Annotated in this window: 43 protein-coding genes, 3 pseudogenes and 1 CRISPR repeat array (1 of these 47 running past the window's edge); of the genes and pseudogenes, 26 read left to right on the forward strand and 20 right to left on the reverse strand. The window is 48.1% G+C overall.

The window, feature by feature from the left end; genetic code table 11:
- Positions 1-277 precede the first annotated feature (277 nt).
- The 3 genes from AC5JR3_RS10565 to AC5JR3_RS10575 all read left to right on the forward strand — a co-directional run bounded on the left by AC5JR3_RS10565 (position 278) and on the right by AC5JR3_RS10575 (position 3,969).
- Complete coding sequence (locus AC5JR3_RS10565) at positions 278-1,723, forward strand: efflux RND transporter periplasmic adaptor subunit (RefSeq protein WP_495845675.1); 1,446 nt, start codon at positions 278-280, stop codon at positions 1,721-1,723.
- Between the two features lie 71 nt (positions 1,724-1,794).
- On the forward strand, positions 1,795-3,012 hold the full coding sequence (locus AC5JR3_RS10570) for an ABC transporter permease (protein WP_495845755.1): 1,218 nt from the start codon (positions 1,795-1,797) through the stop codon (positions 3,010-3,012).
- A gap of 198 nt (positions 3,013-3,210) precedes the next feature.
- Positions 3,211-3,969 carry an ABC transporter ATP-binding protein gene (locus AC5JR3_RS10575; RefSeq protein WP_495845677.1) on the forward strand — a complete coding sequence of 253 codons (759 nt, stop codon included), beginning with the start codon at positions 3,211-3,213 and terminating at the stop codon, positions 3,967-3,969.
- A gap of 251 nt (positions 3,970-4,220) precedes the next feature.
- On the opposite strand, the gene AC5JR3_RS10580 is transcribed toward AC5JR3_RS10575, so the two are convergent.
- Positions 4,221-4,691 (reverse strand): hydrocarbon-binding protein, encoded by a 471-nt coding sequence (locus AC5JR3_RS10580; protein WP_495845679.1) that lies wholly within the window; start codon positions 4,689-4,691, stop codon positions 4,221-4,223.
- A gap of 268 nt (positions 4,692-4,959) precedes the next feature.
- Positions 4,960-5,493 carry an orange carotenoid protein N-terminal domain-containing protein gene (locus AC5JR3_RS10585; protein ID WP_495845681.1) on the reverse strand — a complete coding sequence of 178 codons (534 nt, stop codon included), beginning with the start codon at positions 5,491-5,493 and terminating at the stop codon, positions 4,960-4,962.
- A 220-nt stretch (positions 5,494-5,713) separates the two neighbouring features.
- On the opposite strand from AC5JR3_RS10585, the gene AC5JR3_RS10590 reads away from it, so the two are divergent.
- Together AC5JR3_RS10590 and aspS are read left to right on the forward strand one after the other, a co-directional pair.
- Positions 5,714-6,037 carry a hypothetical protein gene (locus AC5JR3_RS10590; RefSeq protein ID WP_495845683.1) on the forward strand — a complete coding sequence of 108 codons (324 nt, stop codon included), beginning with the start codon at positions 5,714-5,716 and terminating at the stop codon, positions 6,035-6,037.
- A 159-nt stretch (positions 6,038-6,196) separates the two neighbouring features.
- On the forward strand, positions 6,197-7,984 hold the full coding sequence (aspS, locus tag AC5JR3_RS10595) for an aspartate--tRNA ligase (protein WP_495845685.1): 1,788 nt from the start codon (positions 6,197-6,199) through the stop codon (positions 7,982-7,984).
- 165 nt (positions 7,985-8,149) lie between these two features.
- On the opposite strand, the gene AC5JR3_RS10600 is transcribed toward aspS, so the two are convergent.
- Positions 8,150-9,046, reverse strand: coding sequence for a phosphodiester glycosidase family protein (locus AC5JR3_RS10600; protein WP_495845687.1), 897 nt, complete (start codon positions 9,044-9,046; stop codon positions 8,150-8,152).
- Between the two features lie 2 nt (positions 9,047-9,048).
- A complete protein-coding gene (locus tag AC5JR3_RS10605; RefSeq protein ID WP_495845689.1) occupies positions 9,049-9,792 on the reverse strand; it encodes a 4'-phosphopantetheinyl transferase family protein in 744 nt (247 codons plus the stop codon).
- 188 nt (positions 9,793-9,980) lie between these two features.
- Here AC5JR3_RS10605 and AC5JR3_RS10610 point away from each other — a divergent pair, with 188 nt between their 5' ends.
- From AC5JR3_RS10610 to AC5JR3_RS10620, 3 genes are all read left to right on the forward strand, one after another.
- Complete coding sequence (locus AC5JR3_RS10610) at positions 9,981-10,670, forward strand: tetratricopeptide repeat protein (protein WP_495845691.1); 690 nt, start codon at positions 9,981-9,983, stop codon at positions 10,668-10,670.
- A gap of 154 nt (positions 10,671-10,824) precedes the next feature.
- Positions 10,825-11,670 (forward strand): caspase family protein, encoded by an 846-nt coding sequence (locus AC5JR3_RS10615; protein ID WP_495845693.1) that lies wholly within the window; start codon positions 10,825-10,827, stop codon positions 11,668-11,670.
- Positions 11,555-13,006 (forward strand): DUF4384 domain-containing protein, encoded by a 1,452-nt coding sequence (locus AC5JR3_RS10620; protein WP_495845695.1) that lies wholly within the window; start codon positions 11,555-11,557, stop codon positions 13,004-13,006. Before AC5JR3_RS10615 ends, AC5JR3_RS10620 begins: the two co-directional genes overlap by 116 nt.
- A 105-nt stretch (positions 13,007-13,111) precedes the next feature.
- Here the strand turns inward: AC5JR3_RS10620 and AC5JR3_RS10625 are convergent, their stop codons facing one another.
- Positions 13,112-16,009 carry a CHAT domain-containing protein gene (locus AC5JR3_RS10625; RefSeq protein ID WP_495845697.1) on the reverse strand — a complete coding sequence of 966 codons (2,898 nt, stop codon included), beginning with the start codon at positions 16,007-16,009 and terminating at the stop codon, positions 13,112-13,114.
- Positions 16,010-16,238: 229 nt separating this feature from the next.
- A complete protein-coding gene (locus AC5JR3_RS10630) occupies positions 16,239-18,401 on the reverse strand; it encodes a S8 family peptidase (protein WP_495845699.1) in 2,163 nt (720 codons plus the stop codon).
- 309 nt (positions 18,402-18,710) lie between these two features.
- On the opposite strand from AC5JR3_RS10630, the gene AC5JR3_RS10635 reads away from it, so the two are divergent.
- The gene (locus AC5JR3_RS10635; protein ID WP_495845701.1) at positions 18,711-20,030 is read left to right on the forward strand and encodes a hypothetical protein; all 1,320 of its coding nucleotides are present in this window, start codon (positions 18,711-18,713) and stop codon (positions 20,028-20,030) included.
- Between the two features lie 185 nt (positions 20,031-20,215).
- Here AC5JR3_RS10635 and AC5JR3_RS10640 read toward each other — a convergent pair whose 3' ends face one another.
- The 4 genes from AC5JR3_RS10640 to AC5JR3_RS10655 form a co-directional block, all read right to left on the reverse strand.
- Positions 20,216-20,752 carry a DUF2062 domain-containing protein gene (locus AC5JR3_RS10640; RefSeq protein WP_495845703.1) on the reverse strand — a complete coding sequence of 179 codons (537 nt, stop codon included), beginning with the start codon at positions 20,750-20,752 and terminating at the stop codon, positions 20,216-20,218.
- Between the two features lie 262 nt (positions 20,753-21,014).
- Complete coding sequence (locus AC5JR3_RS10645) at positions 21,015-22,154, reverse strand: mechanosensitive ion channel family protein (protein WP_495845705.1); 1,140 nt, start codon at positions 22,152-22,154, stop codon at positions 21,015-21,017.
- Between the two features lie 10 nt (positions 22,155-22,164).
- Positions 22,165-23,262 carry a mechanosensitive ion channel family protein gene (locus tag AC5JR3_RS10650; RefSeq protein ID WP_495845707.1) on the reverse strand — a complete coding sequence of 366 codons (1,098 nt, stop codon included), beginning with the start codon at positions 23,260-23,262 and terminating at the stop codon, positions 22,165-22,167.
- A gap of 240 nt (positions 23,263-23,502) precedes the next feature.
- Positions 23,503-24,339, reverse strand: a complete 837-nt coding sequence (locus AC5JR3_RS10655) for a tetratricopeptide repeat protein (protein WP_495845757.1) — start codon at positions 24,337-24,339, stop codon at positions 23,503-23,505.
- 606 nt (positions 24,340-24,945) lie between these two features.
- On the opposite strand from AC5JR3_RS10655, the pseudogene AC5JR3_RS10660 reads away from it, so the two are divergent.
- Positions 24,946-25,623 (forward strand): annotated as a pseudogene (locus AC5JR3_RS10660) (GTP-binding protein); the annotation flags it as partial.
- 75 nt (positions 25,624-25,698) lie between these two features.
- Here AC5JR3_RS10660 and AC5JR3_RS10665 read toward each other — a convergent pair.
- The gene (locus AC5JR3_RS10665; protein ID WP_495845709.1) at positions 25,699-25,845 is read right to left on the reverse strand and encodes a plasmid mobilization protein; all 147 of its coding nucleotides are present in this window, start codon (positions 25,843-25,845) and stop codon (positions 25,699-25,701) included.
- 58 nt (positions 25,846-25,903) lie between these two features.
- On the opposite strand from AC5JR3_RS10665, the gene AC5JR3_RS10670 reads away from it, so the two are divergent.
- The 3 genes and pseudogenes from AC5JR3_RS10670 (at position 25,904) to AC5JR3_RS10680 (ending at position 27,769) form a co-directional block, all read left to right on the forward strand.
- Positions 25,904-27,088, forward strand: coding sequence for an RNA-guided endonuclease InsQ/TnpB family protein (locus AC5JR3_RS10670; protein ID WP_495845711.1), 1,185 nt, complete (start codon positions 25,904-25,906; stop codon positions 27,086-27,088).
- 34 nt (positions 27,089-27,122) lie between these two features.
- A pseudogene (locus tag AC5JR3_RS10675) lies at positions 27,123-27,524 on the forward strand (elongation factor G); the annotation flags it as partial.
- A gap of 56 nt (positions 27,525-27,580) precedes the next feature.
- Positions 27,581-27,769: a DDE transposase family protein gene (locus AC5JR3_RS10680; protein ID WP_495845713.1), complete on the forward strand. Its 189-nt coding sequence runs from the start codon at positions 27,581-27,583 to the stop codon at positions 27,767-27,769.
- A gap of 41 nt (positions 27,770-27,810) precedes the next feature.
- On the opposite strand, the gene ctpC is transcribed toward AC5JR3_RS10680, so the two are convergent.
- The 3 genes from ctpC to AC5JR3_RS10695 all read right to left on the reverse strand — a co-directional run bounded on the left by ctpC (position 27,811) and on the right by AC5JR3_RS10695 (position 36,239).
- Entirely contained in the window at positions 27,811-29,124 is a 1,314-nt protein-coding gene (gene ctpC / locus AC5JR3_RS10685) for a carboxyl-terminal processing protease CtpC (protein ID WP_495845715.1), read from the reverse strand.
- Positions 29,125-29,299: 175 nt separating this feature from the next.
- Positions 29,300-34,219, reverse strand: a complete 4,920-nt coding sequence (locus tag AC5JR3_RS10690) for a WD40 domain-containing protein (RefSeq protein ID WP_495845717.1) — start codon at positions 34,217-34,219, stop codon at positions 29,300-29,302.
- Between the two features lie 685 nt (positions 34,220-34,904).
- Positions 34,905-36,239, reverse strand: coding sequence for a P-loop NTPase fold protein (locus AC5JR3_RS10695; protein WP_495845719.1), 1,335 nt, complete (start codon positions 36,237-36,239; stop codon positions 34,905-34,907).
- A gap of 385 nt (positions 36,240-36,624) precedes the next feature.
- On the opposite strand from AC5JR3_RS10695, the gene AC5JR3_RS10700 reads away from it, so the two are divergent.
- From AC5JR3_RS10700 to AC5JR3_RS10715, 4 genes are all read left to right on the forward strand, one after another.
- The gene (locus AC5JR3_RS10700; protein WP_495845721.1) at positions 36,625-37,452 is read left to right on the forward strand and encodes a cell division protein FtsQ/DivIB; all 828 of its coding nucleotides are present in this window, start codon (positions 36,625-36,627) and stop codon (positions 37,450-37,452) included.
- Between the two features lie 196 nt (positions 37,453-37,648).
- Positions 37,649-38,899: a cell division protein FtsZ gene (ftsZ, locus tag AC5JR3_RS10705; protein ID WP_495845723.1), complete on the forward strand. Its 1,251-nt coding sequence runs from the start codon at positions 37,649-37,651 to the stop codon at positions 38,897-38,899.
- A 74-nt stretch (positions 38,900-38,973) separates the two neighbouring features.
- The gene (gene thiD, locus AC5JR3_RS10710) at positions 38,974-39,855 is read left to right on the forward strand and encodes a bifunctional hydroxymethylpyrimidine kinase/phosphomethylpyrimidine kinase (RefSeq protein WP_495845725.1); all 882 of its coding nucleotides are present in this window, start codon (positions 38,974-38,976) and stop codon (positions 39,853-39,855) included.
- Between the two features lie 180 nt (positions 39,856-40,035).
- The gene (locus tag AC5JR3_RS10715; RefSeq protein ID WP_495845727.1) at positions 40,036-40,656 is read left to right on the forward strand and encodes a hypothetical protein; all 621 of its coding nucleotides are present in this window, start codon (positions 40,036-40,038) and stop codon (positions 40,654-40,656) included.
- Positions 40,657-40,691: 35 nt separating this feature from the next.
- Here the strand turns inward: AC5JR3_RS10715 and AC5JR3_RS10720 are convergent, their stop codons facing one another.
- Positions 40,692-41,096, reverse strand: coding sequence for an NIL domain-containing protein (locus AC5JR3_RS10720; RefSeq protein WP_495845729.1), 405 nt, complete (start codon positions 41,094-41,096; stop codon positions 40,692-40,694).
- 53 nt (positions 41,097-41,149) lie between these two features.
- Here AC5JR3_RS10720 and AC5JR3_RS10725 point away from each other — a divergent pair, with 53 nt between their 5' ends.
- Positions 41,150-41,752, forward strand: a complete 603-nt coding sequence (locus tag AC5JR3_RS10725) for a thioredoxin family protein (protein WP_495845731.1) — start codon at positions 41,150-41,152, stop codon at positions 41,750-41,752.
- 277 nt (positions 41,753-42,029) lie between these two features.
- On the forward strand, positions 42,030-42,182 hold the full coding sequence (locus AC5JR3_RS10730) for a hypothetical protein (protein WP_495845733.1): 153 nt from the start codon (positions 42,030-42,032) through the stop codon (positions 42,180-42,182).
- 698 nt (positions 42,183-42,880) lie between these two features.
- Here the strand turns inward: AC5JR3_RS10730 and AC5JR3_RS10735 are convergent.
- Positions 42,881-43,588, reverse strand: coding sequence for a diacylglycerol/polyprenol kinase family protein (locus AC5JR3_RS10735; protein WP_495845735.1), 708 nt, complete (start codon positions 43,586-43,588; stop codon positions 42,881-42,883).
- A 69-nt stretch (positions 43,589-43,657) separates the two neighbouring features.
- Between AC5JR3_RS10735 and yidD the strand changes: the two are divergent.
- The 5 genes and pseudogenes from yidD to AC5JR3_RS10760 all read left to right on the forward strand — a co-directional run.
- Positions 43,658-43,867: pseudogene (yidD, locus tag AC5JR3_RS10740) on the forward strand (membrane protein insertion efficiency factor YidD); the annotation flags it as partial.
- A gap of 9 nt (positions 43,868-43,876) precedes the next feature.
- A CRISPR array of direct repeats spans positions 43,877-48,130; the repeat unit is 37 nt; unit sequence GTTTCAATCCCTGATAGGGATTAGTGGTTTTTGAAAC.
- Between the two features lie 265 nt (positions 48,131-48,395).
- Positions 48,396-49,091, forward strand: coding sequence for a M15 family metallopeptidase (locus AC5JR3_RS10745; protein WP_495845737.1), 696 nt, complete (start codon positions 48,396-48,398; stop codon positions 49,089-49,091).
- Between the two features lie 322 nt (positions 49,092-49,413).
- A complete protein-coding gene (locus tag AC5JR3_RS10750; protein ID WP_495845739.1) occupies positions 49,414-49,806 on the forward strand; it encodes a DUF3110 domain-containing protein in 393 nt (130 codons plus the stop codon).
- The gene (murQ, locus tag AC5JR3_RS10755) at positions 49,803-50,726 is read left to right on the forward strand and encodes an N-acetylmuramic acid 6-phosphate etherase (RefSeq protein WP_495845741.1); all 924 of its coding nucleotides are present in this window, start codon (positions 49,803-49,805) and stop codon (positions 50,724-50,726) included. The genes AC5JR3_RS10750 and murQ overlap by 4 nt, the downstream gene beginning before the upstream one ends.
- Before the next feature lie 188 nt (positions 50,727-50,914).
- Positions 50,915-52,441: a site-2 protease family protein gene (locus AC5JR3_RS10760; RefSeq protein WP_495845743.1), complete on the forward strand. Its 1,527-nt coding sequence runs from the start codon at positions 50,915-50,917 to the stop codon at positions 52,439-52,441.
- Positions 52,442-52,586: 145 nt separating this feature from the next.
- Here AC5JR3_RS10760 and AC5JR3_RS10765 read toward each other — a convergent pair whose 3' ends face one another.
- From AC5JR3_RS10765 to AC5JR3_RS10780, 4 genes are all read right to left on the reverse strand, one after another.
- The gene (locus tag AC5JR3_RS10765; RefSeq protein WP_495845759.1) at positions 52,587-53,366 is read right to left on the reverse strand and encodes an ABC transporter permease; all 780 of its coding nucleotides are present in this window, start codon (positions 53,364-53,366) and stop codon (positions 52,587-52,589) included.
- 22 nt (positions 53,367-53,388) lie between these two features.
- On the reverse strand, positions 53,389-54,333 hold the full coding sequence (locus tag AC5JR3_RS10770; RefSeq protein ID WP_495845745.1) for an ABC transporter ATP-binding protein: 945 nt from the start codon (positions 54,331-54,333) through the stop codon (positions 53,389-53,391).
- Between the two features lie 383 nt (positions 54,334-54,716).
- A complete protein-coding gene (locus tag AC5JR3_RS10775; protein WP_495845747.1) occupies positions 54,717-55,094 on the reverse strand; it encodes a hypothetical protein in 378 nt (125 codons plus the stop codon).
- A 453-nt stretch (positions 55,095-55,547) separates the two neighbouring features.
- On the reverse strand, positions 55,548-55,970 hold the full coding sequence (locus AC5JR3_RS10780) for an acyl-CoA thioesterase (RefSeq protein ID WP_495845749.1): 423 nt from the start codon (positions 55,968-55,970) through the stop codon (positions 55,548-55,550).
- Between the two features lie 297 nt (positions 55,971-56,267).
- Here AC5JR3_RS10780 and AC5JR3_RS10785 point away from each other — a divergent pair, with 297 nt between their 5' ends.
- A complete protein-coding gene (locus tag AC5JR3_RS10785; RefSeq protein ID WP_495845751.1) occupies positions 56,268-57,263 on the forward strand; it encodes an ABC transporter ATP-binding protein in 996 nt (331 codons plus the stop codon).
- Positions 57,247-57,671, forward strand: the 5' portion of a protein-coding gene (locus AC5JR3_RS10790; protein WP_495845753.1) for an ABC transporter permease. Its footprint extends 364 nt past the window's final position; 425 of the gene's 789 nt are visible here — the first part of the coding sequence; it begins with the start codon at positions 57,247-57,249; its stop codon lies off the right edge, out of view. Before AC5JR3_RS10785 ends, AC5JR3_RS10790 begins: the two co-directional genes overlap by 17 nt.

Below are 57,671 nucleotides of genomic sequence, written 5' to 3' on the forward strand. Positions count from 1 at the left end.
AGAAATAACCCCAGTAAGTTGGCACTAGACCTCTTGCAAAAATGTACCAGACCCCTCCCCAACCCTCCCCTTAGTAAGGGGAGGGGGCAAGATTTCAAGTCTCCCCCCTTACTAAGGGGGGATTAAGGGGGGTCTACTCACGGAATCTGAGCGTTTCACCTATGCGGGTGATGCCTATTAAGGGGCTGAGTGACTTTACTAGAAGATAGACGAGACAGATTCAGTGAGTGCATCTGACTTACGGCTTTTCTTAATTATTGCTTAACTGCCTAACTCGATGACCTTAGATATGGAAGTTCCCCTAATTGGTAAAATCAAGCGACCTCTCCCTTGGTTAGTCGGACTAATGGCAGCAGGCATTTTAGCGGTAGGGGGAACCACTTACTATCTTATTGGGGCAAGAACGCCCAGCACTAAATTAGATGAACTGACGGTGCCTGTGCAAGCCCAAAACCTCACCGTCCGCATTTCCGCAAGCGGCACGGTGGTTCCTGTGCAAAGCGTCAACCTGAGTCCAAAAACCTCTGGACGTTTGGCAAAGCTAATGGTTGAACAAGGCGATCGCGTTCAAGAAGGGCAACCATTGGCACAGATGGAAAATGCCGACCTTCAGGCACAGTTTTATAAAGCCAGGGCAGACTTAAATCAAGCTCAAGCGCGTCTGGCTGAGGCACAAGCTGGCAGTCGTCCGGAAGAAATTGCCCAAGCCAGGGCAAGACTTGCCCAAGCCCAAGCCCGCTTAAATGATACCCTCGCCAGAACGCCGACCGAAGTTAACCAGGCACTGGCGCAAGTGGAAACAGCGCGTTCTCGGTTAACGCTAGCTCGTTCGCGGGGAGCACGCTATGAATTTCTGACACAGCAGGGAGCGATCGCCCAAGACCAGCTTGAAGAAGTTTTGACGGAAGCCCGCAATGCGAATGCTGCCTTAATTGAAGCCGAGCAGGGCCTAAATCAGGTACGCAACCTCGTCAATCCGGAAGTGAATCAACTGCAAGCGGCGGTAGAAGAAGCAAGAATTGCCGTGCAGCAGCTAGAAAATGGTCGACGTCCTGAGGAAATTGCTCAACTGCAAGCCGCCGTTGACGCGGCAAAAGCGCAGTTATTGGGGGCGCAAGTGCAGCTCCAAGACTCGATTATTCGCGCCCCATTTTCGGGAATTGTGACGCAAAAGTATGCAACGGAGGGAGCCTTTGTAACGCCCACCACGTCTGCATCAAGTACAGCCTCAGCCACTTCGACCTCCGTTGTAGCGATCGCCAGAGGCTTAGAAGTCCTCGCCAATGTTCCAGAAGTGGATGTGGGAGAACTCCAAGTGGGTCAACCTGTAGAAGTTGTGGCAGATGCTCTACCGGATAAAGTCTTTAAAGGTCGGGTGAAATTGATCGCACCGGAAGCGGTAGTGGAGCAAAATGTCACCTCTTTTCAGGTACGAGTCGAACTGTTGACAGGTCAAGAGGAACTACGTTCTGGGATGAACGTAGATTTGACCTTTATCGGTGACCAAGTCAGCAATGCATTAGTTGTCCCCACCGTGGCGATCGTCACTGAAGATGGGGAAACCGGGGTGCTGGTACCCGATGAAAACAACAAACCAGAGTTCCGACCGGTGACGATTGGTCCAGAGTTCCGACCTCAAACTCAGATTCTTGAAGGATTAACCCAGGGCGAGAGGGTATTTATTGAGCCACCCAAAGACTTCAATCGAGAGGAAAGAGAGTGAAACGGGAAGAGTCAAAAGGCGTAGAGACGCACCTGGAAAAGTCTCGAAAATCTTCGAGAGGTGCCCAAAAAATTGACCTCCTCGACAGCATCAAAATGTCAGGTAGGACGCTGGTTGCCAATAAACTACGGAGTAGTTTGACGATGCTGGGAATCATCATCGGCAATGCTTCCGTGATTGCCATGGTGGGGATTGGACAAGGTGCCCAACGTTTAGCATCAGAGCAGTTTGAGTCCCTTGGCCCTAACGTGCTATTTATCGTTCCTGGCTCCCAGGAAACGCGGAATACAACCTCTGCTGTACCAAGAAACTTGGTGCTGGAAGATGCCAATGCGATCGCCGAGCAAGTCCCTTCTGTAAAGGGAGTTTCGCCGCAAATCAACTCGCGGCAGCTTGTTACCTATCGCAACAAAAGTACCACCACCGCAATTACCGGAGTCACACCAGAATTTTTGACCGTCAGAAGCTTTAATGTTGCCGAAGGGCTGTTTATTACCAACCAAGACTTACGGCGCAATACCCAGGTCGTTGCTCTCGGTTCAGAGCTAGCAGAGCGGCTTTTTGGCGACGCTAACCCCATCGGTCAGCAGATCCGGATTAGAAGTACCTCCTTTCAGGTTATTGGTGTGATGAAGTCAAAAGGTGCCGCACTGGGAGATAATCCAGACGAGTCGGCGTATGTGCCCCTTACCACCCTAGCTAATCGCCTAGTCGGAAATACTTCTCCCTACGGACTAGAGCTGACTTACATTACCGTCTCTGCCAAAGATCCAGATAGTACCGGAGCCGCCAAGTTTCAGATTGAGAATTTGCTGCGACTGCGGCACAAAATTAACGGGGAAGATGACTTTACCGTCAGAGCGCAGCAAGAACTGCTGCAAATTGTCGGTACGGTTACAGGTGGACTGACGATACTTTTAGCCGCGATCGCTGCAATTTCGTTGCTCGTTGGTGGCATCGGTGTGATGAATATCATGTTGGTTTCAGTAACCGAGCGCACTCAGGAAATCGGATTGCGAAAAGCGATCGGGGCAAGAGAGCAAGATATTCTAATTCAGTTTTTGATTGAAGCCGTGATTCTCTCTGCGGCGGGAGGCATTATCGGCACAGCATTAGGAATTGGCGTCGTGCAGGTGGTAGCCCTTTTGAGTCCATTAAAAGCCGGAATTTCACCCGTAGCGATTATCATGGCGGTCAGTGTCTCCGGTGGAATTGGCTTGTTCTTTGGCGTCGTTCCCGCCCGACGCGCAGCAAAACTCGACCCGATCGTCGCGTTACGGAGTGCTTAAAGTGAAGTATGAAGGATGAAGGGTGAAGTATGAAGTATGAAGGGCGAGAGGTTAGGGGTTATCGCTTCTCCTCATCTCTTTATCTCCTCATCACCCTCTCTTTTTTCTAACCTCTGCGTCCTCTGTGCCTCTGTGGTTTATTAAAACTCTTATCACCCCATCACTCCTACTCAGCACTCAGTAATAAATAACAGAGATATGCAAGATCGACTTAATCCTCAATCCCACCTCCAGCGCGATCGCAAGCCTGCCATTATCCAGATGGAGAATATTTTCAAAATCTACGGCACAGAGAATACTGAAGTCCGGGCACTAAACGGAATTAACCTAGTTGTTGAAGAAGGCGAGTATTGCTCGATTATGGGAGCATCGGGTTCCGGTAAGTCTACCGCCATGAATATCATTGGCTGTCTGGATCGACCGACATCAGGACACTACTACTTAGATGGAGTGGATGTCTCTCAACTGGCAGATGCGGATTTAGCCGGAATTCGCAATCTCAAAATTGGCTTTGTCTTCCAGCAATTCCACTTGTTGCAACAGCTCACGGCGCTGGAAAATGTGATGTTACCGATGGTGTATGCGGGGGTGCCTCAGAGCGATCGCCACGATCGCGCTACAGTTGCCCTACAACGGGTAGGACTGGGAAACCGCCTCAAAAACAAGCCCAATCAGCTTTCGGGAGGACAACAACAACGGGTAGCGATCGCCCGCGCCATTGTCAACAGACCCGTTTTATTGCTAGCGGATGAACCCACAGGCGCACTAGATTCGCGTACTACCCAGGAAGTGTTGGAGATCTTCACTGAGTTAAATGACAGTGGTATCACCGTCGTTATGGTGACGCACGAGCCAGAAGTCGCCCGTCTCACCAAACGCATCGTCTGGTTCCGCGATGGTGAAGTGCTGCACTCTCATCTCAACCCAGAGGAAATGATGCAAGTCGTTTTAGCATAAGATGTCTATCCTGCCCTAGGAGTATATGTTTGTACCCTCCTAAATCGCTCCAGACAATCTCCAAGAAACAGGTAAACAAGGCAGCAGAATTAGACCTTATTTCGCAGAAAACCCACCAAGTTCTGGAGAAACGATTGACTGACAGAATTTTTGCTAGAGTTCTCGGCTTTAGCATCTAATAGGTAATAGAGGTAGTGAAATTCTGGTCGTGTATCAACACAAGTACTGATCACCTCTGAAGCTAGTTAGGCTCAGGTCAATGGCGTAAACTCGAAGACATCATGAGTGCCGCCCCGGAGTACAGATTCAGTCTGTTTGCCTTGCAAGCGGTAATTGAGAAGTTGTTCTAACACACCCCAAATGGCACCCAGGGTGAAGGTGGAATTACGAGAAGAGCCTTGCGGTTCCCCAGCAGAACATACGGTTTCTGCGGTGTAAACCTTGGTAACATCCCCATCTTGAACAACTTTTTCAATTATGCAAAGGCGAGTTCCCTGTTTACCCAGAACCTGATTCAGCCTAGCTGTCACCTCATCCAAAGGGACTGATGAATTTACCAGTTCCAACTCCTCTGCAAGTTTTTTCCCCCTAGCCCGACCAGCAGCAAGTAGAGAGATCGCCGTCGCTCTTTCGCCCAGAGCGTTTTCTATCCCCACGATCACTGCTTTGAAGCAAGCAATACTAATAAAATCACCGAGTTCTTGTCGTAATAGTGCTGTCATCCCTGTTAATCCTTTCTCTATAAGAAGTCGATGTCTTGATTATGTGGCGACAATTTTCGATCTCAAATAGGGCTAACACGTAGATTCCAGTAGCGATTTCTACTTAAAACGAACTCATTTTGAGTTCGTTTTGCAATAAATAGCTCTGAATATGAATTCAACCCTTGGTACAAGTCAACCACTGTTCACCCGTACCAAGGGTTGTTCTGTACGTAAGTAAAAGCCACAGTATTCCACAGTTCCAGGGATTAACCGGACGGGATAAAACTTACAAACTCGATGTTTTGCCTGTTTCTTCCTGGGTAGGTATGCGCTGCACATCGCTGTAGCCCATCTCTCCAACGACGGCACGCATCATTGAGATTTGCGCTTCAAAGTCGAGCTTCTCAATTTGACTGAGAGCATCTTTAACGGGTTGCGAAGCTTGATAGTCTGAGGGCATGTCTACAACGTTCTCGCCCATTTCTTGCGCCCAGGCGTACCAGACAACAAGCTGGTTATTCTCCGTCAGTCCCCCATAGGCACGAGACATTTCTGTATCTTCTCTATTAACAATCTGACGCATGATGGCTAGTTGTTCGTCGTCAGACATATCTAGGTAGTCTCCTAGCAGACTAGGAGCGATTTCAGGATTAGCTGCGCCTGGTGCAGCCGGGGTAATCGAGTCGCCCATCTTTTCATAGACGTAGTAAAAAAGTGCTAGTTGTTCGTCAGTGCCCAACCCTTGAAATGCTTCAACAACTTTTTGGGTTTCGACCGAGAGAACGGAGGCGGATTGGGGACGATTTTCTTGTGCTGCCATATTTTTTTTCCTAAGCAAGTGAATTAATGTACAGCCTAGGCGTATCAGATTTTACGAAACCAAGTCGCCCTCCGATAGAGAGAGTTTGATTTAAAAAAAATGACTAAATTGCTCTTTGTTGTTAGTGAGCTTAAAAATATGCCTTAAGAGGCTAAAGCCTTAGGGATCGATGTTGATAAAATGAGCGGCACGATAAGAAAAGTTAAATAAGGAGCCGATTATGGCAGAAAGTATAAAACCCGATCCCAAAGAAGCCGCTGACATCCAAGAAGCCCAACTGGCGGCGGAAGGGATGGCAAAAGGTGAGGAAGCCAGGCAAAAAGTTGATGTAGAAGCTGATTACGAAGCCTCAAAAAAGTTCGACGTTAGTGATGCAGATAAATCGGGAGCTGGAGCGGCAGCAGCGGAAGCAGCAACAGCACCTCAGCAGAAGACCTTTCCCTCTAACGAAGATATGAGCAGCACAACGCAGTCAACAGGTAACCCTGAGGATTACCGGAAGATGGCGCAGGACGTTAATCCTCAAGCCGAGAACCAAGGTTAAACTCACTTTCAACAATTGCAGCAATCCTACCTTCTACCTCCTTCCCGTCCATGGGAAGGGGGTTTGTGCAATCGGTACTACAGAGTAAGGCAAATGGCGCTTATTATAGACTTCTAGCCTTTTTGACTTCTTAGAGCCGAAGTGACAACTTAAGCAACTATGCGTACTTATTATTGTGGTGAGCTGCGACCAGAACATATTGGAGAAACGGTTACCCTGTGCGGTTGGGTAGACCGTTACCGCGATCACGGTGGAGTAACTTTTTTAGATTTACGCGATCGCACCGGGATTGTCCAGATTGTTAGCGATCCCCAGCGCACCCCAGATTCTTACGAGCGGGCAAATGATCTGCGGAATGAATATGTGGTGCGGGTGACAGGGAGAGTGACGCAACGTCCCGAAGAGTCGCTCAACCCCAAAGTGCCAACGGGGGACGTGGAAATTTATGCCGACGCCATTGAGTTGCTGAATGCCGTGCATAAGCCGTTACCGTTTCAGGTGGCGACGGCGAATAGCGAATCGGTGCGAGAAGACTTGCGGCTCAAGTATCGCTATTTAGATTTGCGGCGGGAACGGATGCGCCACAACCTGAAACTGCGTGCAGAAGTAATCAAAACTCTCCGCCGCTATTTGGAAGACCAGAAAGGTTTCCTAGAAGTCGAAACTCCAATTCTGACCAGATCGACTCCCGAAGGAGCCAGAGACTATCTTGTCCCTTCCCGCGTCAATCCCAATGAATGGTTTGCCTTACCCCAGTCACCGCAGCTCTTCAAGCAAATTTTGATGGTGTCCGGCTTTGACCGCTACTACCAGATTGCGCGGTGCTTCCGGGATGAAGACCTTCGTGCTGACAGACAGCCAGAATTTACTCAGCTAGACATGGAGATGAGCTTCTTGTCTGAAGAAGAAATTCTCCAGCTCAATGAAGATTTAATCTGTCACCTCTTCAAAACTGTTAAAGGTATCGATCTCCCCCGTCCGTTCCCGCGCCTTACCTATGCCGAGGCAATGGGACGCTATGGTACGGATAAACCAGATACGCGTTTTGGCTTAGAGCTAGTCGATGTTTCTGACATCATGAAAGACTCTGGCTTCAAGGTTTTTTCCGGAGCGATCGCTAATGGTGGGATAGTGAAAGTTCTACCCATTCCCGGCGGCAATGAAGCGATTTCTAACGTGCGAATTAAGCCCGGTGGCGATTTATTCAAAGAAGCCAGCGAAGCAGGTGCAAAAGGCATCGCCTACATCCGCGTGCGGGAAAATGGCGAAATCGACACCATCGGCGCGATTAAAGACAACCTGACAGAAGAACAAAAACAGGAACTCCTGAGCCGCACCGGAGCAGAAGCCGGACACCTCCTCCTCTTTGGCGCTGGCGCTGCTGATGTTGTCAACAAAACTCTGGATCGACTACGGCAAGTTATTGGTCGGGAATTAGGGTTAATTGACTCCAACAAAATCAACTTACTGTGGGTAACCGACTTCCCGATGTTCGAGTGGAATGCAGACGAGAAGCGTTTAGAGCCGCTGCATCACCCCTTCACTGCTCCTAATCCTGAGGACTTAGACGACCTCAAAACCGCCAGAGCGCAAGCCTATGACTTGACCTACAACGGCTTAGAAATTGGCGGCGGTAGTCTGCGGATTTATCAGCGGGATGTTCAACAGCAGGTGTTTGAAACCATTGGTTTATCGCCAGAGGAAGCGTATAACAAATTCGGCTTTCTCCTCGAAGCCTTTGAATACGGCACCCCACCCCACGGTGGTATCGCCTACGGTTTAGACCGCTTGGTGATGCTCCTCGCGGGTGAAGAGTCGATCCGGGACGTAATTGCGTTTCCGAAGACGCAGCAGGCGCGATGCTTGCTTACTGATGCGCCTTCTGATGTTGATGCCAAGCAGTTGAAGGAGTTGCATGTCGCTTCGACTTATAAGCCGAAGTCGTAGTGATTCTCAGGACGAATAGCACTGGCATTGCTGATCTAGATCCCCGACTTCTTCAAGAAGTCAGGGATCTCAGGAGCAAGTTTGGCTTAAGTCAGTGCCATTCGACTTAAAGATAGATGCGATCGCAGATTGTCAATGATGCTACCGCCATCTCTCTGACTTCAGTCAGTTTTCTTCAACCAGTAGAACAGAAAAAACCGATCGCTGGATTGGATCTCCCTGTTCGTCTACTTTTCCAGAAAAGGTTTTGCCCTGGTAATAAAGAGAACTGGAACTTCCCCCATCCAAATTCATGGCTTTCTCAACACCTTGGGTTTTCATGAAGTCGGCTAGGGCTTTGAGGCTCATCCCGGAAGTGCTGGGCGTTTCTGGCTTTTGTGCCACCATCACTAGAAGCAGGCTACCATCCGCAGTTATCCCCACGGCGCTGCGAGCATTAGGGCGATCGCTGTCTAGGGAGTCTCGAATCACTTTCCCGTCAGCAAAATCTTGAAAACCCTCTTCAACTAAGCTTAGTTCCGGTAATAAACTAGGGCCACCTCCCAACGCATCCACTAACTGACAACCCATAGGAGTGGGTTCGCTGTGGAGGGCGATGTCGTAATCGAATGTTGCGCCACAACGGTAACGTCGAAATTCGCTGCGGTTGAGAATTTTGTTTAAGTAAGGGACAAGCTGGGAATTGTTGATCAGCCGTTCGTTGAGGCGAGGGTCGGCGACTAGGCTTCCTTGCTGGAGAATGTAGGAAGTCGTTTTTCGGTTTTGCGGATCAAAAAAGCCCCCATTCAAAACCGCGATCGCATTGTGTTTCTGGGCAAAGTTCTCAACGGTGCTTAACTGTGGGGATAAAACGGGAATCACTGAAAAGCGACTTCCAGAAGGAATCAGTAGGGTATGAACCACGCTTGAGGCTAGAGTATAGGAATCGTATCGGATTTCTTTCTTTGGCGGCAGTTGCACGACGGAAGAAGGTACGGAAGGCGGTTGATTACGGGGAAGAGAGATCAGCAGCGCCATCCCGAACGCGATCGCTACCCAGCTCCACCAAAAGATTTTTCTCATAATTAAAGAAACTGCCAGCGAGAAAGCTGCCAGCCTTTCCCTACAACAGCAACAGCAGCTACATAGTTGGAGGCAGGGGTTAATTCTAGAAGCACCCAGTCTTGATCGTTCTGTAAGGGGCTGGGACTGTTCAGCAGATTAGCGGGTGCTTCTGGAGTCAGGGAAATCTCAACTTTATCTAGCTGCGCCAGTCCCTCTCCAGTGGCTTTAATGCAAGCTTCCTTACAAGTCCAATAGCGAAAAAATGCTTCTTGCTTCTGGCTAGGAGACAGCGCCCGAATCGCCTCGTATTCTCCAGCAGAGAAAAAGCGCTTGGCAAGCTGCTCGGCATCAGAAATTGGGCGGAGATATTCTAAATCAATCCCAACCTGGCGCTCAAGCGTCACAGCATACAAAGCAAGATCATTTGAGTGAGACAAGTTAAAAAAGAGCTGTTTCCCGCCACAGCTTTCTACCAAAACGGGTTTACCGCGAGGTTGATAACGAAACTGTAGCTGATGCGGCTCTATAGCTAAGTAGCGACCTAGGAGGGTGCGGAGGATACCGCGAGCGGCAATAAAACGCTGCCGATGCTGCTCAAAATAAAACCGTTCAGCCCTTTGTTGCTCGTCTGGAGAAAGTAATTGTGCCAGATGTTGCAGCCGCCATTCAGGGAGGTTAAGTTCAGCTCGCCAGATATGAACTTCATCCTTTAATAAGCTCAAGTCGGCTGTGGGAGACAGCCAGGTGTCATTAGAAGCAGTCATTGATGAGTAGAGACTTTTATTAGCCTTGAATCCACAGTTTGCAGTCATCAGTTAAACGGCTTCTGAAGAGCTTAGTGCATAACTGGGAACTGCACCAGAGCTATGGGTTAGTTAACAAGACTCCAAACGGATTGCATTGGCGATCGCCAAAAAGTTCTCATACCAGAAATTAATAGATTTTAGGCATTATGGGATATCCACAAAAAAGTGCGGCACTGCAATGGCTGGGACGGGTTCACTTAGGTTTAGGTGACTATGCGAGTGCGGCTGATTACTTGCAACAGAGTTTAGCGATTTTACAGGAAGCTCAAGACCGAGAGGGAGAGCTAGGGATTTTGAGTGAGTTGGGGCGGGCTTACCAACATTTGGGTGACTTTGCTGGGGCGATCGCACTTTATCAGCAAAGTTTGGCGATCGCTCAATTTCTCAATGCTCCAGTCCGAGAAGCGGAAGCTCTGCTCAACTTAGGAAAAGCTTATCTTTCCCAAAACCAGTTAACGGATGCCATTGAATTTTATCAGCAGAGTTTAGCGACAGGAAAACTCAACCGCGAGGCGGAAAGTCAGGCACTCCTAGGCTTGGGCAGTGCTAATCAGTGTTTAAATAATTACACTCAAGCCATTAAGTATTACCAGCAGAGTCTAGCCACGGGAGCACTAGGACTCAAAGGGGAAGGCATGGCTCTATTTGCTTTAGGCAGCGCCTATTATTTCTTAGGGGATTATTTCTCCGCCATTGAATCTTTAGATCAAAGTTGGTTAATCGAAGAATCAATGGGCGATGTAGCAGCTGCAAGAAGCGTGAAAGAAATGATGAAAGCGGCTTTCAAAGCTTTAAGTCACTCAAATTCAGTATTAATACTAAAATCGGTTGACTAGGGATTAATGGTTTTAGGAAATCTCCTAGTCCGGGGTCAGTGAAAATATGCATAACCCCTAGTAACGCCAGAGATAACTAGATGTGGAACACTCCACCAGCTACTTATCAAAAACAACTTAACTAAATTCTGTCCCCAAGCTTGAGAGGTAGGTTATGCCCAGAATTAAGCGCCGTCAGTTCTTGCAGTTCGCTGGTTCCGCTTTGGCAACAATTGGATTGAGTCAGCTAGACCTACAACAACAAGGTCTTCGCTATGGCAAAGCACTAGCTCAAAGCACGCCGCGTAAACTCGCGCTTTTGGTGGGAATCAACGATTATCCCAACAGTCAGCGTTTTAGAAAGCTAAACGGATGCGTCAACGATGTCGAGTTGCAACGCCAACTGCTAATGCACCGCTTTGGCTTCAACAACAAGGACATCCTCACCTTGACGGATGGCGCAGCCACTCGAAACGGTATACTCACCACCTTTGAAGAACATTTAATCAAACAAGCCAAACCGGGAGATGTAGTGGTTTTCCACTTCTCCGGACACGGTTCTTACGTCAGCGATCGCGATCCCATCGATCCTTCCGGTAAAAACAGTACTTTTGTTCCCGCCGACGACAGCCCCCTGGCGCAAGAAGGCGTTGTCAACGACATTATGGGACAAACGCTATTTCTGTTGATGTCTGAGCTGAAACAAAAGACCGAGAACGTTACCGTGGTTCTAGATAGCTGTCATTCTGGGGGCGGTACTAGGGGAAATATTATCGTGCGATCGCTTGAGGGCGGAGGAAAAGCTAGCCAAGAAGAATTCCAGTATCAAGATCAGTTGATGTCTCGGTTAAATCTTACTCCTGCAAAACTGCTAGAGGAGCGCCGAAAAGGAGTAGCCACAGGGGTTGTCATTGCTTCGGCGCAACGGGACGAATACGCCGCTGATTACAAATATTCCCGGCTTTCATGCGGGAGCCTTTACCTACTTACTGACGCAGTATCTTTGGCAGAGAACCGCTGACGTTCAAAGCCTAGTCCAACGCGTGAATCGCGATTTAGAATATCTAAAGCTTCACAACCAAAATCCCTTAGTTGAAGCTTTTGGTGGAAAGACCAACCAGTTAGTTTATTTCACAGAACCACAAACGCCACCAGCCGAAGCCGTAATTCTTGAGGTCAAAAATGACCAAGCTACAGTCTGGCTAGGTGGAATCCAACCCGATAGCCAAGAAGCGTTTGGGAAGGAATCGATTTTCACCACAGTTGCTAGTAGCGATCGCGGCGAGACGCGGCTTGAAATGCTATCTCGCGACGGCTTGACTGGCACCGCTAAAATTCAGGGAACAGTGCAACCAGGGCAACTCCTGCAAGAGTATGCTCGCGTCATTCCGGCTGATTTGCGCCTGCACATCGGTCTCGATCCTTCTTTAGGTAACGAGGCGACAGCAGCCAAGTCAGCCCTAGAAAAGTTGAACCGAATGGAAGCGGTGCCTTCAAAAGCAGGCAATGAGCCATATCCCAAAGAGGTGCATTTCATTCTCAGCCGGACGCCAGCAGGCAGTATTGGTCTATTTTCCCCAGCCCTTGAACTGATTCCCGATTCTGCTGGTAGTGCTGGGGAGACAGTGACAGATGCAATTTCTCGCTTGCAAAGCAAACTCATTTCCCTACTCGCTGCACGGCTGATAACTAAAACACTAAATACCCAATCTACCCGCTTGAACTTGTCAGCAACTATGGCACTGGAAGAGCAGTCAAATATGGTAGTTGCCCAAGTAATTCCGCCGCGTGGTAGTTGCCGCAAACGAGATGATTATTGTCAGCCCTTTGTCTCTCGCGGAGAACCAGAAACATCTTTAAGAAAGCTGAAGGTGGGAGAGGCATTTCAGTTTCGCGTGAAAAACCAAGAGACGCGCCCTCTTTACCTAGGCATTTTGTTAATCGATCCAACTGAAGGTATTACCGTCTTCTTTCCCAATGAGTTCCAGGAAGGAGCGACAGCAGAATTAGAAGCAGCCTCTCAGATTCAGCCTGATCAAGAACTCCTAATTCCCGATCCAGCAAGAGATCCGTTTGTGCTGCGAACGAAAAAACCTGGGTTGGGAGAGGTGTTAATTGTTGCTAGCCACAAGCCGCTTACTGCTGCGTTACTGCGCTTGCAACAGTTAGCAACAGAGCAACTAGCAGCAACCAAAGGACGCGGTACAGTAACAAGCAGAGGAAGCGAAGCTTTGGATATAGTGGGCAATATGTTGGGTGATTTATCGTCGCGGGGGTCAGTTGCAGGTGTGGAAGCAAGGGCAGAGATGAATACTACACAAATGGGAGCGCTGTCGATTACCTTTGAGGTGGTTTAGAAGGCTTGAAAAAACCCTGGCGAGTGTGTAGAGACGTAACATGCTACGTCTCTATTTTGTGTAATTGCGTAGCTTTGTTGGCAAAACTCCAGAGAGTCTATGGGCTTACTGCAACTCCATCGCCCCCCAGTCACCGGAAGGAATGAACGCCCCCCAGAAGAAAGGATGCTGATACTGCGGGTTAGCCAGCATCTCCAACTGCACCTGACGCAACGCCTCGCTCCTGCCCTCGTTATTCATCAATCGCTGGTAATACTTCACCATCAAATCCTTTGTGCCGTAATCATCCACTTTCCACAAACTCAGAAGCTGACTTTCTGCCCCAGCCGTGGCAAAGGCGCGACGTAAACCATCAACGCCTTCGCCATTGATGACATCTCCCAGCCCGGTTTCGCAGGCAGACAGAACCACTAGCTTAGTACCGCGTAATTTCAGTCCAGCGGCTTCTAGGGCTGTCAGTACGCCATCTTCCGTACCACTTTGGCGGGGGTTGAAGCCTGCTAGGGCAATGCCACTGCGTAATAGGGGGTTTTCGTAGTTGCGGGGAGTGGCAGTTGTACCGGGACGGCGTTCTACTGTGGCAAGCGATCGCCCTAGGGAAAAAATGTTACTCTCGCCATAAGCCGGAGGTGCCACTAGTTCTACCTTGTCCAGGAAAAATCCATGGGTGGCGATATGCAGGATGCTGGGGGCATTAACTTGCTTGATGACATTTTCTGTCGCGTCGGATTTAGTCAGGAGCGTGACTCCTGGGAGTAACGGGGCAATGACTTGGGCTTCTTGAGCCGTACCGGGTAAAGGATCGAACCGCATTCTGGCAATGTCGCCGGAGCGTTGGTTATTTGTACCGCGACTGAGGGCGGTTTGACCTAACCCCCCTTGCAGGGGAGAGGTTTTATTACTGGCTATTTGTACAGCAGGATTGCCGGGGTTATCGAAGTCAGGATTAGCTACCAGTACTGGGGCGGAACGACTAGGGGAGGAATTTTCCAGGCGCAAGATGTCGCGTCCAGAACCGAGGTAGGTGATGGAGTAGTTTTCGATGAGGTATTGATTGTTTTCGTCAACTAGGGCGGCGAAGGGAATCAGGTTCAGTTGGCTGTCGGGAGAAAGTAGCACTTGGCGAGTATTTCCCAGGAATTGACGCACAGGCTGCATCAGGAGTTCATCGAGGGTGCGGGCGGTTTGCTTGACGTTTGGGTGACGGTTGCGGAGGGAGTGGCGGAAGTCTTCAACGGCTTGGTTGATGGGGGCGGCTTCGCCTAAATCTACCCATTTGGGAGCGCCTTGATCAGGTAAAACATAAGCGGCGTAGCGAGGAACACCGACCCTTTCATCGCGTTTTGTGGCTTTGGCGTTGTAGGGTTCGTACAATACCAGTTCTACCAAGGCAGCATCGGCAGGAATTAACGACTGCACGGCCTCAAGGGTTACAGGTTGAGACTCGGTGCGGAACTCAGCACTGCGACGAGCGAGGCGGTTTTCTTGTTCTTCAGTTTTGGCTTTCAACTGGGCAACTTGCTTTTGGTACTCTTGGGGTGGAGTATCCCCAACTCCGCTGAATAGTAGTGCTGCCAGTTGCGAGCGGGTAGCCGCTAATTCATCAAGGAGAACTTGGTCTTCGGGTTTGAGGTTTTGGCGTAAGGTTTGCAGGCTATCGGTGAGGGCATCGAGAACGCGACCTTTGCGTTGCAAAACGGTAGTGAGGGCGAGACGAACGGCTTCGGGATTGTTAGGTGCATCCTGGAGGTGTAAGGAGGCTGTCAAGTTTGTTGTACCAGAGATAGTAGCCATGTAGTCGCGTTTTTGTCTTTCCGAGCCAGTGGTGAGGATGAGGGCGAGGTTTTTTTCTTCAATGCTGGTACCACGAGTCAGAAATTCCATTGCCTCGTCAACGTTTCCCTGTGCCCAGTACAGCTCTGCCAGATTGTTGAGGCTGGTGGCAATATCGGGATGCTCTTGTCCCAGCACTTCCTCCATGATGGCAAGGGCGCGTTGGTACAAGGGTTCGGCAGTGCTGTAGTTCCCCATATCCCGGTACAGCGTTGCCAGATTGTTGAGCGTCGTGGCGACAGAGGAATGCTCTTGTCCCAGCACTTTCTCCCGGATTGCCAAAGAGCGTTGGTACAAGGGTTCGGCAGTGCTGTAGTTCCCCATATCCTGGTACAGCCCTGCCAAACTATTGAGGCTGGTGGCGACATAGGGATGCTCTTGTCCCAACACTTTCTCATAGATTGCCAAGGAGCGTTGGTACAAGGGTTCGGCAGTGCTGTAGTTCCCCATATCCCGGTACAGCGTTGCCAGATTGTTGAGCGTCGTGGCGACAGAGGGATGCTCTTGTCCCAGCACTTTCTCATAGATTGCCAAGGAGCGTTGCAACAAGGATTCAGCAGTGCTGTAGTTCCCCTGTAACTGGTACAGCAATGCCAGATTGTTGAGCGTCGTGGCGACAGAGGGATGCTCTTGTCCTAGCACTTTCTCTAAGATTGCCAAAGAGCGTTGGTACAAGGGTTCGGCAGTGCTGTAGTTCCCCTGTAACTGGTACAGCAATGCCAGATTGTTGAGCGTCAGGGCGACATCGGGATGCGCTTGTCCCAGTACTTTCTCTAAGATTGCCAAAGCGCGTTGGTATAAGGGTTCGGCAGTGCTGTAGTTCCCCATTTCCTTGTACAGATTTGCCAGATTGTTGAGGCTGGTGGCAACATCGGGATGCTCTTGTCCCAGCACCTTCTCCATGATGGCGAGGGCGCGTTCTGCTAGGGGGATGGCAGCAGCGTACTGCCCCTGGTTGTAGAGCTGGAATACCTGCTGATTCAGCCGCTGGGCTTCCTCTAGTTCTGCTAACTGTTGTGCTGATTGGGGAGGTAGGGGTTGTGCTGGAACTGGCTCTGGCACTCCTGTTAGTAATACCATCATCGCCACTAGGGTAGCTGCCCAAGGGAGCCATCCTTTTACTAACGCTTTTGCCAACATTGCTTTTACCCTCGGTTTGTTGTTCTTCATTGTTCTATCTCTGGGGCAAATTTGGTTATACGAATTACCGATGAAGAGGCGATGTCGGAACCCTACACCCCTTAGGGCTTGTTTTCAAACTATTTGCGATCGCACTCACTCTTGAGGACTCTTCAAATCCCCGACTTCTTGAAGAAGTCCGGGATCTAGCTCTAGCTCTAAGATTTCTGCTCCCCCCTTTTTAAGGGGGGCTGGGGGGGATCTCTGCTGGGGCAGGTTTTCACCGCTTCGCCGCTTCAACTGCGGCTTGAGCATTCACTAAGCCACTACCAAAGAAATACTGCTGTGCCGAAACGGGCTGATTGGGTTGGAAAATCCCGGAAGGACGCAGGAAGGAAAAATCTTCCGCCGTGCCAAAGCCGATCGCTGCTTGCAATCGATAATGATTCTCATCTGCTTTTGTGAGTGTTAAGCCTTCGTAGTTGGAGGTTTCTTGGAGGATAGTGGAGACGCGATCGCGACTTAACCCTCCGTTTTCCCCTTTCATCAACGCCACCACCCCGGATACCGTTGGCGCAGAAAAGGAAGTCCCTTGCACCTGCACGTAATTCCCCAGCGGATCGAGGGCGACTCCCCAGGAGTAATCGGGCAGCGATATCCCCTCCCAGAAGCCCTCAACCCCCGTCCCGCCAGTGGTGAGAATACCCCCCCCGGCGCTGGTTGAAATATCCCCACCGGGAGCCACCACATCCAATCTGCCGCCATAACTGCTGTAAAAGCTGCGATTACCTGTCAGGTTCGTCGCCCCTACAGAAATCACCCCCGGAATTGCCGCCGGGAAACCAACGCCATCTAAGCTTTCATTACCCGCCGACGCAACGATCGCTAACTGGGGATTGGCCTCCAGTACCTCAAATATTTGCTGCGTCAAATCCTCTACCGGAAGCAAGCCACCCAAGCTCATATTAATCACATCAACATCCCGCGCTGCTGAGTAACCAACTGCCTCAATCAGGGCATCCGGCGTAATCTGACCCCCCAACCCAAACACCCGCACGGGCAAAAACTTCGCATGGGGAGCGACACCTACCACACCCGTATTATCTTGAGGATTGGCAGCAATTACCCCAGCACTCCAAGTCCCATGAAACTCAGAGGCAACTCTACTCCGCAGATAATTCCGCAGCATACTAGCAAGCTGACCCCTGGATGCATCGGGATAGTAAGACTTTAAGGCACGCGCCAGCCGTGGGTATTCCTTCAGTAACTCATCGCTAGATAGAGCAAAGGATTTCTGAAAATCCGGTCGCATCACATCCAATTCTTCTTCGCTCAAGCGCGTATCCGGATCGCCCCCACCACCACTAGAGAAATCCCAGCCATGAACTTCACCCGGTAAAGGCTCCTCAACCTTCGCCGATTCGTAGACATTCTTGGCTAAATCGGGATGATCCCACTGAATCAAGGAATCAATCACCGCAACAACAACGCCCTCACCCTGATTGCTGTTTTTCCAGGATTCGGTAGCGCGAACATCGGTACGGGGCAATAACTGACCGCGCCGGGGAGTGCTGTTCAGGTGCCATTGCAGCGGTAACATTGCTGTAGAAAAGGGCGTATTTTTAGGTTGGGGCAAACGCGCTAAAAGCCTTTGCAGTCCCTCAACGGCGTTGGGAATCTCTGACAGCGAGGAGGCATTTGCCACTAGCGACTGCACTTGATAAGGAACAGACTGGACAAAATTGGGAGTTGCCGACTGCACTCCTCCTAAGCTACTCAGCCGATTCGCCACATCCAAAACTGCCGTACCCGATGTAGAGGTAGAGCGCACCAGATAGCGATTGTTGGTAAAGCGCAGCGGGCGAATCACTTCCAGCTTATTCTGCATCAACATTAGCTGCTTGCGACCCTCAGAAATTCCTGGCTCAAAGGAAACAACAATTTCATTCGGTAAAACGATCGCTTCCTCACTTTGATCCGATGAGGCTTCTGAGGAACTGCTGCGACTCAATACGGGCAGCGTTTCTTGCACATAAGCAGCCGCGCGAACCTGCTGAGTTACCGCTGCAATGGAACTCCGGCTGCCGCTGGGGAGTGTAACTAAGGCAAAGCGATCGCCTAGCGGCTTCACATCCACCGCTAACCCAGTAGCGCGACTCTCACCGCGAGTCGCGCTACTCCCGCCTTGTTGCAAGTCTTCCTGCAATTGCAGATAAAGCGGCTTTACCTCACCCCGCGTCCCTCCCCTAACTGATTTAAAAGCCACCGCAACAACATCCGATCGCAAACTCAGGGGAATCTGTTGACCATAGAAGGTGTAGAACAACTGCTCGTTAGATGTTTGTGCTTGAGCTAATCCTTGATGATGCTGAGGGATAACCGATAGATTTACACTTCCCCACAAACAGCTAGTTAATAGAACGCTAGAGACAAGACGCTTCACGATTTTTCTTCCTTATGAGTGGTGTCGCTAGCTATATATCTCTGAGGATTTTGGCAGATATGCAGGGATTGGCGTTCCTAATCGCCAACACCTTAAAAGTTTACTGAGTATCGCCCTAGATCCCCGACTTCTTAGAGAAGTCGGGGATTTCGCCTCCACGAAATTACTAACGATGAAAACTGCATAAGTTCACCAAGTTTAGAGATAAGTCGCGGCGTACCGAACGTTGCTACCCAAACCCCAGGAGATGAGAACATGGACAGTTATTAAAAAGGACTCATGGCTAACAATCAATAACTGATGACTAATATGAGTGCTGCATCTAAATATTGGACATTGGTGAGAATCGATGCTACAGGTGGGCGAAAGCTACAGGTAATTGCCTCAGCAAAAGCATTTTTCGCCTCAGCATTTCCCGATGCAGAGAGATTCGAGGTGCCGGATAAGCTGATTCAGCGCCAGTTACTGCACTGGATGCACGAAGAAAACCCAACTCAAGAGCCAGAGCGATCGCTATTAGCAGAACGCTGTTTGCTGTGCTTTATTTCTTGGCATATTGAGCGAGTGTGTCTGCAACTAGAAGCTCAGTTTGGTGTTGGACATGGTTTCACCTGTCGCGATTTATTGCCAATTGTCCTCGGTGATGATGGTAGAGGGTACCAACCCACCTCGCCGCCATTTCTTGCTAGAGAAATTTTGCAAAGCTTTGAGCTAACGCAAAGTGGTTTAGCGACTTGGACAACTCGACGCACAAAACACGACAAAGAACTGAATGCGTTTTTACTAGAACGGGGAGTTTACCTAGTTAGTGATTGGGCAATTCTCAATGACACTCGCCCTAGCCAGTTAGAGCGAATCCTCAAAGAGTTTCACCATCTGACGGCGATTGAAATCAGCCAAGCCAGGCGGCTTTTGGAGTCTTACCATGGGGTTTATCGCGTGGCTCGTCTCCAACAACGCCAAGGGGGAAGTGGGGGACGATGTGCTACACCGACAACCGAACAGCTACAACAAATCGCCTACCACCTGATACCTGGGGATGGGGAACAAAAAGACGTAATTTCTACCAAAAGTGGCTCTTCTCAATCTCCAAAACCTGAAACAGTAATGGCACAACTTCAACAGTTGGCTTCTCGACTGCGCCAGTACCAAATTCATGTCAGGGGAGGTTCTCAAGCGATTAAGCCACAGGGCGCTCTAGATAAGTATGACCGTATCCTTGAGCGGGTTCCATCGCCTCACTCTCAAAATATTCTTGCTCCTGAAGACGACCAAACTGAGTTTTTGCAGTCTTATCGTCAGCAGTTTCGAGTTTGTTTAGATGCAGCAGTTGCCCAGGTGACGGATGCACGAGCCAGGAAATTACGGCGTCAGTCTCCCCAAAAAGCAGAACAATTTTTGACAGCACTGCAACTATTTCATTGTCAGGGAACGCCGATGGGAGACATTGCCAAACAGGTAGGATTGCAGGCTCAGTATCAAGTTAGCCGCTTGCTCCAGCTCAAACCCTTGCGTGCGGATATTCGACAGCAGCTATTGGTGATGTTACGCGATCGCGTCCTCGCACAAGCCCAAGCCTACACCACGCCAGAACGCCTCCCCTGGAAAGCGAGATTGAAACTGCACTAGACAAACAAATTACTAAGATGCTCAACGAGGCAGAATCTGCCAGCCATCTGTTGCCAATGCGATCGCTTTAGAGCGCAACCTTTAACTATATGAGGGGGCTTGGGGGAGCTATAAGTCCCACACCATAATCTACCTGATTAGGAAGCCAACGCTGCAATATGAATGATTCAGCGTGGGTAGTTCACCTAGCGCTCAGAATAATGCTTACGCATTAATCTCCGTCGTTGACGCAATTTATAGGAATTTCGCAGGTGATCAATCAGTCTTAGCCCCATAAAATAGCTGAAAATGGAGACAACTGACGCAACAGCAAAGCAACCGACAAATAAAGGAAAGAGAATTTCTGTACCTAGCTCTTTGACTTCTTCCCAGGATTGCAAGCTGACGTTCGTTAACTCATGCTGGTTGAGCAGCATCTGACCGACATGAAAATTGAAGGCGTAGATGGGGATATAAGTGAAGGGATTGCTCACCCATGTTGCTGCGGCGGCGACAATCTTATTACCCCGAAAGACAACCGCCAGTAAAACGCCAAGGAGGGTTTGCAATCCAAAGAAAGGAAACAATCCTGCAAATATGCCACAGGCTAAACCCCGCGCGATCGGTTCTGGACGACCTTGCAGACGCACTGTGCGCCAATACAAATAGTTTAAGCCCCGCCTAATACTCTGTCTGGGGGCTTTGATTTTATTAGGATTGCGAAGTGGTGTTTTTTTTGCCACTGCAGGTAAATAGGGCGGACAACTTTGCAGAGATCTTCTAAACATAATGGCAAAAATATCAGCAACCCTCCACCGTCATGCAGCAGTTATTCCCCTTCGACATTTGGGGAAACTAAACTATCGACTGGGAGTTCTCCCTACAAAATACATCAAGACGTAAGCTGATAACTCTTGCCGACGGAGGATGATAGTAGGGACACTGTGATGAATTAGGCTCAACACAGTCTTAAACGGTTGCGGCTGCGATGGGATAGAGGCTATCCTAAATCGTCACGGGTGACTCAACGTAAATAGTTGGCTCATGCATTTTAAAATCTATGCCATAGGCGATCAACTTCTTAGAAATTTTTTCATTGGCTAATTCCAGGAGACGTTTGCGAAGTTGAATCGAATTGTCACTGGAACCGAGAATAAAGAACGAGACTCTAGCACGGGTCGATTTCTGGTCATCCGGATGAAGCAACGTAATATTGGTACTACCCGGATCGATGCCAAATAAAGAATTTGTGCTTTCTGTAATGACTTGCTGAACTAACGCTTGTTCCCGTTCTTCCAAAGTATGTGAAAAATCTAAATAAAGCAAAACCATCACCTTCTTCCCTCTAGTGATGTTTTCAATTTCTAAATTGGCAAAAATCGAATTTGGCACAATAAACAGCGTGCTTTTTGCCGAAGTGCGAATTTTAGTAGAGCGTAAACCGATTGACTCGACTCGACCAAACAAGCCTTCTGGAATTTGTTGCGATCGCTGTAAGCGAATGTATTCACCAGGGACAAAAGGACGGTCTAAGTATAAAACAATCGTTCCTAATAGTTGTTCCAAAGTTTTTTGGGCAGCAAAGGCAAGTGCTAATCCTCCAATCCCCAATCCCGCTAACAAACCCACCAAGTCAAAACGATTTTGAGCAAAGGCGAGAACGGCAATAAATCCAATAATTACATTGGCTAAGGTTTCAAATACTAGAAGCAATTCATCAACTTCTCGCCCGAACTTGCGGACGATTTCGATGCCATACACGCGGACAAACTGTCGAAACAAGCGTGATGCTAACCAAGCAAGGCTGACAATAACAGCTAAATCTACGAAAAAACTAAAAAAGTTATAAAAGACTGGGTATACTCTAATCCAAACCAGCGACAGAGAAATAAGAATTAACGTTCCCGCAATTTTAAATAATTGACTGATTGGATCGATTAAATTTTGATAAAAACTCGTCACCTGATGCGGTAAAAACCGTTGAATGATCAGCCTGATCGCTGATGGGGTATATCGCCCGATCAGCAAAGAAAGGAGAATAAATATAAATAAGCCTCCTAACCTAATTCCTAACTCAACTAAAAATCTCCGGGCAACAACGGTATCAATTTGAAAAAAATCTAAAAAATCAGCAGGAATAACCATTAAAAAAGTTCTAAATTGTAATGGGGGAATCGACGTAAATTGTTGGTTCTTCTATATCAAAAGCAATGCCATATTCTTTAAGCTGTTTGGTAATAGTTTGATTGGCAATATCCAGGAGTTGGCGACGCAGATCCATCGATACTTCTCCAGAGCCAAGAATGAAAAAGGTTATTTGAGACTGGGTTATTTTTTGTCCGTCTCCCCTGATAACATCTTTGAAGGTGACATTGGTACTACGAGCATCTATCCCAAAAATACCACCTGTGCTTTCTAAGATGACTTGCCGAATTAATGCCCGCTCTTCATTGGGAATAGTACGATAAAACGTCAGGTAAATCAGCGACATCACCTTCTTAGCACCTGTGAAATTCTCAATATTGACTTGGGTAAGTACGCTATTGGGAACTACCATTAATGTTCCTTTGCCAGAGGTGCTAATTTTAGTAGAACGTAACCCAATCGACTCTACTCTGCCAAATGTGCCATCCGGTAAACCAATGTAGTCGTCAATAACAAAGGGACGATCGAGGTAAATAACAATTCCCCCTAAAAACTGTTCTAAAGTTTTTTGAGCGGCAAAGGCGACGGCTAGTCCTCCTACCCCTAAACTGGCAACTAAACCCAAAATATTGATTTGATGCGTTTGGGCAAAAATAATAACTGCCAGGACAACAATTATAAAATTAGCTAATAGTTTGGCAAGAATTAAGAGTTCGCTATTAACCTTACGTCCGCTTTTGATCGCGGCGTCGAGGAGATAAAAATCGAAAAAACGCTTGAACAGCCGAGAACCAAGCCAACTACCTGCGATCGCTAAGGCTAAACTGATTGGCAGTTCGATCAAGCTAACGAACTTTGTTTTGGGAATTAGAAATAAGATGAAATCCGTTCCTAGTAAAGTTAGGACTAGCCCCAAAAAGCCTTTGTAGGGTTCAATGATTGTTTGATAGGCTTCCTTGATTTGGAAAGATAGGAAACGGTCTAGTAAAGAAGTAATCAACCGGGGGAGAGTCCAACTACCAACGAGTACTAATGCCCCACCTAGTCCTACCAGAGCCAGGGGTAACTCTGTATCGACACTAATGGTGTCGGGTAAAGCTTCAAGCATCGGGAAACTCCAATTTTAAGCGCTGCATGTCGATAGAACCATTAGCCGTTATGCTTTCTGGTTTGCTAGGATGCGCTTCCAGTGTATTACAGGTTTTTCACTTCCATTGTGCTGTTGTACTTTCCACTTACAGCAATTTTCACAGATTTTCCTGCTCTCGATGGCGGGAGAAGGGGTTAGGAGATGGGGGCGTTCTCTGTAAGCCTTTGTATAGGGAGAGGGTTGGAGAGCGCGATCGCCTTAGCGCACTTGTTCAAGCAGTTGTTCTGCCTTTATTGCCCACTGGGTATTACCTTGAGAGGTATAGAGGTTTTTGGCATATTGCAATACTTGTTGAGCATCGCTGTAGCGGTTCTGTTTGATAAAGGTTAAAGCTGCACCATAGTAAGCATTGGCGTAGTTGGGATTGGCGGCGGCTGATTGACGGAAGGCTTCTAGGGCAGCGTTTAAGTCTCCCTGGTTAAATAGAATGGTGCCTAAGTTGTAGTGAGCTTCGGGGTATTTAGGGCTGATTTTCACCGCTCGTTGAAATGCCTTTTTCGCCTCTTCAATTTTGCCCTGTTGCAGATAGGCTAACCCTAAGTGGTAGGACGGTTCAGGAGCATTGCTACTCAACGGGATGGCACGCCCAAAGGCAGCGATCGCGTTGTCCACTTCTCCTTGTTGAGCCAGTACTAAACCCAGGTTGTAGTGAGCAATGCCAGAGGTAGAGTCGAGTTCGAGTGCCCGTTCTAGGTAATCTTTTGCCTGGGGTAAGTTATTTCCTTCGAGTAAGGCAGCCCCTAAATTAGCATAGGCAATGGCAAAATCTGGATCAGCTTGGATTGCCTGGTAAAACGCATCAGCCGCAGGTTGCAACTGTCCAATTTGCCGCAAGGCTAATCCTAAGTTGTAGTGGGCGGGAGCGAGTTTGGGGTTGAGTCGGGAGGCTTGTTGAAAGGCGGCGATCGCTTCGGGGATTTTGCCTTGCTGCACAAGCTGAATTCCCTGATTGAGCTGATCGGCGGCGGCTGGAGTAGTTGGTGTCAGTCTCGGCAAAGATTGGGCGATTTGAAGCGTGCTGGGGGTTTGAGCCATGATTGGCGTTCCCACTCCCCACAGCCCCAATACACTCAAGCTAATTGTTAGCCACAACGCTCTGAGTAGGGGTGCAGGAGAGGAAGGATTAAGAATGAAATAGATTATCCCCATCTCCTCATCTCCCCACTTTCCACTTTGCCAATCGCCAGAAGTTTTGAAACAAATTCGTTTGCAACTGTTGCTTAGATTCATAAAAGTTAGAAATCATTTATAGAAAGTAGTGTTACTTAACTTTTATAGGACTTTCCCTTACAAGACATTGCAAGTATTGTTTCATCCCCTCAGAACGCGCTACTCTCAAAAGTTAAGACGATTAAGTTCGTTTCTAGTTTCGCAACTCAACTGAATTGGCACAGTTAGGACTTACGTAGTTAAGTAATACGAATCAGGGGTGGAGGCAAGATAGTAGCAAAACCCCAGAAGGGATCGCCACAAAACCCATTCAAAACCAAACAGGCATCCTTTCCCAATTTTCTCGCCGCCACTAAAGAACAATCAGAGTTTTCTGCGTAAGCCCACAGGGTAACGGAGGGGAAAGTAAATCTCTTGATTTACCCAAATTGTCAATTTCCTTGAACTCCTTATCAATTTTGGGGGTGAATTATGAATGAAAAAGTTCTATCCGGCATCCGGAATGTCGCAATTGTTGGGCCTTATGGCAGTGGTAAAACCACATTGCTCGAAAGCTTATTGTCTGTGACTGGGGCAGTTTCTCGTAAAGGTAGCATCAAGGAGGGTAATACGGTAGGTGATAGTGCCACCGAAGCCCGCGATCGCTCCATGAGTGTAGAAGTCACCGCAGCGAGTACCGAATATCTTGGTATTCGCTTTAATTTTTTAGACTGTCCTGGCTCGGTTGAATTTGCTCAAGAAACCTACAACGCTTTAATTGGGGTTGATGCCGTCGTTGTCGTTTGCGAGCCGATAATTGACCGCGTCCTCACTTTATCACCGCTATTTAAATTCCTGGATGATTGGGAAATTCCCCACCTGGTCTTTATCAATAAGATGGATCGCTTCTCCTGTATGGATGATACCTGCGGTCTTTCCTACCGGGAAATTTTGGATGCCCTCAAAGCTGTTTCCAGCCGTCCTTTAATCCCGCACCAGTACCCGATTGGTAAAGGGGAACACCTGATTGGTTTTATTGATTTAGTCAGCGAACAGGCTTATCACTACCACGCTCACGCGCCAGCAGACCCCGTACTATTACCAGAAGAGTTAAAAGAGCAAGAGCACGCGGCTCGCGCCGAAATGCTAGAAACTCTAGCCGACTTTGACCGAAAATAATGGGATACAAGCCCTGTCCTTCACTTCGACCCTTCGACAAGCTCAGGGCAGGCAGCTCAGTGACCACTAGGACGGCTTTTTATTAGGCTTTGGAAAACGGGCAATTAAAGTTCTAATCAGTTCAGATTTAGTCATTCCACGACTTGCGGCTTCTTTTTCAAGTTGCCGCTTTTCGTATTCGGTTAATCTAATATAAATTTTTTCTGTTTTCATAAAAATGTACAAACAAGTGGGTATACATCTAGGATAATGGTAACAGGAGGATTGGAAAATGAAAGCAAGATACCAGTATCGTTTTTACCCAACAGACCAACAGCAGCAGAGCTTGGCTCGGTTGTTCGGCTGCGTTCGTGTTGTGTACAACGATGCTCTTGCAATCTGTAAACAATCTGAAAAGAAACCTAAATCTGCTGAACTCCAAAAGATAGTTATCACTCAGGCAAAAAAGACTGAAGAACGATCTTGGCTTAGTGAAGTGTCAAACATCCCATTACAGCAGTCAGTAGCCGATCTAGAAGTAGCTTTCAAGAACTTCTTCGATTCCTGCAAAGGCAAGAGAAAAAGCAGAAAAGTTGGTTATCCTAAATTTAAGAAACGGATTAATAGCCAGTCGGCACGGTTCAGGATTGGGGGTTTCTCTATTAAAGGTGAAGGCGTTTATCTTGCAAAGATAGGTGTTGTTAAGCCTATCTGGTCAAGAAAACTACCTGCAAACCCTAGCTCTGTAACTGTTATTAAGGACTGTGCTAACCGTTATTTCTTGAGTTTTGTCGTAGAAGTTGAACCAGTCAGTATTGGTGCCAAGAACCAAAGTATCGGCATTGACTTGGGTATTAGGACTTTTGCTGTGATGAGTAACGGTGAAATAGCTGTCAGTCCTTGCTATAAAGCACTAGACCGTAAGGTGCGTAAACTTCAGCGTAAGTTAGCCCGTCAACAAAAAGACTCGAACAGGAGGTACAAAACCAGGATTCGGATAGCTAAGGCTCACAACAAAATTGCAGATATCCGCAAAGACTTTTTGCACAAACTGTCAACCAAAATCGTTAGTGAAAACCAAACTATCGTCTTGGAAGATTTGAATGTGTCAGGGATGGTTAAAAATCGTAAACTTTCTAGAGTAATTAGTCAGCAAGGCTGGAGAGATTTCAGGGTTTTGGTTGAAGCCAAGTCTGAGAAGTATGGACGCAAGTTTGCGGTCATTAGTCGATGGGAACCAACCAGTCAGGTTTGTTCTGAATGCGGGTTCAACTGGGGCAAGATTGATTTGTCTGTTCGTTCAATACTCTGCTTAAGTTGTGGCGTTGAACACGACAGGGATGAGAACGCATCGGTAAATATAGAAAAAGCGTCGCTTCGAGCCTGTCGAGAAGTCGGCATGGGGCATCGGCACGACTCTAAATGTACGTCGAGACAGAGTAAGACTACCTCGGTAGCATCAGTCAATGAAGCGTAAAGAATCCCCGTGCGTTCACGCCGGGGAGTATGTCAATAATGGTTCTTACCACTCCGTCGATAGTTCCGAACAAGCCTTTAAGCAGGCGGCGCGGCTAGCAATGACTGAAGGGATGCTCAATTGCGAGCCAACTCTCCTAGAACCGATTATGTCGATTCAGGTCTGTACGCCTACGGAATTTACCTCCAAGGTTTTGCAGTTGATTACAGGACGCCGGGGGCAAATTTTGGGCTACGAAGGACGTTCTGACTGGCGGGGTTGGGATTGTGTTTCGGGTTATCTTCCCCAAGCAGAGATGCACGACTTTATTGTCGAGTTGCGATCGCTCACCTTGGGAACTGGTTTTTTCCAGTGGAAGCACGACCATCTCCAAGAAGTGCCCAACAAGTTAGCTGAGCAGGTGCTGGCAATGGCTGAAAGTAGTGCTGAGTCCTGAGTCGGTGAGTGGTAGGGTAGGTTAGGTGGAGCCGTAACCTACCACCCGACTGATTTATGGACGCCACACAAACTTGGTATATTGTCAAGCATCCTGAAGGTTCTTGTGAAATTCTCCCCAGCGAGTTGGTGGTTGGGGAGAATGAATCAGCATTTGTGGAGCGATGGGGGCCCTTTGCCTCTCAAGGAGAAGCGATCGCCCGCCGGGTCGGTTTGATCCGTGCGGGCAAGTGTCAACCCGTTTAACGAGGGCTTAGCAAAAGTCACACTCTGACTTTTGCCTATCTTTATTGAGGGACAGCCGGAACAGCGATCGCTCCTGCCTGAGTGTCGCGACGTTGACCAGCGATTTCTTTGCCTAAGACATCGATAGCTTTAGAAAACTGCGGGTCTTGGAGGGTGCCGACTTGGGTGCGGTCTGCCAGTAACTCTTTTTGCTGTTCTTCGCTCAGTTCGAGCGTCACATCCGGAGCAATACCCAATTTATTGATATCGGTACCGTCGGGAGTGAGGTATTTAGCGATAGTTACTGCCAAACCGGAGCCATCGCCTAAGCCGCGTACCGACTGCACTAAACCTTTACCAAAGGTCTTGGTGCCGACTAAGGTAGCGCGTTTGTTATCCTGCAATGCCCCAGAGAGAATTTCGCTGGCACTGGCAGAACCGCCATCGACGAGTACGACGAGGGGTTTGTCGGTTAGGGCGCGGTTGTTCGCTTGCTGGCGGTCTGATTCTCCCTGGCGGTCAACCGTGGAGACAATTGCGCCTTCATCCATCCACATCCGGGCAATTTCAATGCTGGAGTACAGTAAGCCGCCAGGATTGGAGCGCAGGTCTAGAACGTAGCCATTTACCTGCTGCTTTTCTAACGCCTTAATCGCATCGCGCATCTCCTGAGCAGCGTTGGCACTGAATTGATTGAGGCGAATGTAGCCAACTTTACCCGTGGGCGAATTCTGCACGTTGTAGCGTACCGGGTGAATTTCAATGCGTGCCCGCATCAGGTCAAAGTCGAGTTCCTGCTTTCCTCGCTGAATCTTCAGGTTGACGCTACTTCCTTCTTCGCCCCGAATTAGTAGTACGGCATCATTCACATCCATGCCTTCGGTACTTTTGCCGTCAATTTGGATAATGATATCTTTTGCGAGTATCCCGGCTTTGGAGGCGGGGGTATCTTCAATCGGTGCAATCACCGTCAGTTTTTTCGTTTCCTCATCTTGAGCTAACTGGATACCTACACCCGTTAGTTCCCCAGAGGTATCAATTTGCATGTTCTTGAACTCTTCGGGGCTCATGAACCGCGTGTAGGGGTCCTCCAATTTCTCCAGCATTTCCCGCACGGCTACGTAGGCTTGTTCTTTGCTGGTGTAAGAGCGGTTGAGATAGTCGTTGCGAACCGCTTGCCAATCTACCTGGTTAAACGTGGCATCAACGTACTGACGGTCAATAATTTGCCAAACTTCATCAACTAACTCTTTTGGGCTTTCACGAAAAAATGCTTGACTTTGAGTCCCATGATGAATACCAACGCCCGTAACAGCAACCGTCGTTAACATTACGGCTGTCGCACCGAGAACAATACCACGCTTTGTTATTACCATAATTCTTTCACAAGCCGGAGGAATACTACTGCAAAGGAATCACGCTCACTCTAACACAGGCAAGTGTTAGGAAGCGTTGTCGCCTATTCTGCATAGGCAGTAAAAGTTGCCTATAATCCGGAAAGATCCGGTTTTTTGCAATTTGACTACGTTGCTAATTAAATTTTAATTCTTTTCAATTTTCTGTCTTTTTTCCTCCATCAATTTGAGTACAAAGATAGCGATCGCTTGGTCTAACTTTGGGATTAGTTTGTAAATAATCCTGTAGCCAGTAGCAACTTTTACTCAGAAGCTGATCTAAATTCCAGTTCCACACAATCACTGTATGATCTTGACTAGCACTTACCAAGGTCTGGGCATCGTTGCTCCAACTGATGCCGATTACTCGTGCCTTGTGCCCTTCTAACGTTTTAACCAATGTATCGTCTAACCGCCAGAGTTGCACTCGGTTATCCCAACTTGTAGTTGCCAGGATCTTCCCACTGGGGCTAAAACGGACTTTAGCGACACTATCACTGTGACCTTTGAGGGTTTTTAATTCTATCCCATCACGATTCCAGATCTTGACGGTATTGTCATAGCTGGCGGAGGCAAGGCGCTGAGAGTCTGGGCTAAAGTTCACATCCAATACCCAATTACTGTGACCTTTGAGGGTTTTGAGTAAGGTACCGTCAGCCGTCCAAAGTTTGACCGTATTGTCATCGCTAGCAGAAGCCAAGTACTGCCCATCGGGACTAAAGCTAACCGCATTGACGCGATCGCTATGATCTTTGAGGGTTTTAATCAACCGACCATCTCGCCGCCAAAGCTTAATGGTGTGGTCACGACTCGCTGATGCTAGATACTGGGAATCCGCACTAAAGCTGACATCCAACACCCAATCTTTATGCCCTTGCAGCGTCTTGATCAATGTGCCATCTCGCTGCCAAAGCCTTACCGTACCATCGCGACTAGCAGATGCCAGATACTGGGAATCCGGCGAAAATACGACACTGTAGATGCGTTCTGTGTGTCCCTGCAACGTTGCCAAAAGTTTACCCGTGCGAGTCCAGAGTTTGATGGTTTTGTCATTTCCCGCCGAAGCAATTAATTGACCATCCCTCGAAAGCGCCACTGACCTGACCTCATCATGATGTCCGCGTAAAATTAAACGGGACTGGTCATGACGTCCCCACAGCTTAATGGTTTTGTCGAAACTAGCAGAAGCCAGCACCTGACCATCGGGGCTAAAACTAACGCCAGTAACACCATCGCTGTGTCCGTCAAAGGTTTTGACCAGTTTGCCGTCGTTGTGCCAGAGTTTAACGGTGTTGTCATCACTGGCTGAAGCGATCGCTTTACCATCAGGACTGAAGGCGACATCAAACACCCAACCTTGATGTCCCGATAAGGTTCTCTCAAGACGAGTCACTCCTTTGCTGTCAGTTTTCCACAGCTTGACTGTCCGGTCATCGCTGGCGGAGGCAAGCCGCTGACCATCAGGACTAAACTTTACCGCACTGATTTTTCCGTGATGACCCGTCAGGGTTTGCAGGCGATGCCCCTTGAGCGTCCATAGCTTCACCGTCTTGTCCTCGCTAGCAGACGCCAGTCGCTGACTATCCGGACTGAAGCTGACGGACGTGACGATTCCCTGGTGAGCAAACCAGGTTTTGACCAGTTTGCCCTCTGATGTCCAGAGCTTGATTGTGCCATCCCCCGATGCCGAGGCAATCCAGCGTCCATTGGGGCTAAAGCTCACATCATAGACATAACCTTTGTGACCGCGCAAAACCTGGACTCCTGTCCCATCAAGATGCCAGATTCTGACTGTCCGATCCCAACTACCGGAGGCAAGCAGTTGTCCGTTAGGACTGAACACTGCACTAGTCACGCTCTCTTCGTGACCCTTGAGGACGTTGAACAAGGTGCCATCGGGACGCCACAACCGGATCGTTTTGTCGCGACTGGCAGAGGCGATCGCCTGACCATCTTTGGAGAAACTAACATTCCAGACCACATCGCTATGTCCTTCTAGGCGATTGCGCTCTTTTACCCCATAAATGGCTTGTTCAAAAGCAGTGAGTACCTGAAGCCGAGTGTAGGGTTCCACGGTGGTTGCCTCTTGCAGGCGTTTGGCAGCTCTGGTGGCTTCTAAGAGGGCGTCAAATTCCTTATGGGAGGCAAATAGGGCTTCGGAGGAAGCACTTAATCCAGTAAGTTGGGCATTTGTCAAGAGATTGCTAGTAAAGCGTTTTTGCATTTCCGTTCGCCATGCCAAGCCCCCCACCGCCGCCGCTAAAATTGCCATCGTCACCCCCACCATCACAGCGTATAGGTGCTGGCGGCGCACCCGCAAAAGCGCCATGTCCTGACTTTTGAGCTGGGCAGCGATCGCTCGTTGCACGCGTCGCTGATAAGTTTGACGAATCGGTGCAACGAGGTAGTCGTGAACGAGTTGATAGCGGTCTTGTGGTTCATCGGGGAGGCGAAAGACTAAACCCGAACCCACTAAAATTTTCAAAATTAACTCTAGTGCGGAATCGGGAGATACCGCCTCTGAACTCTTCCTGTCTGCTAGTAGTGTGCTGCCTTTAGCGGAGGAATTCCGTGAAAATTCTCGGCGTCGCGGCGTCCTTTTCTCTGGGCTTCTTCCTTCCCCAGAATCTATAAGTTGGTATAAGTCTGTGCGGGTCTTGAGGGGACGAGTGCCCCGCTCATCAGTTAGGGAAAATAACACTTTCCAGACGAGAGCCGCATTTTCAGGGCCACAATCGTCAATCACACTCAGAAGCGATCGCTCCACTAATCTTGTCTTAGGATTTTCCCCTAGCGCCCGATATTGGGTCAGCCGATGGATTTTTTCCGCTTGCAGTTGGGCACCCACCACCTGCAACTCAATCAAACGAACCGATGAGGAACTTCCCGCTAAATCCTTCACTAGGGCGTCAATCAATGCATCTTCTAGCTGGTACTGGGAAGCCGCTAAGGTGCGGATGACATTCGTGGCATCCTTTAAGGACAATTCTCCCAAGTGGTAGCGAATCTGTCCGTCAAGAATGTTGTTATTAATAGCATCAATAGGGCAATAGCGTTCGCATTCTAGCAGGTAGTGAAGATAATCCTCTCGCAACGACAAAATCACCTTTACAAAGGGTAAATTTAAGCAATCCCGTAGGAATTCGTAAAATTTACACCGATCTGCCAAATTTGTATAAACGAAAAAAAACTCTTCAAATTGATCAAAAATCAGGACGCTTAAGAGATTGTGTTCGGCATTGTGCCGTAATTGCTGAATGATTTCTGAGTGGGAAAAAGGGGGAGTTAAAAGGCAGGGCACCTCAGGCAAGGTTTGTAAGGCGTCGGTCAAGGCACGCCCGCAAGCTTGCTGCCAACCGCGATAAACCTTTTGCACTATGGGTAAGACCGATCTGGCATTGATAATGTGTGCCGAGAGGGCAGGAACCAACCCCGCATTAAGTAGCGAACTTTTCCCCACCCCGGAGGAGCCATGGAGGATAGTGAGTTTGTGGTCAGTGCGACTGAGGCGGGTAATTAGGCGCTGAACATCCGGCTGGCGTCCGGCGGCAGCAATTTCTCTAGGCAAGCGCGAGACAGCTCTGTCAGTTGGGGAAGAACTGGGAACGCGCAACGGCTGCAAGGACACAGTACCAAGGAAGGTACTAAAGCCATACTGTTGCTCAATAGAGCGTTGAGTAGCACGAATTTCAAAGGCTTGCAGGTATTGCTGCTGCTCAAAGTAGAGCGATCGCAATTCTTCTAAAATATCTAGATACAGGTGGGGGCGCTGTCGTGGTGCTCCTGTCGGCACCATTTCTATCGCTTTAGCTTGTTCCAAATAAGCGATCGCCAGTCGAGGATGATTGAGTTGCCGTTGCGCTTTGGCAAGCATCAGCAGATACAACCCTTGCTGCTCAGGTTGATCCAAACGAGACTGTTTCAAAATTTGCATCGCTGTTTCAGCAAGTTGTCTCGCGCCCTGCCAATTCTGCTGTGCCAACGCCACCTGAGCTAAAAATCCGCTGGCTTGCGCCAGTTGAATAGGACGATAAATTTGTGGTTGGGTCAAAACTTGTAGCGCTAGCGTCTGCAACTCTTGCCAAGATTCGAGGTGGCACAAGATTTCACAGAGCTGAAGCATTAACCCAGCGGCTAAATCTAAACGCCCCGCTGCCTGAAACACTGCCAGCCCCGCTTCAACAGAGGCTCTGGCTTGCGCCCAATTGTCCCGATTTTCTAAAGGTTGTAGTTCCGCTTTGCGGCAATAACATAAAACACTGTGATGGAAGATGACACCTCGCCGCGTCAGGTTGGGGTCGGGGAGGGGAGATGAGTTGGCAGCTACTCCAGACGGTAAAGCGGCGAGGCTTTGCTGATACAGCTTCAACGCTTCATCAAGGTTGTTACTCCCATAGGCATCGCGACCACGGATAAACTTCCAAGTGGCAACCATTTCCGGCTCTAAGCGGACATTGCGAGCTTGTAAATCCCGCAGTGCCGATTCTAGTTCCTGGCGATAGCGGCATCCAGGGGCTAAACCCAAAACCTTATTGGGCAAAAACTCCTCCATCCCCGCCTCAAAGATGGCGTTAAATAAATCATTAATTCTTTGTTGCCACAGCGTCACCAACTGCGCGGTCGTGAGTTCAAACTTAATTGAGGCAGCGGCAAAACTTTTGAAATCTGGAGCAAACCGCGTCAGTTTTTGCAGAATTTCATCCGTTACCCAGATCACCAAGGGGAAAGAAAAGCGCTTGCGAAATTCGTCTCGAACCTGATTGCTAGAGACGAGGAGTTGGTCAACGTTGCTCACAGACTCTAGCCCAAACACCAGCAGCGCTGACGGTGGTTCATCGATGGCAGCAACAATGGTCGTAAATAGGGTAGTGGTTGATTTAGGCAAGACCAGCTCTTGTAGTGGCTGGCTGTAGCGTGCTTGTAGTTGCTGCCACATCTGTAGGCGACCGATGTGGTAGTTACAGCGTACTAAGATGAGCGCAAAATTACCCTCCGACAACGTCAAGGCTCGAAGTAGGGTCGATAGCGACCGCTCATTGAAGGGGAAGAGTGCTTCTGGTCTTTCAGACTCGGTCATTACAGCCATTTTCAGTAGACTGCATCACAAGTGTTCACCCGTCTGGCACTCCGTGCCGAAGAGCGATCGTTTCCCCTTACTAAAGGAGTGTTGGGGAGATCAAGGGAAATAGATACTTGTATCGCACTCATGTAAAAACCACTGTATTCGCAACTGCTAGCTTGTCGGTGTGACGGGTCATGATCTGGCACTCACGTAGGCGCAAGCCTTGCCGCAGGATACATAAAATGAAAGTGTGTTTTCAGGCTTGGACTTCTACACGCCGCTACAAAGAGCAGCACTAAAAACGTTCAAGACGATATTGATAGAAGCTGTTACATCACATAGGCACACGCCTGTTCGGAGGTAACCCTTCGATGAAAGCATTTATTCTGTCTTAGAACTTCATTACTAGCCGATTCAGGACTTTCAAGTTAGGTGTCAAGTGCAAAATCACCGTTATCTAAAAGGAAAGTTTCTCTTCCCTAAGGGACAACCGATCGCTGAAAATCCCGATTTTTTTAAGCGAAATTTTGGAAAAGTATAAGTAATTTTACTGCTAGTAATTTTACTGTTATTTACCGTCAGAGAATGTAAAGCAGACTGTGATTGATGTTAGTCAAAACTGTGACGCCGATCGTAGCGAAGAACAATATTACACGTAGAGACGTTTTAGCAAAACGTCTCTACTGCAAACAAATAATGCCTATCGCTCGCTCTTAATTTCTACTAAATCTTGAAACTTTTTAGTTTCAGCAAGAGCGGGATTGGCACCAAACCAGCGTCCGTGCTCATCTCTGTATTCAAAGACGAACATGCTACGCAAGAGGGTTTGGTATTCTTTTTCACCTCGGATAAATTGCTGTTGCACCACCTGAAACAGCAACTGCCACTCTTGCTCATCAACGGCAAGGGATAGATCGTCTCGGTATCCCTTGATGACACTCTCAAGACAACTACGAGAAATAGGTGGGTCTTCTTGTTGCAGACAGTTGTACAGCAGTCCTAGTAAGTTACGGACATGACCGCCACTGATCCGACACATCCGGTTGAGGGTTTCGGTACTGTCAAACACCTCTTGGAGCAATTGCAGCCGTTGTCTGGGTTCCACTTCAGGAAAGGCTCGCGCCAAGACTAACTGTTGTAGCAGTGCCATTCCCAAGGGATGATCGTAACCATCCCGTTGTTGCACGGGAACCATCGGCAAGACCTTGGGAGCCACCCCACCCCCCAATCGGTTTTTTAAGGTTTCATACTCATTAGAAAACATCAAATCCAACGGCAAAGTGTAAACAACGTGACAATTTAGGCGTCGCAGTTGGCTACCTCGGTCAACAAACAAATACTCCGGTTGCGATCGCCCCGTAGCGGCGACTCGGGGATCAACGCGATCCAGGTTATCAATAATCACCACCAGCCCTTGTTTACCGCGCCGCTTCAATTCTTCAATTGCCCGCTCCAAAATCTCTTCATTGATTGCACCTAAAATGCTTTGGATGCGGGGTTCTAAGTGCTGTCGGAGCTGTTCGCGTAATTTGGGACTGTCTTTAGTCTTGGCAGTAATTCTGGCAATTCCCAGGGATAGCTCAGCTTCTGCCGACAGATCGATCGGCGTCTGCATGAAGCTTTTGATTTCGTTGAACAAGTTGTTAAAGTACCGAGGGCGCAGCTGAATGTTAATGTCTTCTAAGCTTTCACTCACTGACCGAGCGATACTGAGCAAAATGTCGCTGATATCAACATCTGCCATGTCCAAGTCGTGGCTGGACTCAAAATAGACCACATGAAAGCCCTGATTCTCCAAGTAGTCTTTGAGCCGCAACAGTTCTGTAGACTTGCCACAGCCGATATGTCCGGTAAACAGTTGACAAGTGGGTTCATCCGGGGAAAGACGGGTAATCGTTCGTCCCAATGCTTCGATAATTTTGCCGCCCCGGACAGCAGAAAAATCGATATAGTATTGACGATCCTCAGGATTCCCTGCAACAAGGGTTTTGCTAGGGTTACAAGCTTTGAAAAATTTCGGTAGATGCAGTTTCATTTCTTTACTCTACAAGTGCCCTTCCTTAGTTACCAAGCACTCTCGCTCCTGTGATGGTAGCGATCGCCCTGTACTTGGCTCGAAAGAAAACTATATGAAGTATGAAGTATGAAGGGTGAAGTATGAAGTATGAAGGATGAAGTAAAGGATGAATAGGGTTGGTTATTTTCTCCGCCGATCCCCTGCTCCCCCGCTCCCCCGCTCCCCTGCTCACCTGATCCCCATCCTTTAGCTCACCGACTTAGCACTCACCGACTCGAAATAATTGCAGCGACTTGATCAGCGAGTGGTTAAATAAAAAAAGTATTTTTCGTTCTTGCAAGTAAAATTGCCAAGGATAGCCCCCCCACATTAGTTCACCTCCAGGCGGATTGAGAGGTAGTAGATGACCGGAATTGCTTCAGTTTCCCCCACCCAATTAACAACTCGGCGCAAACAGCTACAACGCGCTCGTAGAGCGAAGTTCTTTCAGGCAGCTTTTCGCTCCTTCGTCGGAGTCGGAATAGCAGGCGGCTTAATTTGGGTAATTACGCTACCCGAGTGGGTCATTCAAGACGGTCAACAAGTTGTAATTGAGGGCAATCAGTTTCTTTCATCCCAAAGCATTCGCTCGATGCTGGCATTGTCCTACCCAAAGTCATTGCTACGCGTACAACCTCAAGCGATCGCCCAACAGCTAGAGAAGCAAGCCCCCATCTTTGAGGCAACTGTTACCCGCAAACTTGCTCCTCCAGGATTGATGATTCAAGTCACAGAGCGCCAACCTGTAGCGATCGCCTTAGCGGGTAGTCAAAACTCCCAGACAGCTAACGAAACCGACGCCCCTGGTTTTTTAGATGAACAAGGGGTGTGGATGCCTCAAAGCAGCTACACCTCAGTCCAGAAAACCTTTACAATGCCGACACTGACAGTGATTGGAATGAAGCCCCAAGACCGTGTCTACTGGTCAGAACTTTATCAGGCAGTTAGCCGCTCTCCTGTCAAGATTTTTGAGATTGATTGGCAAAATCCCGCCAATTTAGTCCTAAAAACAGAATTAGGAAAAGTGCATTTTGGCCCCTATGATGCTCAGTTTCCAGAGCAGCTAAGTGCCTTAGATCGCATGCGAGAATTGCCCACCCACGTACAGCCCGGTCAAATCGCTTATATTGACCTCAAAAACCCTGAAACACCATCTATCCAAATGATCGAAGTCAACAATACACCCCCGTAATATTCTTCGGCAAATCGCTAATAGTGACCCTTGACTATTAGCTGTTTTAATAAACCTCAATGCGCCGTATGATACATTCGTTGGTTTTTCCATTGACTTACTCTATAGTTGGCTTAGATCACCATGTAGTTAGCTTAGTTGGCTGAGATCGCTACTTTGAAACTCAAAAATTGTTTAGCAATCCTTCCTGAGTGCAATGACGCTTAATAGTAAACTAGAGATTGACCATCAAAACTCTTACCCAACCGGAAATGCCGATATTTCAGGCGGCATTGAAAACAACTATCCTTTTGGTAACTCTGGGTTACATTCAAGCCAAGGCAACGATTTTAAGAAAATGCCTAGGGAAGATTCCAGGACTGACAATATAGTTCCAAGTAGCATTGCCAAGATAAAAGTCATTGGTGTTGGCGGCGGTGGCGGCAATGCCGTTAACCGGATGATTGCCAGTGAAGTGACTGGTGTAGAATTTTGGTCAATCAATACAGACGCCCAAGCCCTCGCCCAAACCTCTTCCTTAAAGCGCTTGCAGATTGGGCAAAAACTGACAAGAGGACTGGGTGCAGGTGGTAACCCAGCCATTGGGCAAAAAGCAGCGGAAGAATCCCGTGACGAAATTGCCCAAGCGATAGAAAACACTGACTTAGTATTCATTACTGCTGGGATGGGTGGCGGCACAGGTACAGGTGCTGCCCCCATTGTTGCGGAAGTAGCAAAAGAAATGGGTTCCCTAACGGTGGGGGTTGTGACTCGTCCTTTCACCTTTGAAGGACGCCGTCGCACCTCTCAAGCCGAAGAAGGCATTGCTGCCTTACAAAGCCGAGTCGATACCCTGATTGTGATCCCCAACGATCAACTTTTGTCGGTTATTTCCGAACAAACTCCGGTGCAAGAAGCCTTCCGCGTCGCAGATGATATCTTGCGTCAGGGTGTGCAAGGAATTTCCGATATCATTACAATTCCTGGTTTGGTCAACGTTGACTTTGCTGATGTCCGTGCTGTGATGGCAGATGCCGGATCAGCCTTGATGGGAATTGGGATCGGTTCAGGGAAATCACGGGCAAGAGAAGCGGCAGTCGCGGCAATTTCTTCTCCCCTACTCGAATCGTCTATCGAAGGTGCAAGAGGCGTTGTCCTCAATATCACTGGTGGCATCGATCTGACTCTCCACGAAGTCAATGCTGCCGCCGAGACGGTTTACGAAGTCGTCGATCCAAACGCCAATATTATTTTTGGTGCCGTGATTGATGAAAGCCTCCAGGGTGAAATCAGAATTACCGTCATCGCTACAGGCTTTACTGGAGAAGTGCAATCTCCTCCTCCTAAACGAGTGGCTGCAATACCGAAGCAATCACCTGTGGCTCCTCCTCCTACCGCTCAACCCAAAAACCAAACGGGATTGGATATTCCGGAATTTCTCCAACGACGTCGCACCCCTAGAAACTAGTTAGTGATGGGTGTCGGAGATCGGGTGTTGGGGAATGGGGAGAGAAAAACTAATGACTGTCTTCGCCATTAGCCATGAACAAATCTCAACTCACCAACTCAGTCAGGGGAAGGCAATACCCTGCCCCTAATAATCAGGACTCAGAACCCAGGCTGACTGAAATTCCAGTTGCCTTAACGATCGCGGGTTCAGATAGTGGCGGAGGGGCAGGGATTCAGGCTGATTTACGTACCTTCTCCTTTCACTGTGTCCATGGCACCAGCGCTTTGACTTGCGTGACGGCGCAAAATACTCAGGGGGTTACGAGGGTAGATGCCCTGCCTGTCGCTGCGGTGGTTGCCCAAATTGAGGCAGTCGTCCAAGATATCGGCGTGCAGGCAACGAAAACGGGGATGTTGCTGAATCAGGAAATTATTGAAGCCGTTGCCGCCCAAGTTGAGGCGTTAAAACTTCCAAACTTGGTAGTCGATCCGGTGATGGTTTCCCGCACAGGTGCCCAACTCATTGATAATGAGGCGGTGGCATCGTTGCGGGATGTTTTGATCCCCAAAGCCCTAATCGTGACGCCCAATCGCTACGAAGCCCAAATCCTGAGCGGTCTGCAAATTCATACCCTGGATGATATGCGGGCGGCGGCACAGCGCATTTACCAGTTGGGGGCACCAATTGTATTGGTGAAAGGGGGAGGGATGATGGGTAGCCTCCGGGGGGTAGATGTTTTGTTTGATGGCAAAAAGCTAGAAACTCTAACAACTACTCTGGTAGAGACTCAGAATAATCACGGTACTGGCTGTACCCTCAGTAGTGCGATCGCGGCAAATCTCGCCTTAGGAAAAGAGCCACTAACCGCTGTGCGGCTTGCCAAGGACTACGTGACAACCGCTTTGCAGTATGCTTTGGACATTGGTGAGGGGTCTGGGCCTGTGGGACACTTTTTCCCCCTGATGCAAGCTTGAAGAGGAAACACTAGCTGTTTTTCCTAGTGAAGAGAAGAACCCTTCCTCTCCTAGGGAGTGCATAAGACCGCATCTTCTTCCCTAGCCCTGATTTGCTGAGAACGGAAATTTTATCAAAAAAGTGCTGCGCTTGGCTTCCAAAATCCACTATCCTTGCTTTACAGAAGTTTTGCTATAGCTATGACCTCGAAGCCCCGTATTGATCCTGCCATGCAAAATTCCATTAGCGACGACCGCTCCACTCCCCCCACACCATCCACCGCCTACTGCCCCTCGGTGCCGATTTCTGTCTATCGGGAACTCTCGGCCGAGTTGCAATCTGCCCAAGCGAGGCTCGACTCTCTGAGCGTCCAAAATCAGCAGTTAGCCAAGCAAAATCAGCAACTGCGACAAGAAGTTCAAAAAGTTATTCAATCTGCCCAACATCTACAGCAAGTCGTTGATTACTTGCCACAAGGGGTTCGCTTGGAAGTACCTCAGCCGAATCCAGAACCACTGAACAAGCCCCGCCCCATGACAGCCGCGAAGCCACCTCAACCGGTTGCTCATGTCCCGGTGATTGAAGAAGTCGCACCACCATCTCCCCCTCGCCAGCTTGAAGCTCCTGCCCCTATCCATCCTGAGAAAAAGCAAAAGCGGATCATTGAACAGGAAAGCCGTCCTCGCCGCGTTCCTTCAGCGGAGCGTTCCACCGATGTCAGCGGCTGGTTGTTGGTTGTGGCAATCTTTCTGATTGTCGCGACAGCCTTTGGTACAGGCTTTGTAATTGTGCGTCCCTTGTTGAATAACAGCAATCGGTAGTCGGTAATTACACTTCACATTTTTGGGTTAGCGTTCTAGAAACTGGTGGAAATTGCTTGAACGGGGCAAGTGGGGATGCACTGTTCACAGACAATGCAACGCGATCGCGCGAAGTTGAGCCGAAAGGTTTCCGGATCGAGGCTCAAGGCTTCTGTGGGGCAAACACCAGTACATAAGCCACAATCCACGCAAGTTTCTTCATCAATCGCAATTTCGCGGCTGATTAGGGAGACATGGATATCTTGCGATCGCATCCACTCGACTGCCGCGTCTACCTGATCGATATCACCCAGTAATTCCACCACCAGCTTGCCCACCTGATTCGGTGCTACCTGAGCGCGGATGATGTTAGCAGCGACATTAAAGTCCTTTGCCAGTCGATAGGTGACTGGCATATGTACCGTTCGCTTGGGAAAAGTCAGCGTTACCCGTTTTTTCATGAGCTTGTTAGAGTGTTTTTGTGAACATTAATTAACAATAAAGTTGGTTTAACATGGCGACGAAATCCCCTGACTCGGCACCAACCACTCCCCAAAAATCGGAAGTGTCTGGGGGCACCCGCGTCAGAAATTTCTTGATTGCACTGGTAGCGATCGCGTTAAGCGTTGCCCTATTCCTCGGCTTAAAAACCCTGACTCCTGAAGCCACTCTCGCCGTCCAGGCCGAGCAATCTACTCCCTTAGAAGTTGCCCTCAGCAACGACAAACCGACGTTGATGGAGTTTTATGCCGATTGGTGTACGAGCTGCCAAGCGATGGCAAAAGACTTGGGCGAACTCAAACAGCAGTATGGAGATTCGCTCAATTTTGTCATGCTCAACGTAGACAACACCAAATGGCTGCCAGAAATTTTGAACTACCGTGTTGATGGCATCCCCCACTTTGCCTTTCTCAATCGTGACGGAAAAGCGATCGCCCAAGCTATCGGAGAACAACCCCGTCCCGTTCTTCAAGCTAACCTAGACGCCCTCGTTGCCGAATTACCTCTCCCTTATACCCAGGGAACCGGGGTGGTGTCCAACTTCAAAGCCCCCGTCACCACCCCAAAAACAGCCAACGACGACCCCCGCCTCCATGGCGCTCAGGTTAAACAATAGGTATAGGGGCACGGCATACCGTGTCCTTACGTTTCGTCGATTTTCTTCCTGGGATTAATTTAGGGGGATGCGATCGCTTCCAAAAAACAGTAGAGAAGCTTGCAGAAAAAACTCCCTTTTTCTACAAGTGGAAGAAAAGTATTGCAAATATAATCAAACAAATATTGCAAGCTTCCACAAACCCGCGATATTTTCCCATAATTAGAAGTAGATTCAGATTAAAGATTGCTACATCTCACTTCCAACTATCACGTAGGGATAAAAGGAGAGCAAGATTATGGGTATTTACAATCTGTTTGACAGCATGGTTCAGTATATTTCTGAAGCCGTTGCACGTATTTTTGGGCCTAGTGATGATGCCTATCCTGTCATTGGCGTACAACCCTTTGACGGCGATCCTTTCTATGAAAGCAATAATTCAGATTGGTAGTAATTAACAAAAGTATTTTGGTAGTTGTTCCTAGGCTGCTCGCGAGCAACGGTGGGAAGTTGTACTCTTCCTACCGGATTTTGCTTGATAGATAGGCGGGAATAAATTAAACGATGGGGAGTGATATAAAACCTTCTAAGTTGCTTCGCAGCAAGGGCTGAGGCCTTCGTTCTCAACTTTTAATGATTTACTTTGTCCTACTTCCTACTTCCTTGTCCGCTTGTTGAGATCGGGTTTTTAGTTATTACCAATATAAAGCCCTGACTCTATTAAGAGCCAGAGCTTGTTTAATATAATCAGTTTTACAGACAGATGTGAAACGTCTACCACCTAAGGGCGCTCTGATAGAGAGTTTAGTCTCCTTTTGGTGGTAATAAGGTGAAGGAAGCGACAAAAACTTCATCCCGCTCTACTATCTGCTTCTTATATGCACTGTTCTCACATCTAAGGTCGCTCTGTGTTGATGTGTAACAAGGAACCACTGTGGTGTAAATTCCCTTCAGTGCGTCTCTATACTTACCTAAGGTTAGCGATCGCCCTGTCTGCTCCCCATCACTCTAGGGTAATAAAGGTTGGAAATTTCAATCTATCTACAGTAATAAAGCCAATTCAACTTCACTGAGTTTTTGGATAAAGTCTAAGATTTATTTTTGAGGAGATAGAAATCGCGGCGGGGAATAGTAAAATCCTGGTGCCAACTACTGCAAGGGGAAAAGTTGATTTAAGAAAAACCCTATTGCTGCACTACCGATGGGAACGGTGAGATTGTCAATGCCTAATATAGAGAAGGCTTCTAAGGCTGTGGCGCAAGCAGCGATCGCGACGGGTAGAAGCCAAGTTTGCCAGACGTTACCTTGCACGGCGAGCCAGATCGAGCTACTGACGATATAGCTGCTGACAAACATTGCTAGTGAGCCTTCTAAGCTTTTTTGAATTCCCCAGACTTTGTAGTGATGTTTGCCAAAGCGCTGTCCAATTAGTGCGGCGAGTCCATCTCCCCACGTCATCACCAAAATGCCAAGGGCGGCGTACTCATATTGTCGTTGCGACCAAAACCAAGCGGTGAGAACACCAATGCTAACGGCGTAGAAGAATGTACCTAGGCTTTTGCGTCCAACGCTGTTGATGCCGGGTAAAAATGGGATGAAGAAAGATAAAAGCGCGATCGCACTCGCTACGATCGAAGCAGCAATACAGACCCAAGTCGGTATCTGTAGCCACCAAGCCAGCAAAATAATATTGCCTGTGCCGATATGCACGACCTTCCGTACCGTCTCCGAACCCGTGGAGGTAAAGCGATTTAGTCCTTCCGCAAATAAGACGAGGACACCTAAACAAACTCCCACTAGACCAATGTGGAGCCAGAAATTGGGATAAACAGCGAACCAAGCCACAGAACCGCTCAAAGTATTGTTTAAACCGCACGCTAGAGTCTGCTATTACCACTCTATTCGATTTGAGTCACACAAGACAGAATGAAAAGGTTGCTTATTTGGTTAATTCGGGGCTATCGGATGCTTCTTTCTCCCCTATTCCCGCCATCTTGTCGTTTTTCCCCTACCTGTTCTACCTATGCTCTCGAAGCGGTAGAGCGATTTGGTGCTTGGCGTGGTAGTTGGCTAGCCATTCGGCGCATCTTACGCTGTCACCCCTTCCATCCCGGCGGTTACGATCCTGTACCTCCAAAGGAAAGCGTTTCAATCCCTGATAGGGATTAGTGATTTTTGAAACGGGATAATCTGCAAGCCCTGGCGGCTGAGAACTGCGAATCACGATTTCAATCCCTGATAGGGATTAGTGATTTTTGAAACTAGAAATCGAGCTGCACTGGCTCAGAGAAGGGCTGTTTCAATCCCTGATAGGGATTAGTGATTTTTGAAACCTGAGACGAAGTTGTCTACTATCGTCTATCATTTTGTTTCAATCCCTGATAGGGATTAGTGATTTTTGAAACTTGAAACCCGTAATTCTAGGGCAGGAACTTTACCGCCCCGTTTCAATCCCTGATAGGGATTAGTGGTTTTTGAAACCCTCCCGCGCAAAGTGTAGAAATTGGGCTTTAATTTCTTGTTTCAATCCCTGATAGGGATTAGTGGTTTTTGAAACTCAGGCATGCTTGATTACTTACTCCTTTAGGAATAGTTTCAATCCCTGATAGGGATTAGTGGTTTTTGAAACGATGGAAGACGGCTTTGAATCCCTGATCCAGCGGGTTTCAATCCCTGATAGGGATTAGTGGTTTTTGAAACCTCCAGATCACCGCGCCCCACCACCTCCACCGTTGTTTCAATCCCTGATAGGGATTAGTGGTTTTTGAAACTCGCTGCCATCAAACCAAAGTTCTTCGCAATCGAAGTTTCAATCCCTGATAGGGATTAGTGGTTTTTGAAACGATTCTAGATGTAAGAGCCTACCTAAACGAAATTGTTTCAATCCCTGATAGGGATTAGTGGTTTTTGAAACTCATGCCCAACCAAACCCCAACCATCGAAAACGGGTTTCAATCCCTGATAGGGATTAGTGGTTTTTGAAACTTCCAGCGCGTCACCTATGCGCGGTTCGCCGATCGAGTTTCAATCCCTGATAGGGATTAGTGGTTTTTGAAACGGCGAGGGATATTCAGCGGCACGGGCATCAGTTTAAGGTTTCAATCCCTGATAGGGATTAGTGGTTTTTGAAACCAAAATCGTCGAGCGCTGGGAAAAGAAGCTAAACCCAGTTTCAATCCCTGATAGGGATTAGTGGTTTTTGAAACTCTAGACCATCATCTACCACTAACTACCATGTATGTTTCAATCCCTGATAGGGATTAGTGGTTTTTGAAACCACGACAGAACGAATCTCTAACACAGTCAGCGACTAATGGTTTCAATCCCTGATAGGGATTAGTGGTTTTTGAAACGCTAAATGCTACGAATGAATGCCTTGATTTCCGGGTCTGTTTCAATCCCTGATAGGGATTAGTGGTTTTTGAAACGTTGGGTAATTGTCATTATATGGCTCTCCTTTGCCTGTTTCAATCCCTGATAGGGATTAGTGGTTTTTGAAACCTGGATGGTGCCGAAAATCGACAATAGCGATCGCTCGTTTCAATCCCTGATAGGGATTAGTGGTTTTTGAAACTAATTGAAGCTTCCTTAATGTATTTTCGTGCATTGTTTCAATCCCTGATAGGGATTAGTGGTTTTTGAAACCGTAGATTTTGCCCGTTGGTGCTTTGTGGATTGCGTACATCAGTTTCAATCCCTGATAGGGATTAGTGGTTTTTGAAACCTTACAGACAAGGCATCACAGCGGTTGTCAAAGTTGTTTCAATCCCTGATAGGGATTAGTGGTTTTTGAAACGATAGAAAAAGAGCGTCACCTGAGGGCGATAAGTGTTTCAATCCCTGATAGGGATTAGTGGTTTTTGAAACCATCTGCCCAGCTCGGTAAAGCCCAGTTGAATCTTGGTTTCAATCCCTGATAGGGATTAGTGGTTTTTGAAACAGGTATTCGCTCATGAAACAAAATCTCCTACAAAGTTTCAATCCCTGATAGGGATTAGTGGTTTTTGAAACAAAGACTGAGATACACGAAGCCGCTCTAGCTCAGTTTCAATCCCTGATAGGGATTAGTGGTTTTTGAAACTTGTCGATTTGAATTTCGCTGAGGGCGGTGAATTGCAGTTTCAATCCCTGATAGGGATTAGTGGTTTTTGAAACTTTTGTTTTCTTCATTTGGTATACTCCTATACAAGTTTCAATCCCTGATAGGGATTAGTGGTTTTTGAAACCGGATGAATGAAGTCTTCGGCGTCATTGACAACCGTTTCAATCCCTGATAGGGATTAGTGGTTTTTGAAACGGAAAAAGAGATCCTAGAGCTGCACTGCAAAAATGGCGTTTCAATCCCTGATAGGGATTAGTGGTTTTTGAAACTTGGCGCGATGGGAGCGCGTCTGGCTATCAAGTTTCAATCCCTGATAGGGATTAGTGGTTTTTGAAACTCGGTGATTGTGGAAACTATGGTGACTTGTTCACGTTTCAATCCCTGATAGGGATTAGTGGTTTTTGAAACGCGATCGCACTTAATCAATACTCTGCAATCTCATTCTGTTTCAATCCCTGATAGGGATTAGTGGTTTTTGAAACAGCGGTTCTCTTAAAGAGAAAAAGTATTACGCTATGTTTCAATCCCTGATAGGGATTAGTGGTTTTTGAAACTTTGACTAGCTCGAAGTCCAGCTTTTGGGCTGCCTGTTTCAATCCCTGATAGGGATTAGTGGTTTTTGAAACTTCCGGCTTGATTTTTGCGATTCATAAAGCCCCGTTTCAATCCCTGATAGGGATTAGTGGTTTTTGAAACTTGCCCAAATAGGCGATCACTTACTCAAGGCATGTTTCAATCCCTGATAGGGATTAGTGGTTTTTGAAACCGACAAACCCGACAGCGGGAATGTGCGGTGGGTGGTTTCAATCCCTGATAGGGATTAGTGGTTTTTGAAACAAACTCTGAACAAATAGATATCAGCAGCAGTTAAAAGTTTCAATCCCTGATAGGGATTAGTGGTTTTTGAAACGTCGGATTTAGCACGGGTAATTATAGGAAGTTCAGTTTCAATCCCTGATAGGGATTAGTGGTTTTTGAAACCGAGAGAGACTTTCTACTTCAATACGACCAATTCATCGTTTCAATCCCTGATAGGGATTAGTGGTTTTTGAAACGAGAGTTTTGCTCTTTCGCTGCTCAGTCAAACTGTTTCAATCCCTGATAGGGATTAGTGGTTTTTGAAACTTGCTAGAGGTGTCCAGAAATGCGATCGCCCCTGTGTTTCAATCCCTGATAGGGATTAGTGGTTTTTGAAACTCAGCAGTGATTTCTTGCATAAAATCCTTAATTAATGTTTCAATCCCTGATAGGGATTAGTGGTTTTTGAAACAGGTTTTTCGAGTAATCATCATTGCGGGAATCAAGTTTCAATCCCTGATAGGGATTAGTGGTTTTTGAAACCAATAATCCTCAATTCCTCTTTAACCGTCAGGTAGTTTCAATCCCTGATAGGGATTAGTGGTTTTTGAAACGCGCGGCGCTCTACCCGGACAACTAAGCCCTCTCGTTTCAATCCCTGATAGGGATTAGTGGTTTTTGAAACATCGATTTGTTGCTTTTGGTCTGCTGCGATTCGCTGTTTCAATCCCTGATAGGGATTAGTGGTTTTTGAAACACGAAATGGTTGTGAGCTATCGGCTGAGTCAAGTCGGTTTCAATCCCTGATAGGGATTAGTGGTTTTTGAAACTTGGCTTTTCTGCCCCTGCCTATGCTCGGATAGAGCCTCAAGGTTTCAATCCCTGATAGGGATTAGTGGTTTTTGAAACTTTTGAGCCTACTAATCCAAATAGAGCCGTCTGTATAGTTGTTTCAATCCCTGATAGGGATTAGTGGTTTTTGAAACTTGCCTTCTGTCGGTAGGATATTAGCGTGGTGAGTTTCAATCCCTGATAGGGATTAGTGGTTTTTGAAACTTCACTCAAAAGATCCCGCTCGGTGCTGGTGGCGGTTTCAATCCCTGATAGGGATTAGTGGTTTTTGAAACCGAAGAGATAGGTTCTGGGAGATCTATTTCCCCGTTTCAATCCCTGATAGGGATTAGTGGTTTTTGAAACTATTGAGGCTCCCTACATCGAGACTCGCCGTAAGGTGGCACAAGTTTCAATCCCTGATAGGGATTAGTGGTTTTTGAAACAGCATGGCGGCTGGTGGTGTAATGGCGTTGATGTGTTTCAATCCCTGATAGGGATTAGTGGTTTTTGAAACATAGAAACTCTCCAGAAGCTCGTCGGAGGACAGTTCCCAAGTTTCAATCCCTGATAGGGATTAGTGGTTTTTGAAACAGTTAATGGTGCTGATTTAGCTAATACTGCTTTTATAGTTTCAATCCCTGATAGGGATTAGTGGTTTTTGAAACTGCGGCAACCTGGAAAGTAGACAGTATTTAGTTTTCAAGGTGCTGTTGCGCGGATTAGATAATAGCATATCATTTCAGACTATAAATTGGGAATAGGAGTAGAGATGATTTTGCCTCAAAGCTAGCTGTAGTAAGCTTTCTGGAAATTGCGCGGATCGATAAATTGAGTAAAACTCTCAAACCCTTGCTAGGTAAAGCTTCTTGCCGCAAAACTCACCCAAGCCTCAAAAACACCTACCTCTCCGCGCTATGGGGATGAAAATACATGAAACCTTATCAGCAGATTCCCATTGTAGAATGCGGAGAACCCCTGACATCGATTCCCTTAGAACAGTTTGCCGTTGAGTCGCCCCATCCCTACGAAAAGTTGGGTGCGCCTTATGGCAAGGCTTCTCCCTACTATCTCCGTCAGAGTGTCCTCAAAGCGCTGATCAATGCCCAAGCCGACTTGCAACATCAGCATCCCGGCTGGCGCATTCAGATTTTTGATGCCTATCGCCCCGTGGCGGTGCAACAATTCATGGTGGATTACACCTTTACGGAAGTTTTGCAGGCAAAAGGACTAAGCCTTGCAGAATCAGAACAGCAGCAGCTTGCCCTTTGGGAGGAAGTCTATCAATTTTGGGCAGTTCCCAGCTCTAACCCTGCCACACCACCGCCTCACAGCACGGGGGCGGCTGTCGATGTCACCCTGGTAGATGCCACAGGTAAAGCAGTGGATATGGGTTCAGCTATTGATGAAATATCAGCGCGATCGCATCCCAATTACTACACCAACCAACCCAACCAGCCTTATCATACTCATCGCCAAATCTTGCACAATGTCATGCACAGCGCCGGATTTCTGCGTCATCCCAACGAGTGGTGGCACTTCTCCCTAGGCGATCAACTGTGGGCGTGGCAACATAACCAAATAAACCCAGAACAGTCTGTCACCGCTCGTTACGGCGCAGTGGAATGAAGTTGATCAGATGGATGGGGAGCAGGGGAGCGGGGGAGCTGGGGTGCAGGGGAGCTGGAGAGCTGGGGAGCTGGGGAGCGGGGGAGCGGGGGAGCAAGGGGATAACTACACTTCATACTTCATACTTCACACTTCACCCTTCATACTTCATACTTCATCCTTCACACTTCACCCTTCATACTTCACCAAGCGCCTCCGGCAACGGCTTCGCCGAACATACTTTCTTCCCAACTCAGGACTCAGGACTCAGGACTCAGGACTTAGAAAGACTCAGAGCTAATCTCAGATATCCTAAACAAAGAAGTTTTATAGTTGTCCATTTATGCCTGTATTTGTTTTGTTATTTAATGCCCGCACAGAAAACGAAGGCATCCATTCGATTCAGATTGGCGATCGCAACAAGGTATTGATGTTTCAGTCAGAAGACGACGCCCTGCGCTTTGCTTTGATGTTAGAAGCACAAGATTTCCCGGAAGCTACGGTTGAAGCATTTGAGGCGGAGGAAATTGAAGAATTCTGTAGTGGTGCAGGCTACGACGCGGAGCTAATTGAGGAAGGAATGCTGGCAATGCCTCCAGAAACTAATCTGGAAAAGACGGACTGGAAAATCGAACAAGACTCAGACGAGGACGATTTAGATTTAGATGATCCGGTCACTAAACCAGAAATCTCCGATCTCGATCGCATTCGCCGCCAGCTAGAAGGACTGCTATGACGAACTTAGAGGAACGCGGACATCTGCTTACCGAACAGGCTAACCCCAATAGCCAGAACCTCGACCAACTTACCTCCCTGGAGTTGGTGAAGTTATTTAATCAAGAAGATGCCGAAACGATTAATGCGATCGCATCTGCCCAAACCCAACTGGCTCAAGCCATTGACCGCGCCGCCTACTTCCTGCGTCAGGGAGGGCGTTTGTTTTACATCGGAGCAGGCACGAGTGGGCGCTTAGGCGTGTTAGACGCGGCGGAATGTCCCCCCACCTTCTGCACCCCCCCAGAACTGGTACAGGGGATTATCGCTGGGGGAGCAGGGGCATTAGTGCGGAGTTCGGAAGACTTGGAAGACCGTTCCGAAGATGGAGCAGAAGCGATCGCCCATCGTCATATTACCGAGCTGGATGTCGTCATCGGCATCACGGCTGGGGGAACGACGCCCTTTGTCCACGGTGCCCTACAAGCCGCCAAACAGCGAGGAGCCACGACAATTTTGATTGCCTGTGTCCCTTCCGAGCAAGTCAGCATCGATGCCGACCTCGATATTCGCCTACTGGTGGGGCCAGAAATCCTCGCTGGCTCTACCCGGCTCAAAGCGGGAACGGTTACCAAAATGGCACTAAATATCATCTCAACAGGCGTAATGGTGCAGTTGGGCAAAGTCTACGGCAACCGTATGGTCGATGTCGCCGTGACCAATAAAAAACTCCATGACCGCGCCCTGCGGATTCTGCAAGACCTCACCAATTTAAGCCGAGAAGAAGCTGGCTACTTGCTAGAGCGTAGCGGACGACAGGTAAAGCTGGCATTGATCATGCACATGCTCGGTGTGGAAAAAGCAGCAGGCGAACAGCTTCTCACCCAACATCAGGGCAACCTCAGAGCCGCTGTCAATAGCACCTCTGCCCTCAATCATTAGAACCCTTGACTCAACAAGAGTGCCGACTTCGTTAGATTAGATCTAATCAACTCAACAAAGGTTAGGGGAATCTTACGTTATATACACCGTGGTATAAGCCTGAGCATTCCCAACGCCCGCAGGCGTCATTCGATGCCAAGGCGGAGGGTTTTGTATAAATTCTGTTTTAGAAGCGAGGGGAGCAACGAATGTTTACTGGATCAGAAACCACTGCAACAGTTTTAATTGTCCTGCTAGCGGCGGGCATTCTGGGTTGGGGTTTTAACCGCGCCCGGACGTATGGAAAGCTAGGAATTTTAGCCTGGTTGCAATCGGTTGTACTGATGACCCCCTGGCTGTTGTTCTTTGGCTTATTTGCCGCTGGGCTTTATATCAACCTTGTCGGTATCTTGTTCTTGCTGGTGGTTTCAGCGGGTTTGTACATCTACTTAGGACAGCGCTTGCGAGCTGAAGGTAATGATGTGCTATTGCGGGAGAAAGCCGCCAAGATGCTGCAAGCAAGAGAGTCAAACGGTGCTGAAATGCCAGCCGAAAAAGACTCATTACAAGAGGAGTCACCTGAAACACTCATCAGCCTCCCAACTTTAGAGATTGTGCCAATTCCTGATGAAGACTTAAAAGCGATTCAGGGAATTTTCGGCATTGATACCTTTTTTGCCACCGAAACAATTCCCTACCAGGAAGGGGCAATCTTCAAAGGTAATATGCGGGGAGATCCGAGTCAGATTCATCAGCGTCTATCTGAAAGTTTGCAGGAAAAATTAGGCGATCGCTACCGCTTATTTTTAGTCGAAAGCCCGGAAGGTAGACCCGTCGTCATCGTGCTTCCCAGCAGCAATGACCCGCAACCTTCCACCCTGACGCAAAAAGGTCTCGCCTTTGTCCTCTTTCTCGCCACTGTTGCCACCACCTTAGAAGCCGGGGGCTTACTACAAGGCTTTGACTTTTTCAGTAGCCCGGAACGCTATCGAGACGCCCTCCCCATCGCGGCTGGCATTTGGATTATTTTAATTGCCCATGAAATTGGTCATTTGGTACTCGCACAGCGTCACAACATCCGGCTCAGTCTGCCTTATTTCATTCCCAGTTGGCAAATTGCCTCTTTTGGGGCGCTGACTCGCTTTGAGTCTTTGTTACCCAATCGCTCGGTGCTATTTGATATCTCCCTAGCCGGGCCAGCCCTAGGGGGAATTGTCTCCTTGCTGATGCTCGTGGTAGGCTTGCTGTTCTCACACACGGGCAGTATTTTTCAAGTCCCCACGGAGTTTTTTCAAGGGTCGATTTTGGTGGGAACCCTCGCCAAAGTCGTCCTCGGTTCTGCCTTGGAAACTCCTCTGGTTGATGTCCATCCGCTGGCGATTATCGGTTGGATTGGTTTAGTCATCAACGCCCTGAATTTAATGCCAGCAGGACAACTAGACGGAGGGCGGATTATTCAAGCCATCTACGGACGCAAAACTGCCCGACGTGCTACCATTGCCACCCTGATTGTGTTGGCAATTGTCGCCTTGGTCAATCCGGCTAATCCCATCATTCTGTATTGGGCGATCGTGATTTTATTCTTACAGCGTGGCTTAGAGCGCCCCAGCCTGAATGAAATTACCGAACCTGATGACGCCAGAGCTGCTTTAGGACTTTTGGCACTTTTCTTGATGGTCGCCACCTTAATTCCCCTCACTCCTGGATTAGCAGGCAGATTAGGAATCGGCGGTTAGAGCATGGGTTCACCATTGAATAAAACTAGTAATTGCTAGCACTTTAAACCCCTGAATTTTCTAAAAGTTCGGGGGTTTCGTCTTCACAAGTGATTTAGAGAATCTAAAGGTTTATTGATAAAAATGCCAGCTCCAAATATGATTTTTAGCGAAATAAATGAGGGTAAATCTGTCGCCAAGCCAGCACACCAAAACTAGCCACCAAAACTATTAACCAGATCAACTCCAAAAACCAAAACGGCGGTAGACCTAAAGGCCAACGTAACAAATCAATCAACGATGCTAGGGGTAAAGCTGTTGCCACAGTTCTCAAAAAAGGTGGCAGTGTATCGCGGGGAAAATAGGTGCCGCAGAGGGTAAACATGGGAACGACAACTAGGAAAACTGGCACATTTATCTGGTCAATGGTGCGAACTGTTCCTGCTGTAAACAACCCGCCTGCGCCGAATAACATGCTGCCTAAAATAATCAACGGCATTGATAGCAAAAGCGCCACGGGAGAATAAAGCCCCCACGCCACCGCCAGTAACCCCGTTAGGGTGCCAGCGAGGGTTCCCTTGGTTGTTGCCCACAACCAATCGCCCAGAAACACTTCGGTAAAACTCAACGGAGCCGTTAATAAAGCTTGCCAAGTTTTTTGAAAACTTAAGCGAATAAAACTGCTATACGCTCCTTCAAAAAAGGATTGGAAAAGTACCCCAACGCCAATCATTCCAGGAGCAATGAAATTGAGATAGGGAATCGCTTGACCTTGATAAGAAACTTCCCCAATCAACGGCGTTAAGCCATACCCAAAAGCAATCAGATAAATCAGGGGTTCAGACAAAGGGGGCAAACTATTAACCAGCCAGGTTTTTTGATACACCTTGGCGTGACGATGCCAGACTGAGTAGACGCCCCAAGGGGTGACGGGAAAACCTTTCATACTCACTATGTTTTTTGCCTTCCTATTCCAATGGTGTTCCAGTCAATCGCAAAAATACATCTTCTAAATTTGTGCGACGGCGTGTTAGACGGTAGGGTTCAGCCGCATTCAGTTGTTCCCATAGGGCTTGAGGATTGTCTGAGGGTAAGCCAATTAGGTGGCTGTTACCGAAGGGGCGATACCAGGTTTGGTAATGCTGCGCTAGCTGTTGCAGGGTTTGTTCTGCAATACCCTCCACTTCTACGGCTTCTGCGCCGACAGTTCGCTCAATCATTTCATCGGGAGTGCCTTGGTCAATCATCTTTCCCTGCTGGAGTAAGATGAGGCGATCGCATAATCGTTGCGCTTCATCCATATAATGTGTCGTCAACAAGACTCCACTACCGTTGTGTTTTAACTGACTCACCAGCCGCCAAAAATCCTGCCGCGCATCGGGGTCAAGTCCTGTAGTTGGCTCATCCAAAAACACAACTTGCGGGTTGTTGATCATTGCCCGTGCTAACACCAGCCGCCGCTTCATGCCGCCAGAAAGCTCATCAACGAGGTTGCTGCCAAAATCTTGCAGCCCTACGTCTGCCAGTAATTCCCCCGCTCGTTTGCGTGCGGCTTTACCTGTAATCCGGTAGTGATGGGCAAAGTGAACTAAGTTCTCAAACACCGTAAAGTCAGGGTCAAGATTGTCCTCTTGAGTCACAATTCCCATGGAAAATCGTGCCTGTCGCCCTTGGGTTTGCACCTGGTAATTCCCCAGTTGCACAAAGCCACGGGTGGGGATCACCGACCCATACAACATCCCTAGGGTTGTTGTTTTCCCTGCACCATTGGGGCCGAGAAGACCCAGGATCTCGCCAGGGTTGAGGGTAAAGCTGACGCCTTGAACGACCTGACGCTCACCATAGGTTTTCCACAGGTCGTAGGCTTTGAGCGCTGTTGGTTCCGTGACTTGTCTTGTCGCAGCAAGTCTCATATAACTTTGGTTGAATTGCAGGTTGGTTAGTGGTCACGTTTTAGTATCGAGTTCTAGCAAAAAGCACAGCTTTGATACTGTTTGTTTTCCTGTCTATTGTAATACAAGTTGTAGTATAAAAAGACGCTTAATAACTGCTAATTTTTTAGGCGTGAAGCTTGTGGCGATCGCTTCCAACTACCTTAGCCGTAACAAAATTCACTAAACTTCCCCCCATCAGGTGATCAAAACTTCTCAGGCACAAAGTACCTTCTCTAAGGTTGCTCTTTGTGCCTGGTGGGGTTAAAAACATTCAAAAATGCGATCGCCTTTCCAGTCCTGCTGAAGGCGATCGCTTATGCCGTTGAATGCAACTGGGCACGATTCGTGGAGTTACCGTTGACTTAGTCCTTGCCAGTCACCTTATTCACTAGGTCTTTCGCCCCTTCAACAATACCTTCGGAGGGCTGACTTTCCTTATACTGCTTCAAATCTTCCTCATAAATCTTGTCTAGTCCTTTAGGATCTGTGATTGCCTTTGCCTCCTCGCTGTAAGCCTTTTGTCGGTCTTCTTCTCGAAGCCCTGTGCCATGACTAAGCGTATAGGCACGGTCAATAGCTTCCTCCGAGCGAGCTGGAGAATTTAGAGGCTTGTCTGATAGAGCTAAAGCGGGTTGATTAGCAAAAATCAACAAACTTGATAAACTCAGCAAACTCACTAGACCCATAACTAAGACACGCTTGCCCAAAACTCTCGCTATTGCTGAAAAAATTCGCTGCATAACAATCATTCTCCTAGTTTTCTTTAAAATTCGCCTTTACAAGACGATTAGAGCGATTTTGAGGCTCAAACCTCCATCGCACCCTTGAGATATCCTACGGTTCTGGCGATCCCCGCCCCTTCTGCCGGAAGATACATTCAAGCCCTCTAAAGAGTTACAGATTGTTTCAACAACCTTGTCAACGTTCGGTTTTTATTAGCTAAAGGCTAGCCATGATTCATCCCTAGGCACCAATCCCATCCCGCCACCCCCCTATCTAGAACTAATGGGGAGCAGAGGAGCAGAGGAGCAGGGGAGCAGCGGATGAAAATAACCAACCCTATTCATCCTTCATACTTCATCCTTCATACTTCATCCTTCATACTTCACCCTTCATACTTCACCCTTCATACTTCACCCTTCATACTTTCTCCCCTACTCAAAACTCAGGACTCAGGACTCAGAACTCAGGACTCACACTTTCTCCACCTGACTGGCTTGTTCAAACGCTTCAAGGATCTGACGAGGAATCGCCTTGGGACGCATAGAGGAAGTGTCTACCCAAACCCACAACGCCTCTGCTGTCACCAGCCGTTGCTCCTCGCCTTGTTGGTGAATTTCGTAACGCCGGATGGCACGCGGGCCCCGCAGTTCTTGTAGCCAGGTTGTAACTTCCAGGATGTCACCCGCCACAGCGGGACGGAGATAGTCAATCTCGATGCGCCGCATTACGAAAATGCCACCGAATTCTTGGTATTTAGCGTGGTTGAAGCCGAGATGCTCGGAATGTTCAACTGCCGCTTGTTCGAGATAGTGTTGGTAGACAGAGTTGTTGACATGCCCCAAAGCGTCCATCTCGTGATACCGCACGCGTAATTGGGTGGTAAATTTTTGCATTGGGGTTTTAGTCTTCTGTTGATTGGGCTACAACTGCCACTTTAGAGAAAAATTTGGATAAGTTGCTTGAAGTCTACATCACCTAGCAAGTGAAATTAGGGAAGCGATCGCCTAGAAAAATCGCGCCTCCTACTGATGCTGATATTCTCTCCAAGAAGTCTTGTCTTCAACCTGCTTTGCTACTTTGCCAGGATTTGTCGCGGCACAGTTTGTAACTCATGTGTAATAAAGTAAGTTACAAGCTGCTTGCGATACCGTCAAGAATAGGCTTGAGCATTTTCCAACTACAGTGAATGTATGTCTATTGTTGTGGCTGAGAACCTGAGTAAGGTCTATCCGGTAGCCGTAAAAGAACCGGGGATTAAAGGAACACTAACTCACTTTTTTCGCCGCACCTATCGCCCAGTTAAGGCAGTGCAAGACGTTTCCTTTGAGATTGCAGCGGGTGAAGTGGTAGGGTTTCTTGGTCCCAACGGTGCCGGAAAAACCACTACCCTAAAAATGTTGACGGGGTTGATTCATCCCTCTAGCGGTAAGGTACGCGTTGCAGGGCATGTTCCTTTCCGGCGTCAACCCAACTTCTTGCAGAAGATTACGCTGGTGATGGGGCAAAAGCAGCAATTACTTTGGGACTTACCCGCCCTAGATTCGTTGAAAATTAATGCCGCCGTCTATGGACTTTCTCATAAAGAATCTCGCGATCGCATCGGCAAACTTACAGAAATGCTTTCTCTAGAAGGCAAGCTCACCCAACCCGTGCGGAAACTCTCCCTAGGGGAACGGATGAAAGCCGAGTTATTAGCCGCCCTCCTCCACAACCCCCAGGTCTTGTTTCTCGATGAACCAACCCTCGGATTGGATGTCAACGCCCAACTAGGAGTCCGGGACTTTTTGCGCGACTACAATCGCAACACAGGTGCCACAGTACTCTTGACCAGTCACTACATGGCAGATATTACCGCCCTCTGCCAGCGGGTGCTACTGATTCACGCCGGTCAACTGATTTACGATGGCAGCTTAGAAGGATTACTCGATCGCTTTGCTCCCTATCGCGAGGTAAAAGTAGAGCTGGCTGATGAATTATCCGCCCAAAAGCTTTCCCGCTTTGGGGAATTGGAAAGCGTAACAGGTCGAAACGTACGTTTTTTGGTACGGCGAGATCAACTCACCCGCACCGTATCCCGAATTTTGACAGAGCTAGAAGTGCTGGACTTAACAGTGACAGAACCACCTATCGAAGAAGTGATTGGTCGAGTATTCCAGGCGGGAGTAGTTCATGAAACAGGTAATTAAAAAAGCCACCGCCTTTCTCTCGGTTTACTACGCCTATATGTTGGAGTATCGGGCGGAATTATTGTTATGGGCATTATCCGGAACATTGCCGCTGATTTTGATGGGCGTCTGGGTAGAAGCCTCCGAAGAAGGGCAATTTGGGTTAACTCCTACCGATTTCGTCCGTTACTTCCTGATCGTTTTCCTCATCCGTCAGTTCACAGTTGTTTGGGTGATTTGGGAGTTTGAAAAGGAAGTTGTAGAAGGGAAGCTTTCCCCACGTCTATTGCAGCCGATTGACCCGGTATGGCACCACGTCGCCTCGCACCTCTCAGAACGACTAGCGCGTCTGCCCTTTGCCCTAGGGTTAGTAGGATTTTGTTTCCTGCTTTATCCCCAAGCTGCATGGGTGCCGAATCCGGGGCGGGT

Source organism: Kastovskya adunca (assembly GCF_059505785.1).

What these genes read in the sequence shown, in the direction of transcription:
- AC5JR3_RS10565 (WP_495845675.1), top strand. Translation starts at nt 278, where the DNA reads ATGACCTTAGATATGGAAGTTCCCCTAATTGGTAAAATCAAGCGACCT.
- AC5JR3_RS10575 (WP_495845677.1), top strand. Translation starts at nt 3,211, where the DNA reads ATGCAAGATCGACTTAATCCTCAATCCCACCTCCAGCGCGATCGCAAG.
- AC5JR3_RS10580 (WP_495845679.1), bottom strand. Translation starts at nt 4,691, where the DNA reads ATGACAGCACTATTACGACAAGAACTCGGTGATTTTATTAGTATTGCT.
- AC5JR3_RS10585 (WP_495845681.1), bottom strand. Translation starts at nt 5,493, where the DNA reads ATGGCAGCACAAGAAAATCGTCCCCAATCCGCCTCCGTTCTCTCGGTC.
- AC5JR3_RS10590 (WP_495845683.1), top strand. Translation starts at nt 5,714, where the DNA reads ATGGCAGAAAGTATAAAACCCGATCCCAAAGAAGCCGCTGACATCCAA.
- aspS (WP_495845685.1), top strand. Translation starts at nt 6,197, where the DNA reads ATGCGTACTTATTATTGTGGTGAGCTGCGACCAGAACATATTGGAGAA.
- AC5JR3_RS10600 (WP_495845687.1), bottom strand. Translation starts at nt 9,046, where the DNA reads ATGAGAAAAATCTTTTGGTGGAGCTGGGTAGCGATCGCGTTCGGGATG.
- AC5JR3_RS10605 (WP_495845689.1), bottom strand. Translation starts at nt 9,792, where the DNA reads ATGACTGCTTCTAATGACACCTGGCTGTCTCCCACAGCCGACTTGAGC.
- AC5JR3_RS10610 (WP_495845691.1), top strand. Translation starts at nt 9,981, where the DNA reads ATGGGATATCCACAAAAAAGTGCGGCACTGCAATGGCTGGGACGGGTT.
- AC5JR3_RS10615 (WP_495845693.1), top strand. Translation starts at nt 10,825, where the DNA reads ATGCCCAGAATTAAGCGCCGTCAGTTCTTGCAGTTCGCTGGTTCCGCT.
- AC5JR3_RS10625 (WP_495845697.1), bottom strand. Translation starts at nt 16,009, where the DNA reads ATGAAGAACAACAAACCGAGGGTAAAAGCAATGTTGGCAAAAGCGTTA.
- AC5JR3_RS10635 (WP_495845701.1), top strand. Translation starts at nt 18,711, where the DNA reads ATGAGTGCTGCATCTAAATATTGGACATTGGTGAGAATCGATGCTACA.
- AC5JR3_RS10645 (WP_495845705.1), bottom strand. Translation starts at nt 22,154, where the DNA reads ATGGTTATTCCTGCTGATTTTTTAGATTTTTTTCAAATTGATACCGTT.
- AC5JR3_RS10650 (WP_495845707.1), bottom strand. Translation starts at nt 23,262, where the DNA reads ATGCTTGAAGCTTTACCCGACACCATTAGTGTCGATACAGAGTTACCC.
- AC5JR3_RS10655 (WP_495845757.1), bottom strand. Translation starts at nt 24,339, where the DNA reads ATGGCTCAAACCCCCAGCACGCTTCAAATCGCCCAATCTTTGCCGAGA.
- AC5JR3_RS10665 (WP_495845709.1), bottom strand. Translation starts at nt 25,845, where the DNA reads ATGAAAACAGAAAAAATTTATATTAGATTAACCGAATACGAAAAGCGG.
- AC5JR3_RS10670 (WP_495845711.1), top strand. Translation starts at nt 25,904, where the DNA reads ATGAAAGCAAGATACCAGTATCGTTTTTACCCAACAGACCAACAGCAG.
- AC5JR3_RS10680 (WP_495845713.1), top strand. Translation starts at nt 27,581, where the DNA reads ATGGACGCCACACAAACTTGGTATATTGTCAAGCATCCTGAAGGTTCT.
- ctpC (WP_495845715.1), bottom strand. Translation starts at nt 29,124, where the DNA reads ATGGTAATAACAAAGCGTGGTATTGTTCTCGGTGCGACAGCCGTAATG.
- AC5JR3_RS10690 (WP_495845717.1), bottom strand. Translation starts at nt 34,219, where the DNA reads ATGACCGAGTCTGAAAGACCAGAAGCACTCTTCCCCTTCAATGAGCGG.
- AC5JR3_RS10695 (WP_495845719.1), bottom strand. Translation starts at nt 36,239, where the DNA reads ATGAAACTGCATCTACCGAAATTTTTCAAAGCTTGTAACCCTAGCAAA.
- AC5JR3_RS10700 (WP_495845721.1), top strand. Translation starts at nt 36,625, where the DNA reads ATGACCGGAATTGCTTCAGTTTCCCCCACCCAATTAACAACTCGGCGC.
- ftsZ (WP_495845723.1), top strand. Translation starts at nt 37,649, where the DNA reads ATGACGCTTAATAGTAAACTAGAGATTGACCATCAAAACTCTTACCCA.
- thiD (WP_495845725.1), top strand. Translation starts at nt 38,974, where the DNA reads ATGAACAAATCTCAACTCACCAACTCAGTCAGGGGAAGGCAATACCCT.
- AC5JR3_RS10715 (WP_495845727.1), top strand. Translation starts at nt 40,036, where the DNA reads ATGACCTCGAAGCCCCGTATTGATCCTGCCATGCAAAATTCCATTAGC.
- AC5JR3_RS10720 (WP_495845729.1), bottom strand. Translation starts at nt 41,096, where the DNA reads ATGAAAAAACGGGTAACGCTGACTTTTCCCAAGCGAACGGTACATATG.
- AC5JR3_RS10725 (WP_495845731.1), top strand. Translation starts at nt 41,150, where the DNA reads ATGGCGACGAAATCCCCTGACTCGGCACCAACCACTCCCCAAAAATCG.
- AC5JR3_RS10730 (WP_495845733.1), top strand. Translation starts at nt 42,030, where the DNA reads ATGGGTATTTACAATCTGTTTGACAGCATGGTTCAGTATATTTCTGAA.
- AC5JR3_RS10745 (WP_495845737.1), top strand. Translation starts at nt 48,396, where the DNA reads ATGAAACCTTATCAGCAGATTCCCATTGTAGAATGCGGAGAACCCCTG.
- AC5JR3_RS10750 (WP_495845739.1), top strand. Translation starts at nt 49,414, where the DNA reads ATGCCTGTATTTGTTTTGTTATTTAATGCCCGCACAGAAAACGAAGGC.
- murQ (WP_495845741.1), top strand. Translation starts at nt 49,803, where the DNA reads ATGACGAACTTAGAGGAACGCGGACATCTGCTTACCGAACAGGCTAAC.
- AC5JR3_RS10760 (WP_495845743.1), top strand. Translation starts at nt 50,915, where the DNA reads ATGTTTACTGGATCAGAAACCACTGCAACAGTTTTAATTGTCCTGCTA.
- AC5JR3_RS10765 (WP_495845759.1), bottom strand. Translation starts at nt 53,366, where the DNA reads ATGAAAGGTTTTCCCGTCACCCCTTGGGGCGTCTACTCAGTCTGGCAT.
- AC5JR3_RS10770 (WP_495845745.1), bottom strand. Translation starts at nt 54,333, where the DNA reads ATGAGACTTGCTGCGACAAGACAAGTCACGGAACCAACAGCGCTCAAA.
- AC5JR3_RS10775 (WP_495845747.1), bottom strand. Translation starts at nt 55,094, where the DNA reads ATGCAGCGAATTTTTTCAGCAATAGCGAGAGTTTTGGGCAAGCGTGTC.
- AC5JR3_RS10780 (WP_495845749.1), bottom strand. Translation starts at nt 55,970, where the DNA reads ATGCAAAAATTTACCACCCAATTACGCGTGCGGTATCACGAGATGGAC.
- AC5JR3_RS10785 (WP_495845751.1), top strand. Translation starts at nt 56,268, where the DNA reads ATGTCTATTGTTGTGGCTGAGAACCTGAGTAAGGTCTATCCGGTAGCC.